Source organism: Sphingomonas kaistensis (genome assembly GCF_036884275.1).
Lineage (GTDB): Bacteria > Pseudomonadota > Alphaproteobacteria > Sphingomonadales > Sphingomonadaceae > Sphingomicrobium > Sphingomicrobium kaistense_A.
The window spans coordinates 113,900-171,369 of record NZ_CP145607.1 but is presented as its reverse complement, the minus strand read 5'-3'; the positions used below and the strand labels follow the sequence as shown (position 1 = coordinate 171,369).

48 protein-coding genes (2 of these 48 running past the window's edge) are annotated in these 57,470 nt (G+C 66.8%); 37 read left to right on the top strand and 11 right to left on the bottom strand.

Features of this window, described 5'->3' with window-relative positions; genetic code table 11:
* The 15 genes from V6R86_RS00720 to V6R86_RS00650 form a co-directional block, all read left to right on the top strand.
* On the top strand, positions 1-670 hold the 3' portion of the coding sequence (locus V6R86_RS00720) for a UDP-N-acetylmuramoyl-tripeptide--D-alanyl-D-alanine ligase (RefSeq protein ID WP_338501182.1). The gene continues 722 nt to the left of window position 1, outside the view; 670 of the gene's 1,392 nt are visible here — the last part of the coding sequence; the start codon falls outside the window, past its left edge; it ends in the stop codon at positions 668-670.
* Positions 658-1,728 (top strand): phospho-N-acetylmuramoyl-pentapeptide-transferase, encoded by a 1,071-nt coding sequence (gene mraY, locus V6R86_RS00715; protein ID WP_338501181.1) that lies wholly within the window; start codon positions 658-660, stop codon positions 1,726-1,728. The genes V6R86_RS00720 and mraY overlap by 13 nt, the downstream gene beginning before the upstream one ends.
* Positions 1,725-2,933, top strand: a complete 1,209-nt coding sequence (locus V6R86_RS00710) for a UDP-N-acetylmuramoyl-L-alanine--D-glutamate ligase (RefSeq protein WP_338501180.1) — start codon at positions 1,725-1,727, stop codon at positions 2,931-2,933. Before mraY ends, V6R86_RS00710 begins: the two co-directional genes overlap by 4 nt.
* On the top strand, positions 2,930-4,132 hold the full coding sequence (locus V6R86_RS00705; protein ID WP_338501179.1) for a putative peptidoglycan glycosyltransferase FtsW: 1,203 nt from the start codon (positions 2,930-2,932) through the stop codon (positions 4,130-4,132). The genes V6R86_RS00710 and V6R86_RS00705 overlap by 4 nt, the downstream gene beginning before the upstream one ends.
* 9 nt (positions 4,133-4,141) lie before the next feature.
* The gene (gene murG, locus V6R86_RS00700) at positions 4,142-5,308 is read left to right on the top strand and encodes an undecaprenyldiphospho-muramoylpentapeptide beta-N-acetylglucosaminyltransferase (protein ID WP_338501178.1); all 1,167 of its coding nucleotides are present in this window, start codon (positions 4,142-4,144) and stop codon (positions 5,306-5,308) included.
* On the top strand, positions 5,305-6,735 hold the full coding sequence (gene murC / locus V6R86_RS00695) for a UDP-N-acetylmuramate--L-alanine ligase (RefSeq protein ID WP_338501177.1): 1,431 nt from the start codon (positions 5,305-5,307) through the stop codon (positions 6,733-6,735). Before murG ends, murC begins: the two co-directional genes overlap by 4 nt.
* Entirely contained in the window at positions 6,732-7,709 is a 978-nt protein-coding gene (gene murB / locus V6R86_RS00690; protein WP_338501176.1) for a UDP-N-acetylmuramate dehydrogenase, read from the top strand. The genes murC and murB overlap by 4 nt, the downstream gene beginning before the upstream one ends.
* Complete coding sequence (locus tag V6R86_RS00685) at positions 7,702-8,628, top strand: D-alanine--D-alanine ligase (protein ID WP_338501175.1); 927 nt, start codon at positions 7,702-7,704, stop codon at positions 8,626-8,628. Before murB ends, V6R86_RS00685 begins: the two co-directional genes overlap by 8 nt.
* A complete protein-coding gene (locus V6R86_RS00680; protein ID WP_338501174.1) occupies positions 8,625-9,539 on the top strand; it encodes a cell division protein FtsQ/DivIB in 915 nt (304 codons plus the stop codon). The genes V6R86_RS00685 and V6R86_RS00680 overlap by 4 nt, the downstream gene beginning before the upstream one ends.
* Positions 9,539-10,792: a cell division protein FtsA gene (gene ftsA / locus V6R86_RS00675; RefSeq protein ID WP_338501172.1), complete on the top strand. Its 1,254-nt coding sequence runs from the start codon at positions 9,539-9,541 to the stop codon at positions 10,790-10,792. Before V6R86_RS00680 ends, ftsA begins: the two co-directional genes overlap by 1 nt.
* 152 nt (positions 10,793-10,944) lie before the next feature.
* Positions 10,945-12,318, top strand: a complete 1,374-nt coding sequence (gene ftsZ, locus V6R86_RS00670; protein WP_338501170.1) for a cell division protein FtsZ — start codon at positions 10,945-10,947, stop codon at positions 12,316-12,318.
* Positions 12,319-12,510: 192 nt separating this feature from the next.
* Positions 12,511-14,025: an SPOR domain-containing protein gene (locus V6R86_RS00665; RefSeq protein ID WP_338501169.1), complete on the top strand. Its 1,515-nt coding sequence runs from the start codon at positions 12,511-12,513 to the stop codon at positions 14,023-14,025.
* Positions 14,022-15,188 carry a deoxyguanosinetriphosphate triphosphohydrolase gene (locus V6R86_RS00660; protein WP_338501168.1) on the top strand — a complete coding sequence of 389 codons (1,167 nt, stop codon included), beginning with the start codon at positions 14,022-14,024 and terminating at the stop codon, positions 15,186-15,188. Before V6R86_RS00665 ends, V6R86_RS00660 begins: the two co-directional genes overlap by 4 nt.
* A gap of 66 nt (positions 15,189-15,254) precedes the next feature.
* Positions 15,255-15,647 (top strand): DoxX family protein, encoded by a 393-nt coding sequence (locus tag V6R86_RS00655; RefSeq protein ID WP_338501167.1) that lies wholly within the window; start codon positions 15,255-15,257, stop codon positions 15,645-15,647.
* The gene (locus tag V6R86_RS00650) at positions 15,644-16,279 is read left to right on the top strand and encodes an NAD-dependent epimerase/dehydratase family protein (RefSeq protein ID WP_338501166.1); all 636 of its coding nucleotides are present in this window, start codon (positions 15,644-15,646) and stop codon (positions 16,277-16,279) included. Before V6R86_RS00655 ends, V6R86_RS00650 begins: the two co-directional genes overlap by 4 nt.
* A gap of 98 nt (positions 16,280-16,377) precedes the next feature.
* On the opposite strand, the gene V6R86_RS00645 is transcribed toward V6R86_RS00650, so the two are convergent.
* Positions 16,378-18,999, bottom strand: a complete 2,622-nt coding sequence (locus V6R86_RS00645; RefSeq protein WP_338501165.1) for a ribonuclease E/G — start codon at positions 18,997-18,999, stop codon at positions 16,378-16,380.
* 348 nt (positions 19,000-19,347) lie between these two features.
* Here V6R86_RS00645 and V6R86_RS00640 point away from each other — a divergent pair, with 348 nt between their 5' ends.
* From V6R86_RS00640 to V6R86_RS00600, 9 genes are all read left to right on the top strand, one after another.
* The gene (locus V6R86_RS00640) at positions 19,348-20,223 is read left to right on the top strand and encodes an N-acetylmuramoyl-L-alanine amidase (protein WP_338501164.1); all 876 of its coding nucleotides are present in this window, start codon (positions 19,348-19,350) and stop codon (positions 20,221-20,223) included.
* A gap of 46 nt (positions 20,224-20,269) precedes the next feature.
* Positions 20,270-22,852: a PBP1A family penicillin-binding protein gene (locus V6R86_RS00635; protein ID WP_338501163.1), complete on the top strand. Its 2,583-nt coding sequence runs from the start codon at positions 20,270-20,272 to the stop codon at positions 22,850-22,852.
* 69 nt (positions 22,853-22,921) lie between these two features.
* The gene (gene prfB / locus V6R86_RS00630; protein WP_338501161.1) at positions 22,922-24,049 is read left to right on the top strand and encodes a peptide chain release factor 2; all 1,128 of its coding nucleotides are present in this window, start codon (positions 22,922-22,924) and stop codon (positions 24,047-24,049) included.
* A 1-nt stretch (position 24,050) separates the two neighbouring features.
* Positions 24,051-24,755, top strand: coding sequence for a class I SAM-dependent methyltransferase (locus V6R86_RS00625; protein ID WP_338501160.1), 705 nt, complete (start codon positions 24,051-24,053; stop codon positions 24,753-24,755).
* Positions 24,752-25,087, top strand: coding sequence for a tRNA-binding protein (locus V6R86_RS00620; RefSeq protein WP_338501159.1), 336 nt, complete (start codon positions 24,752-24,754; stop codon positions 25,085-25,087). Before V6R86_RS00625 ends, V6R86_RS00620 begins: the two co-directional genes overlap by 4 nt.
* A gap of 92 nt (positions 25,088-25,179) precedes the next feature.
* On the top strand, positions 25,180-27,045 hold the full coding sequence (gene sppA, locus V6R86_RS00615) for a signal peptide peptidase SppA (protein ID WP_338501158.1): 1,866 nt from the start codon (positions 25,180-25,182) through the stop codon (positions 27,043-27,045).
* A gap of 261 nt (positions 27,046-27,306) precedes the next feature.
* Complete coding sequence (rpsA, locus tag V6R86_RS00610) at positions 27,307-29,016, top strand: 30S ribosomal protein S1 (RefSeq protein ID WP_338501157.1); 1,710 nt, start codon at positions 27,307-27,309, stop codon at positions 29,014-29,016.
* A gap of 144 nt (positions 29,017-29,160) precedes the next feature.
* On the top strand, positions 29,161-29,457 hold the full coding sequence (locus V6R86_RS00605; protein WP_338501155.1) for an integration host factor subunit beta: 297 nt from the start codon (positions 29,161-29,163) through the stop codon (positions 29,455-29,457).
* A 43-nt stretch (positions 29,458-29,500) separates the two neighbouring features.
* Entirely contained in the window at positions 29,501-29,959 is a 459-nt protein-coding gene (locus V6R86_RS00600; RefSeq protein WP_338501154.1) for an NUDIX domain-containing protein, read from the top strand.
* 50 nt (positions 29,960-30,009) lie between these two features.
* Here V6R86_RS00600 and V6R86_RS00595 read toward each other — a convergent pair whose 3' ends face one another.
* The gene (locus V6R86_RS00595) at positions 30,010-30,555 is read right to left on the bottom strand and encodes a hypothetical protein (RefSeq protein WP_338501153.1); all 546 of its coding nucleotides are present in this window, start codon (positions 30,553-30,555) and stop codon (positions 30,010-30,012) included.
* On the opposite strand from V6R86_RS00595, the gene V6R86_RS00590 reads away from it, so the two are divergent.
* A complete protein-coding gene (locus tag V6R86_RS00590) occupies positions 30,554-32,986 on the top strand; it encodes a S9 family peptidase (RefSeq protein ID WP_338501152.1) in 2,433 nt (810 codons plus the stop codon). The two genes, V6R86_RS00595 and V6R86_RS00590, sit on opposite strands and share 2 nt — an antisense overlap.
* A 47-nt stretch (positions 32,987-33,033) precedes the next feature.
* Here V6R86_RS00590 and V6R86_RS00585 read toward each other — a convergent pair whose 3' ends face one another.
* Both V6R86_RS00585 and V6R86_RS00580 read right to left on the bottom strand, forming a co-directional pair.
* Positions 33,034-35,172, bottom strand: coding sequence for a PAS domain-containing protein (locus V6R86_RS00585; RefSeq protein ID WP_338501151.1), 2,139 nt, complete (start codon positions 35,170-35,172; stop codon positions 33,034-33,036).
* A gap of 173 nt (positions 35,173-35,345) precedes the next feature.
* Complete coding sequence (locus tag V6R86_RS00580) at positions 35,346-36,140, bottom strand: thymidylate synthase (protein ID WP_338501150.1); 795 nt, start codon at positions 36,138-36,140, stop codon at positions 35,346-35,348.
* A gap of 149 nt (positions 36,141-36,289) precedes the next feature.
* Here V6R86_RS00580 and V6R86_RS00575 point away from each other — a divergent pair, with 149 nt between their 5' ends.
* Positions 36,290-36,685 carry a JAB domain-containing protein gene (locus V6R86_RS00575; RefSeq protein ID WP_338501149.1) on the top strand — a complete coding sequence of 132 codons (396 nt, stop codon included), beginning with the start codon at positions 36,290-36,292 and terminating at the stop codon, positions 36,683-36,685.
* 142 nt (positions 36,686-36,827) lie between these two features.
* Here V6R86_RS00575 and V6R86_RS00570 read toward each other — a convergent pair whose 3' ends face one another.
* On the bottom strand, positions 36,828-37,142 hold the full coding sequence (locus tag V6R86_RS00570) for a hypothetical protein (RefSeq protein ID WP_338501148.1): 315 nt from the start codon (positions 37,140-37,142) through the stop codon (positions 36,828-36,830).
* Between the two features lie 486 nt (positions 37,143-37,628).
* Between V6R86_RS00570 and V6R86_RS00565 the strand changes: the two genes are divergently transcribed.
* Entirely contained in the window at positions 37,629-38,336 is a 708-nt protein-coding gene (locus tag V6R86_RS00565; protein WP_338501147.1) for a PEPxxWA-CTERM sorting domain-containing protein, read from the top strand.
* Positions 38,337-38,396: 60 nt separating this feature from the next.
* On the opposite strand, the gene V6R86_RS00560 is transcribed toward V6R86_RS00565, so the two are convergent.
* Together V6R86_RS00560 and V6R86_RS00555 are read right to left on the bottom strand one after the other, a co-directional pair.
* On the bottom strand, positions 38,397-39,065 hold the full coding sequence (locus V6R86_RS00560) for a hypothetical protein (protein WP_338501145.1): 669 nt from the start codon (positions 39,063-39,065) through the stop codon (positions 38,397-38,399).
* A 103-nt stretch (positions 39,066-39,168) separates the two neighbouring features.
* The gene (locus V6R86_RS00555; RefSeq protein WP_338501144.1) at positions 39,169-39,852 is read right to left on the bottom strand and encodes a PEPxxWA-CTERM sorting domain-containing protein; all 684 of its coding nucleotides are present in this window, start codon (positions 39,850-39,852) and stop codon (positions 39,169-39,171) included.
* Positions 39,853-40,145: 293 nt separating this feature from the next.
* On the opposite strand from V6R86_RS00555, the gene V6R86_RS00550 reads away from it, so the two are divergent.
* Genes V6R86_RS00550 through groL form a run of 3 tightly spaced genes read left to right on the top strand, consistent with a single transcriptional unit; the run spans position 40,146 to position 43,611 of the window.
* Complete coding sequence (locus V6R86_RS00550) at positions 40,146-41,579, top strand: MATE family efflux transporter (RefSeq protein ID WP_338501143.1); 1,434 nt, start codon at positions 40,146-40,148, stop codon at positions 41,577-41,579.
* Positions 41,580-41,626: 47 nt separating this feature from the next.
* Positions 41,627-41,914: a co-chaperone GroES gene (gene groES / locus V6R86_RS00545; RefSeq protein WP_338501142.1), complete on the top strand. Its 288-nt coding sequence runs from the start codon at positions 41,627-41,629 to the stop codon at positions 41,912-41,914.
* A gap of 53 nt (positions 41,915-41,967) precedes the next feature.
* A complete protein-coding gene (gene groL / locus V6R86_RS00540) occupies positions 41,968-43,611 on the top strand; it encodes a chaperonin GroEL (RefSeq protein ID WP_338501141.1) in 1,644 nt (547 codons plus the stop codon).
* Positions 43,612-43,673: 62 nt separating this feature from the next.
* On the opposite strand, the gene V6R86_RS00535 is transcribed toward groL, so the two are convergent.
* On the bottom strand, positions 43,674-44,312 hold the full coding sequence (locus tag V6R86_RS00535; protein ID WP_338501140.1) for a hypothetical protein: 639 nt from the start codon (positions 44,310-44,312) through the stop codon (positions 43,674-43,676).
* A gap of 140 nt (positions 44,313-44,452) precedes the next feature.
* On the opposite strand from V6R86_RS00535, the gene V6R86_RS00530 reads away from it, so the two are divergent.
* Positions 44,453-45,802, top strand: a complete 1,350-nt coding sequence (locus tag V6R86_RS00530) for an HD-GYP domain-containing protein (protein ID WP_338501139.1) — start codon at positions 44,453-44,455, stop codon at positions 45,800-45,802.
* A 77-nt stretch (positions 45,803-45,879) separates the two neighbouring features.
* Here V6R86_RS00530 and V6R86_RS00525 read toward each other — a convergent pair whose 3' ends face one another.
* Complete coding sequence (locus V6R86_RS00525; RefSeq protein ID WP_338501138.1) at positions 45,880-46,155, bottom strand: hypothetical protein; 276 nt, start codon at positions 46,153-46,155, stop codon at positions 45,880-45,882.
* 211 nt (positions 46,156-46,366) lie between these two features.
* Between V6R86_RS00525 and V6R86_RS00520 the strand changes: the two genes are divergently transcribed.
* From V6R86_RS00520 to V6R86_RS00500, 5 genes are all read left to right on the top strand, one after another.
* On the top strand, positions 46,367-47,335 hold the full coding sequence (locus V6R86_RS00520) for a metalloregulator ArsR/SmtB family transcription factor (protein WP_338501136.1): 969 nt from the start codon (positions 46,367-46,369) through the stop codon (positions 47,333-47,335).
* Positions 47,332-48,282 carry a methylenetetrahydrofolate reductase [NAD(P)H] gene (metF, locus tag V6R86_RS00515; RefSeq protein ID WP_338501134.1) on the top strand — a complete coding sequence of 317 codons (951 nt, stop codon included), beginning with the start codon at positions 47,332-47,334 and terminating at the stop codon, positions 48,280-48,282. The genes V6R86_RS00520 and metF overlap by 4 nt, the downstream gene beginning before the upstream one ends.
* On the top strand, positions 48,279-49,325 hold the full coding sequence (locus V6R86_RS00510) for a homocysteine S-methyltransferase family protein (RefSeq protein ID WP_338501132.1): 1,047 nt from the start codon (positions 48,279-48,281) through the stop codon (positions 49,323-49,325). Before metF ends, V6R86_RS00510 begins: the two co-directional genes overlap by 4 nt.
* Positions 49,322-51,913, top strand: coding sequence for a methionine synthase (gene metH, locus V6R86_RS00505; RefSeq protein ID WP_338501131.1), 2,592 nt, complete (start codon positions 49,322-49,324; stop codon positions 51,911-51,913). Before V6R86_RS00510 ends, metH begins: the two co-directional genes overlap by 4 nt.
* Before the next feature lie 91 nt (positions 51,914-52,004).
* Positions 52,005-54,002, top strand: coding sequence for a protein-disulfide reductase DsbD domain-containing protein (locus V6R86_RS00500; protein ID WP_338501130.1), 1,998 nt, complete (start codon positions 52,005-52,007; stop codon positions 54,000-54,002).
* Here V6R86_RS00500 and V6R86_RS00495 read toward each other — a convergent pair whose 3' ends face one another.
* Complete coding sequence (locus V6R86_RS00495; RefSeq protein ID WP_338501129.1) at positions 54,003-55,655, bottom strand: amidohydrolase; 1,653 nt, start codon at positions 55,653-55,655, stop codon at positions 54,003-54,005.
* A gap of 54 nt (positions 55,656-55,709) precedes the next feature.
* Here V6R86_RS00495 and V6R86_RS00490 point away from each other — a divergent pair, with 54 nt between their 5' ends.
* A complete protein-coding gene (locus tag V6R86_RS00490) occupies positions 55,710-56,924 on the top strand; it encodes a threonine ammonia-lyase (RefSeq protein ID WP_338501128.1) in 1,215 nt (404 codons plus the stop codon).
* A gap of 4 nt (positions 56,925-56,928) precedes the next feature.
* Here V6R86_RS00490 and V6R86_RS00485 read toward each other — a convergent pair whose 3' ends face one another.
* On the bottom strand, positions 56,929-57,470 hold the 3' portion of the coding sequence (locus tag V6R86_RS00485) for a hypothetical protein (RefSeq protein WP_338501127.1). The gene runs 25 nt beyond the window's last position; 542 of the gene's 567 nt are visible here — the last part of the coding sequence; its start codon lies beyond the right edge, outside the window — the gene reads right to left on this strand; it ends in the stop codon at positions 56,929-56,931.

Sequence of the window (57,470 nt, the reverse complement as noted above, 5' to 3'; positions counted from 1 at the left end):
CTTCGGATCGGGCGATGCGGACGTCACCGCGCTGCACGCGGTGCGCGGCGACAAGGGCGGAAGCCTGGTCACCGCCCGGCTGCAAAGCGCCGATCTCACCTTCACCATCGCCCAGCCGGGCGAGCATTGGGTGGGCAACAGCCTGGCGGTGCTGGCGGCAGTGGACGCGGCGGGGGCCGATCTGGCCGCGGCCGGCCTGGCGCTGGGCGACATGGGCGGTCTTAAAGGTCGCGGCGAGCGGCACCTGGTCAAGGTCGGCGGCGGCACCGCGCTGCTGATCGACGAAAGCTACAATGCCAACCCGGCCAGCATGGCGGCGACGCTCAAGACCCTTGGGGCCGAGCGGGTCGACGGGCGGCGGCTGGCGGTGCTCGGCACCATGCTGGAGCTCGGGACCCACAGCGACGAAGCGCATGCGGGCCTTGCGCCGGCGGTGCTCGACGCGGGGCTGGCCGAACTTATCCTGGTCGGCGATGCGACGCGGCCCCTGGCGCAAGCGCTGGGCGGCAAGCTGCCGGTGACGCTGGTCGCCAATGCCGCCGAGGCTGCCGACGCGCTCCTTGCACGGCTCGCCCCGGGCGACGCCGTGCTGGTCAAGGCATCCAACGGTATCGGCCTTGCGTCGGTGGTCGAGCGAGTGGCAGGGGGCGCCGCATCATGTTCTACCTGATCGCGGAATATCTGGGTTTTCCCGGACTGCTCAATCTTGTCCGATACATCAGTTTCCGCGCCGGCGCGGCGACCGCGACGGCGCTGGCGATCGGGCTGATCATCGGCCCGTGGTTCATCAACATGCTGCGCGTGCGGCAAGGCAAGGGCCAGCCGATCCGCGCCGACGGCCCGCAAACCCACCTCGCCAAGCGCGGCACGCCGACCATGGGCGGCCTGCTGATCCTCGTTTCGGTCACCATCTCGTGCCTGCTGTGGATGGACCTGCTCAGCCCCTATGTCTGGGCCTGCCTGCTAGTCACCGCCGGGTTCGGCGCGATCGGGTTTCTCGACGATTACGACAAGGTCAAGAAAGCGCATCACGCCGGCATTCCGGGCAAGGTGCGGCTGGGCCTCGAATTCCTGATCGCCGGCTTCGCGACCTGGATGATGGTTCGCGTGACGGGGACCAACCTCTACATTCCCTTCGTCCAAGGGCCGGTGATGGACCTTGGCTGGTTCTACGTCATCTTCGGCGCGTTCGTGATCGTCGCCTTCGGCAATGCGGTGAACCTGACCGACGGGCTCGACGGGCTCGCGACCATGCCGGTGGTGATCGCGGCGCTCGCCTTCACGCTGATCGTCTATCTGGTCGGCGACGCCCGCTTTGCGCCTTATCTCGGCATTCCGCATGTGAAGGGCGTCGGTGACCTCACCGTCCTGCTGCTGGCGATCGTCGGCGGATGCCTAGCCTTCCTGTGGTTCAATGCGCCCCCCGCGGCGGTATTTATGGGCGATACCGGAAGCCTTGCTCTGGGCGGCGCGCTCGGCGCGGTCGCGGTGGCGGCGCACCATGAATTCGTGCTGGCGATCATCGGCGGGCTGTTCGTGGTCGAAGCGATGAGCGTCATCATCCAGGTCGCGGTCTACAAGCGCACCGGACGGCGGGTGTTCCTGATGGCGCCGATCCACCATCATTTCGAGCACAAGGGCTGGAGCGAGCCGACGGTGGTGATCCGCTTCTGGATCATCGCCTTCGTGCTGGCGCTGGCCGGCCTCAGCACGCTGAAGCTGCGGTGATCACGGCCGAGGCCTGGAGCAACAAGAAATACGCCGTCTACGGGCTCGCCCGCTCCGGCCTCGCCACTGTGCGCGCTTTGGTCGCGAGCGGGGCGGAGGTGACGGCGTGGGACCGCAGCGAGGAGGCGCGGGCCAAGGCCGAAGGCGCTACGCTGCTCGACTTAGACACCGCCGACCTGTCGCGGTTCGACAGCCTGGTCGTCTCGCCCGGCGTGCCGCTCAACACCCACCCCATCGCCGCCAGGGCGCGCCAAGCGGGGGTGGAGATCATCGGCGACATCGAACTCTTCGCCCGCGCCCGGTCCGAGCTTCCGACGCACAAGGTGGTCGGGATCACCGGCACCAACGGCAAGAGCACGACGACCGCGCTGGTCCACCACATCCTTGCAACCGCCGGCGTGCCGACCACCATGGGCGGCAACATCGGGTTGCCGATCTTGGCGCAGGACCCGCTTCCCGAAGGCGGCGTCTATGTGCTGGAGCTGTCCAGCTACCAGATCGACCTGACCCAGAGCCTCGACTGTGATGTTGCGGTCATCCTGAATATTACGCCGGATCATCTCGATCGGTACGAGAGCTTCGATGCCTATGCCGAGTCGAAGTTGCGATTATTTGGAATGTCGACCGGAATTACTGAGCGGACTGATCGATGGGTCGTTAATAATGCCGATTATCCCGCGTTGAAGGGAATTCACAACGGGCAGAATGTTGGCGCTGCGTCCTTCATCTGCGGCGCGCTGAACCTCACCTACGACGACATAGTTGAGCCAGCACTCCGCACCTTTCCGGGCCTGCCGCATCGCATGGAGCGCGTGCGCGAACTTAACGGCACGCTCTTCGTCAACGACAGCAAGGCGACCAACGCCGAGGCCGCGGCGCCCGCGCTCGCCGCTTACCCGCGTATTCGCTGGATCGTCGGCGGGCAGGCCAAGACCGAGGAACTGGGCGACACCGCCAATCACCTCGATCATGTCGTGCGCGCCTACACTATCGGCGAGGCCGGGCCGCTGTTCGCGCGGCTGCTGCGGGAGCGCGGGGTGGATGTGATCGAGTCGGAAACGCTAGAAAATGCGGTGAAATCTTGCGCGAGGGATTCACAGCCGGGCGAGACCGTTCTACTCTCCCCGGCCTGCGCCTCGTTCGACCAGTTTCGGGACTTCGAGGCGCGTGGGGAGGCCTTCAGGGCCTTGGTGGGGGCATTATGAACGGCGTTCTGGCGAAAGCCTTTCCGATCGACACGTCCAATCGCTACGGCCGCGCCGACCGCTCGGCGGTGGGCCGCTGGTTCTGGGAGATCGACCGCGTCCTCCTCGTGCTGGTCGCCGTCCTGATCGCGATCGGGCTGGTCGCGGTCGCCGCTGCCTCGCCCGCCGCCGCGCAGCGCTATTCGGGCGGCAACGTCACCTTCGCGCCGCTCTATTATTTCTACCGCCAGCTGGTCTGGCTGGCGCTGTCGATCCCGGTGATGATCGTCATTTCGATGATGCCGCGCGAGCGGCTGCGCCAATGGTGCCTGATCGGCTGCGCGGGCTGCATTCTGGCGATGTTCGCGGTGCCGGTGATCGGGCCGGAGATCAATGGGGCGAGACGCTGGATCGGTTTTGGCTTCGCGCAGGTGCAGCCGTCGGAATTCCTGAAACCCTTCTTCATCGTCACCCTGGCCTGGATCCTCAGCCTCAAGGAAAAGGATCGCGGGCTGCCCGTCATGATCATCTCGGGCGGGCTAACCGGCTTGGTCGCGGTGCTGCTCATGATCCAGCCCGACTTCGGCTCGACCATCATCTTCGGCACGGTGTGGATCGTGATGATCGCGCTGGCCGGCGCCAACGTCCGGGCGCTCGGGCTGATGGCGGTCGGGGGGCTGGTCGGGATCGTGCTCGCTTATTTCTTCTACGACGTGGCGCAGGTCCGGATCGACGGCTTCCTGTTCGGCGAAGGCGATAATTTCCAGGTCGAAAAAGCGATGCGCACGCTGACCGCGGGCGGGTTGCTCGGCATGGGGCCGGGCGGGGGTACCCGCAAGTTCGGCCTGCCCGAACCGCATACCGATTACATCTTCTCGGTCATCGGCGAGGAATTCGGGCTGATCGCCTGCATGGCGATCGCGGTGATCTATTGCGCGATCGTGGTGCGGGTGCTGGTGAAACTGCTCGACGAGGATGAGCCCTTCGCCGTACTCGCCGCCGCGGGGCTTGCCTGCCAGTTCGGGCTGCAGGCGCTGATCAACATGGCGGTGAACGTCCAGCTCGCCCCGTCCAAGGGCATGACCCTGCCGTTCATTTCCTATGGCGGGTCGTCGATGCTGGCGCTGTCGATCGGGATGGGCCTGTTGCTCGCCTTCACCCGCGCCAATCCGTTTCTCAAGCGATCGCCCTATGTGGTGAAGTGGAGCGATGGGCGCTAAGCGGAACGCATGAACTTCGTCCTCGCGGCCGGCGGAACCGGCGGGCACATGATTCCAGCGCATGCGCTCGCCGCCGAACTCAAGGCACGCGGGCACGGCGTGCTGCTGATCACCGACGCGCGCGGCTATCGCATCCCCGGCCTGTTCAAAGGGGTCGAGGTGCAGGTCATTCCCGCTGGGCGGCTGAGCAAGACGCCGTGGGGCATGCTCAAGGCCCTTCGCTCGGTCATGGAAGGACGCCGCGCGGCCAAGGAGCTTTACCGCGAACACTGCCCCGACGCGGTGATCGGTTTCGGCGGCTATCCCGCGTTTCCCGCCTTGCTGGCGGCATCGTCGCTCAAGATCCCGACCGTGCTGCACGAACAGAATGCAGTGCTCGGCCGGGTCAACCGCCTGCTGGCGAACGATGCGGCGGCGATCGCCACGGCCTATGAAAAGGTCGATCGGCTGAAACCCGGCCACGCCATCAAGACCAACCTCGTCGGCAATCCGGTCCGTGCCAGCATCGTCCGGCTGGGCGAATTGCCGTTTCCCGCCTTCGACGACTATGCGCCCCTGAAGCTGCTGGTCACCGGCGGCAGCCAGGGCGCGACGGTGCTGGGGGAAGTGGTGCCCGCGGGCCTAGGCGAGCTGGGCGATACGCTGCGCCACCGCTTGCAGGTGGTCCAGCAGTGCCGCCCCGACGATATCGAACGGGTGCGCGACACCTACCGCGAGCTCGGCATTCCGGCCGAGCTGTCGACCTACTTGAACGATATGGATTCCAAGCTTGGTGAGTGCCATCTGATGATCGGGCGGGCCGGGGCCTCGACCATTGCCGAGCTGACCGCGGCCGGGCGCCCGTCGATCCTCGTGCCCTTACCGATCGCGACCGACGACCACCAGACCGCCAATGCGCGCGAGCTGGCGCGGGCGGGCGGGGCGCGGATGATCCCGCAGCCGCAGTTCACGCCCCACACGCTCGCCAGGCAGATCGAAGCGCTGGCCGAGGATCCCGACGCCTTGTCCAACGCCGCCGCCCGCGCCTTGTCGGTCGGCCGCCCGCACGCCGCGCGCGATCTTGCTGATCTGGTCGAGCGGATCGGGCAGGGCGACCGCCCGGCTTTGATCGGCCGCGCGAACAAGAAACCTACCGGCGCCGCTCCGGCGCTGGCCCCGGCGGGAGCGGCGGCATGAAGGCGGTCGGCACCGACATCGGCACCATTCATTTCGTCGGCATCGGCGGGATCGGCATGTCCGGCATCGCCGAGGTAATGCATCACCTGGGCTACAAGGTGCAGGGGTCCGACGCGTCCGAAAGCTATGTCACCGAAGGGCTGCGCAAGGCCGGGATCCCGGTGATGATCGGGCAAAGCGCGGACAATCTCGGCGAAGCGGCGGTGGTGGTTACCTCCACCGCCATTCGCCCCGACAATCCGGAAGTGGAGGAGGCCGCCCGCCGCCGTTTGCCGCGCGTCCGCCGCGCCGAAATGCTGGCCGAGCTGATGCGGATGCAGAACACGGTCGCGGTGGCCGGCACCCACGGCAAGACCACCACCACCTCGATGGTCGCCGCCCTGCTCGACGCCGGGGGGCTCGATCCCACGGTCATCAACGGCGGGATCATCAACGCCTATGGCTCCAACGCCCGGCTCGGCAACGGCGAATGGATGGTGGTCGAGGCCGACGAAAGCGACGGCAGCTTCCTCAGGCTCGACGGGACCATCGCGGTGGTCACCAACATCGATCCCGAGCATCTCGATCATTACGGTAGCTTCGACGCCGCCAAGGACGCGTTCGTCGAGTTCATCGAGAACGTTCCATTCTATGGTCTCGCGGTTCTGTGCATCGACCATCCCGAGGTCGCCAACCTCTTGAGCCGGATCAAGGACCGCCGGGTCGTCACCTACGGCTTCTCCGCCTCGGCTGACCTGCGCGCCGAGAACGTCAAGACCGAGGGCGGGGTGACCCGTTTCGACGCGCTGGTGCTCGAACGCTCGGGCGAGCGGCGGCGGATCGAGGGGATCACGCTGCCGATGCCGGGGCGCCACAATGTCCAGAACGCGCTGGCGGCGGTGGCGGTGGGGCTCGAACTCGGCCTCGGCGACGACAAGATCGCCGGCGGGTTCGAGCGGTTCGGCGGGGTCAAACGACGCTTTACCCGCGTCGGCGAGGTTGGCGGCACCGTCATCATCGACGATTACGCGCATCACCCGGTCGAAATCCGCGCCGTCCTGTCCGCCGCGCGCGATAGCACGGCGGGGCGGGTCATCGCCGTGGTCCAGCCGCACCGCTTCACTCGCTTGCGCGACCTGATGGAAGATTTCGCCAACGCCTTCAACGAGGCGGACACAGTGCTGGTCGCGCCCGTCTATGCCGCGGGCGAGGAGCCGATCGAAGGCGTCGACGCCGCCGCGCTGGCCGAAGGCATCCGTGCCCACGGGCATCGCATGGTGCACGCCGTCTCGGGACCGGAAGAACTGGCGCGATGCCTGCGCGATCTCGCGGCCGACGGCGATCTCGTGATCTGCATGGGAGCGGGCGACATTACCAAATGGGCCGCCGGGCTGGCCGACGCGGTGGCGTATGAACGCAGCCACAAGTCCGAACCGGCGCACGCATGAGCGAGACCAATCTCATTGGTCCTGAGCGTAGCGCGGAGCGCGAAGTCGAAGGGCCGGCGCGCCAAGGTGCTTCGACTTCTCTCAGCACAAACGAGATCAGGGGAAGAGTGACGCCGCAGGCCCCGCTTGCGCCGTTGGTGTGGTTCAAGTCGGGCGGCGCGGCGGAAACATTGTTCGAGCCCGCCGACGTCGCCGACCTTCAGGCGTTCCTGCGCGACCTCGATCCTGCGACGCCGGTGATGGCGCTCGGCCTCGGCTCCAATCTCATCGTCCGCGATGGAGGGGTGCCGGGCGTGGTGGTGCGGCTCGGCAAGCCCTTCGCCAAGGTGCGGCGGGTCGATGAGGTCACGCTGGAATGCGGCGGCGGGGCGTCGGGCATTCTCGTTTCTTCCTCGGCGCGCGATGCCGGGATCGGCGGGATCGAGTTCCTCCGCTCGATCCCAGGCACGGTCGGCGGGTTCGTGCGGATGAACGGCGGCGCTTATGGCCGCGAGGTGAAGGACATTCTGGTCGAGGCTGAGGTCGTGCTCCGCTCGGGCGAGCGCGTCACGCTATCGCCTGCCGACCTTGCCTATACCTATCGTCATTCCGAGCTTCCCGACGGCGCCATCGTCGTCTCGGCGACCTTTCGCGGGGAACCTGCCGAGCAGGCCGCCATCCAGGCTGAAATGGACCGCATCGCCGCCAGCCGCGAAGCGAGCCAACCGCTGCGCAGCAAGACCGGCGGATCGACCTTCAAGAACCCGCTGCCGAACAAGGCGTGGGAAGTGATCGACGCCGCCGGCTGCCGCGGCCTGACGATTGGCGGCGCACAGGTCAGCGAGAAACATTGCAACTTCCTCCTCAACCTCGGTACCGCGAGCAGCGCGGACATCGAAGCGCTTGGCGAGGAAGTTCGGCGCCGGGTCCGTCAGCACAGCGGCACCGAGTTAGAGTGGGAAATACAGCGCGTGGGAGTGAGCGAGCGTGAATAAGGACCTGCATGTCGTCGTCCTGATGGGCGGCTGGTCCTCCGAGCGCGAGGTGTCGCTGATGAGCGGCAAGGGCGTCGCCAACGCACTCCGCGAACGCGGCTGGTCCAACGTCACCGAAGTCGACATGGACCGCAACGTCGCCGCGCGGCTGACCGAGCTGAAGCCCGACGTCGTGTTCAATGCGCTCCATGGCCATCCGGGCGAGGACGGCACGGTCCAGGGCATGCTCGACCTGATGCAGATCCCCTACACCCACAGCGGGCTTAGCACCTCGGCCATCGCGATCGACAAGGAGCTGACAAAGCTGCTGCTGGTCCCCGCCGGGGTACGGATGCCCGTGGGCACGATGGTCCGGTCCGAGACGCTGTACGAGCGCGATCCGATCCCCCGGCCTTACGTGCTGAAGCCGGTCAACGAGGGCTCCTCGGTCGGCGTCGCGATCATTCATGAGGGCGGCAATCACGGCTCACCTATCGGGCGCGGCACGCCGGGGCCGTGGAACGACTTCGATGAATTGCTCGCCGAGCCCTTCATCAGGGGCCGCGAGCTGACGGTCGCGGTGCTGGGTGACGAGGCGCTATGCGTCACCGAACTCAAGCCCAAGGCCGATTTCTACGATTTCGCCGCCAAATATACCGACGGCCTGACCGAGCATGTCTGCCCCGCCGACGTGCCTGCCGAGATCGCGCAGGCGATGCTCGACATGGCGCTCGACGCCCACCGCGCATTGGGCTGCAAGGGCGCGAGCCGGTCGGACTTCCGCTGGGACGACGAGCAGGGCGAGGCGGGGCTGTACTTGCTTGAGGTCAATACCCAGCCGGGCATGACGCCGCTCAGCCTCGTGCCCGAGCAGGCCAAGCAGCGCGGCATATCCTATGGCGAGCTGGTCGAACGGATTATCGCCGAGGCGCTTCAGTGAACGCACAGACCATCCGGCGCCCTGCCGCCAGCAAGGGCCGCGGCGGTGCCAAGCCCCGCGCCCGCAAGGCGCCGGTCAAGGCCGCGCCCTCGCCGTGGCCCGAGGGCAGCGGCAAGCTTGCCCGCTATGCCTTTATCGCATTGGTCGCGGTGATGGCGATCGTCGCGCTGATCGCGCTCGACCTGCCGGGCAAGGCGCTTCGCGCCACCGGCGCCGCCACCGGCGAAGCGGGGTTCAAGGTCGCGAGCTACCAGATCGTCGGGATCAAGAATCTCGACCGCCGCAAGGTCGATGCCGTGGTCACCGACGAGCTTCGCCGCGCGGCGGAGGAAGCGCCGATCGGGACCGACGAGCCGGCGCAGGCGCTGGTCGACCTCGACCGCATTCGCGACAGCCTGCTTCAGTTCGGCTGGGTAAAGGACGCCCGCGTGTCGCGCCGCCTGCCCGACGGGCTGGTCATCGACCTCATCGAGCGCACCCCCACCGCGGTGTGGCAGCATCAGGGCCGCCTCAACCTCATCGACGGCGAGGGCGTGGTGCTCGATGCCGTGCCGGTCGACCGGATGCCCGAGTTGACGCTGCTGATCGGCCCCGACGCCAACCGCCATGCCATGGCGCTCAGCAAGCTGCTCGACAGCGTGCCCACCCTCAAACCCCAGATCGCCTCGGCGACCTGGATCGGGGGGCGGCGCTGGGATTTGAGCTTCTCCACCGGTGAGATCGTGTCGCTTCCCGAAACCGACGCCGCGGCGACTAAGGCGCTGAAGCGCTTCGCCAAGATGGATCGCTCGGTCGGCCTGCTCGGGCGCGACATGATCCGCTTCGACCTTCGCGTGCCCGGCAAGATGATCGTCCGGGTGCCGCCCGGCGCCACCCCGCCGCCCGCCGGCACGGTGGAGAATGCGAACTGATGGCCAAGCATGATGCGCCGCTGTTGATCGGCGCCCTCGACATCGGGTCGTCCAAGGTTTCCGCGCTCGTCTGCACGCTGGACGAGGAAGGCCGCCCGCGCGTGCTCGGCACCGGCCAGCGCCAGAGCCGGGGGGTGAAGCGCGGCTTCATCACCGACATGGAAGCGACCGAAGTCGCCGTCCGCGAAGCGGTCGAACAAGCCGAGCGGATGAGCCAGCAGAACATCGAGGACGTGTGGGCGAGCTATGGCGCCGGCGGCCTCAGCAGCGGCCTTGCTACCGTCGAGGTCGAGATCGGCGGCCATCAGATCGAGCCGAGCGATGTCGATGCGCTGCTCGAAAGCGGTCGCGGCGCGGTGGATCGGCCGGGACAGGTCGTGCTTCACGCGACGCCCGCGCTTTATACCATCGACGACGTTCACGGCGTCCGTTCGCCGGTCGGGATGCACGCCAGCCGGCTCGGCGTCGATATTCATGTCATTGCCGCCGATGAAGCCCCCTTGCGCAACGTCGACCTGACTATCCGCCAGGCGCATTTGGGCGTCCGCGCCATCGTCGCCTCGCCGGTCGCCGCCGCGCTTGCCTGCCTCAGCAACGAAGAACGCGATCTGGGCGTCGCCCTGGTCGAGCTTGGTGCCGAGGTCACCAACGTGTCGCTGCATGCCGGCGGGATGCTGGTTGCGCTGCGGTCGATCCCGCTGGGCGCCAAGGACATCACCGACGACATCGCCGCCGCCTTTGGCGTCCGCCGCCGCGATGCCGAGCGGATCAAATGCTTCCACGGCTCGGCCATGACGAGCCCCCGCGACAATCACGAGGTGGTCGAAGCGCTGCCGATCGGGTCGGAAGACGGGACCGAGCCGCTGCGGATCAGCCGGGCGCAGTTGATGACCGTGATCCGCCAGCGGGTCGAGCGAATCACCGCCGAGATCGACGAAGCGCTAAAGGACATGGGCTTCGTGAAGCCGGTCGGCGGGCAGGTCGTGCTGACCGGCGGCGGCGCGGAGCTCAAGAATATCGCCGATTACATGCAGGGCGTGCTCGGCCGCGCGGTCCGGGTCGGCCGGCCGCGCGCGATCACGGGCCTTCCCGACGCGCACAGCGGACCCGCCTTCAGCAGCCTGGTCGGCCTCGCCATCCTCACCACCCAGTCGCGCAGCGACGATCTGGTCTTCCCGCGTGCGCGCGCCGAGCGGGCGGGCGGCGGTTTGCTGGCGCGCATGGTGTCGATCATGCGCGGCAACAAGGCGTGATCGTCCCACGGCGGGACGATTGAGTCCGTCCGGACACGCTTCGCCCGAAAATCGGCACAAGAGTTAACATTTCCGCTTGTGCCGCAGGAAGCGGTGAATCATAGATTCACGCTTATAAGTTCAACGCGTTGACGAGCGGGGGTCCATTCCACATGAGCATCGATTTTGTCCGGCCAGCGGTCGACGAGCTGAAGCCCCGCATCACCGTGATCGGTGTCGGCGGAGCGGGCGGCAACGCCATTGCCAATATGATCAACGCCGACGTCCAGGGCGTCGATTTCGCGGTCGCCAATACCGACGCGCAGGCGCTGAATGCCTCGTCGGCGGATCGCCGGATCCAGCTTGGCCACAAGATCACCCAGGGTCTCGGCGCCGGCGCGCGTCCGGAAATCGGCCGGGCCGCCGCTGAAGAAGCGATGGAAGAGATCGAGCGGGCGCTGGAAGGCGCGCACATGTGCTTCATCGCCGCCGGCATGGGCGGCGGCACCGGCACCGGTGCGGCCCCGGTCATGGCCAAGGCCGCGCGCGACAAGGGCATCCTCACCGTCGGCGTGGTGACCAAGCCGTTCGCATTCGAAGGCAGCCGGCGCACCCGCGCCGCCGAAGCCGGCATCGCCGAGCTGCAGCAGCACGTCGACACATTGATCGTCATTCCGAACCAGAACCTGTTCCGCCTCGCCAATTCGGACACGACCTTCAAGGAAGCGTTCCAGATGGCCGACGAGGTCCTCCAGCAGGGCGTTCGCGGGATTACCGACCTGATGGTCATGCCGGGCCTCATCAACCTCGACTTCGCCGACGTCCGCTCGGTGATGGGCGAGATGGGCAAGGCGATGATGGGCACCGGCGAAGCGTCGGGCGACAACCGCGCGATCGAGGCCGCCGAAAAGGCGATCTCCAACCCGCTTCTCGACGGCGTCAGCATGAAGGGCGCCAAGGGCGTCATCATCTCGATCACCGGCGGCGAGGACATGCGCCTGATGGAAGTCGACGAGGCCGCCAGCCACATCAAGGAACTGGTCGACCCCGACGCCAACATCATCTGGGGCTCGGCCTTCAACAACGACCTCGACGGCAAGATCCGCGTGTCGGTCGTCGCCACCGGCATCGAAGCCGAGGAAGCCACCAAGGCCACCCCGAGCACCAGCGGCCAGACCGCCGGCACCAAAGTGTTCACCTTCCCGGCCCGTTCGACCACCGCGACGGCGACCCCGGCTCCGACGGCCACCACCACGTCGGCGCCGACCGCGGCCGCGCCGGCGCCGCTCGATCTCGGTGACGAGACCGGCAGCGACGAATTGCTGCTCGACAGCGAGGATATCCTGACCAGCCCGGTCGGCACCCCGCCGATCGCGCCGCCCAAGGACGAGGAAACCCCTGCGCCCAAGCGCGAGGCCGGCACCCTGTTCGAACGGATGAGCAGCATGGCCCGCGCCGGCGGCAAGATCGAGGACGAGCCCACGCCGAGCCTCCGCCGCGAACCGCTCGACATCCCGCGCTTCCTGAACCGCCAGGGCAACCAGTAAGACCATTGTCGTCCCGGCGGAGGCCGGGACCTCGGGAGATGGAGCGCTACGCCCGCCTGAGGTCCCGGCCTTCGCCGGGACGACGCGCGTCTGGGTCTGTCATGTCTCCGTTCGTCCGCTCAGGCCCACGCCTCGTCGTGAGGGCGGCTAGCCGTCAGCCTGCGCTCAGCTAGACCGGCACACGGGATGGGGATGACTAGATTTTCTGTTGCGCTGGCGGCGGCGGTGCTGCTGCCGGCAGGCGCGAGCGCGCAATATATCGGCGGACGCCCGCCCGAGCCGCCGCCCGCGCCGGTCGCGGGCGCCAACGAGACGCCTGAAGCGGCGCTGGCCCGCAATATTCGCCTGATCGCGATCAATCCGCGCAATTACGACGCGCAGCTGGCGGCCGGGCGCGCCGCGCTGCGGCTCGGCGATCCGCAGGCGGCGATCGGCTTTTTCGGGCGGGCCGAGGAGATCAATGCCAATCATTGGGCGCCCAAGGCGGGGCAGGGCTCGGCGATGGCGCAGATGGGCGAAGCGCAGGCCGCGCTCGGGCTGTTCGAACAGGCCCAGGCGCTGGGCGCGACCCAGACGCTGATCGCGCTCGACCGTGGGCTGGCGTTCGACCTGCTCGGCATGCAGCCGCAGGCGCAGAACGATTATCGCGCGGTGATCGCCGGGCCCGATCAGGCCGAGGCGCGCCGGCGTCTGGCGCTCAGCCTCGCCATTTCGGGCCGGAAGGCGGAAGCGCTGGCGGCGCTCGATCCGCTTCTGGCGCAGCGCGATGCCGGTGCCCGCCGCGCCCGCGCCTTCATTCTCGCGCTCGGCGGCGATGTCGACGGGGCGAGGGCGGCGATCGCCCTGATGCTGCCGGGCACCAGCAGCGGTTTCGACCCGTTCCTGCGCCGCCTGCCGACCCTTAATCCGGGGCAGAAGGCCGCCGCGGTGCATCTTGGCATCATGCCGGCCGAAGGCGCGGCGCTGGCGGCGCTGCAGGCGACCGAGCCGGCACCCGCTCCCGCGCCTGCCCCCGTCGCGCCGGTCCGCACCGCCCGCGCCCGCACGGTCGTCGCCAAGCCGGCTCCGGAACCGCTGAAGGTCGTCGAGGCGACGCCGGCTGCCGCCACGTCCGACGGCGACCGCCTCGCCTCGATCGAGACCACGCTGACAAGGCTGCCCCCGCCGCCCCCCGCGCCCAAGCCGATCGTCGAACGCACCCCCGCGCGGCGCACCACGACGCCGGCTCCCGAATTCTCCCTCGCCAGCCGTCCGGCGAGTGACGAGCCGGCCAAGAAGCCGGCCACCAAGGCCGCCGCCAAGCCCGCCCCGACCAAGCTCGCCGCCAAGGACAGCAAGGCGGTCAAGGCCGCCGAGGACGCCGCCAAGACCAAGAACGGCAAGACCGTGACCAAGGCCGAGGACACCAAGACGCCGGCCAAGGCCACCGCTTCTGCCTCGCGCATCTACGTTCAGCTTGCGGGCGGCGCCAATGCCGACCAGATGAACCGCGAATATGACCGCATCCGCAAGGCCAAGCCGGCCTTGTTCAAGGCCCGCACGCCGATGGTCTCGGCGGTCAAGGGCTGGTCGCGCCTGGTCGTCGGCCCCTTCAAGGACAGCGATGCCGCGCAGGACTTCGTCAACGACCTGCACGGCGCCAAGTTGTCGGGCTTCGTCTGGAACGCGCCCGCCGGCCTTAAGCTCGACAAGCTCACCACCAAGTGACCTTGCCGAGCGGGATCGCCGCACGCCCGGCCGAAAGTCGTGGGCGGCTTCATTCCGAGCCCGACAGCGGCCCGCGAGGACCCCGCGACGCCTTTCAGCGCGATCGCGACCGGATCGTCCATTCGATCGCCTTTCGCCGCCTGCGCCACAAGACGCAGGTGTTCGTCGCGCCCGACGGCGACCATTACCGCGTCCGCCTGACCCACAGTCTCGAAGTCGCGCAGATCGGCCGCACCATCGCCCGCGCGCTCGGCCTCAACGAGGATCTGACCGAAGCGCTGTGCCTCGCCCACGACCTCGGCCATCCGCCCTTCGGCCATGCCGGCGAGGATGCGCTGGACGAGGCGCTCGGCTTTGCCGGCGGGTTCGATCACAACGGCCACACGCTGCGCCTGCTGTGCGAGCTCGAAACGCCCTATCCCGATTTCGACGGCCTCAACCTCACCTTCGAGACGCTGGAGGGCCTCGCCAAGCACAACGGTCCGGTGGCGGTGCCGAAATGGGCGCTGGCGGAGATGGCGGAGCAGATTGGCCTCGATCTTGCCAGCCACGCCAGCCTCGAAGCGCAGGTGGCGGCGATCGCCGACGACATCGCCTACGACAATCACGACATCGACGACGGCCTGCGCGCGGGGGTGCTTCCGCTCGACGCCTTGCTCGAACTGCCGCTGGTCGCGCGGCACTGGGACGCGATCGGCAAGCGCTGGCCCGACCTCTCGCTCGACCGCAAGATCAAGGCGCTGGTGCGCGACCAGATCGGGACAATGGTCGGCGACTTGCTGGCCGAAACCCGGCGGCGTGTGGCGGAGACAGGGGTCGAGACACTTGCCGACGTGCGTGCCGCCGGGCGGCCGCTGGCGGGCTTCTCCGACGCGCTCGCCACCGAGGAACGCGCGCTCAAGAAGTGCCTCTACGCCAACCTCTACAATGCGCCCGCGCTGCAGCCGGTCCGGGTCGAAGCCCAGCGCGTCGTCGGCAATCTTGCCGCCGCCTATCTCGCCGACCCGCGCCTGCTGCCCGACGCCTGGCATCGTGGCGACGATGCCGATCCGGTCACGGTAGCGCGGAACGTCGGCGATTATCTTGCCGGGATGACCGATCCCTTCGCCATCAGCCGCCACGAAGCGCTGATCGGCCCGGTCGAATTGCCGGAGAAATTCTGAAGCATTGACGTCGCGCTGGTGACCGCGCCACCATGCTGTCCTTCATAAAAAGAGGAGAGCCGCTTCGTGAATCTCGACCAACACGCGCCCAAGGGGCTCGCCTTGCTGCGGATCATGAGCGGCCTTCTGTTTCTGGCTCACGGCACGCAGAAACTGCTGTCTTTTCCGGGCGGTGAGCGGGCCGGCAGCGGCCTCGCATTCGACAATCCGGGCGCCTTCGCCGGAGTGATCGAGCTGATCTGCGGTGTGCTGATCACCCTTGGCCTGTTCACCCGGCCGGCGGCGTTCCTCGCCTCCGGAACCATGGCCGCCGCTTATTTCATCGCCCACGCGCCGCAGAATTTCTTTCCGGTCAACAACGGCGGCGACGCGGCGATCCTGTACTGCTTCGTCTTCCTGTATCTGGCGATCGCCGGGCCCGGCGCATGGAGCGTCGACGCAAGTCGCCGGCGCGCATGAAACTCGCGCTGATCGGCGCGACCGGACTGATCGGCCGCCAATTGTGGCCGCTGCTGGAGCGGCAGCACGACCTGCTGGTGCTCGGGCGCCGACCGAGCGGTGCGGCGCGGGAAAAGCTCGGCAGCATGGACCGATGGCTCGCGCTGCTTGCCGGCGAGACGCTCGACGTCGCGCTGTCGACACTTGGGAGCACCCGCAAGGCGGCGGGAAGTTGGGCCGCGTTCGAAGCGGTCGACCGGCACGCGGTGCTGGCCTTCGCCAGGGCGGCGCGCGACCGCGGTGCGCGGCATTTTCTGCTGGTGTCTTCGTCGGGTGCCGACGCGGGCAGCCGCAACGCTTATCTGCGGCTCAAGGGTAAGGTGGAGAGCGCGATTGCAGCGCTTGGTTTCGAGCGGGTGGATATTCTGCGGCCGGGCCTGCTGATGGGAGCACGGAGCGAGAAACGGACTGCCGAAGCCCTCGGCCAGGTAATCGCGCCGGTCCTCCGCCTCGTCCTGCGCGGCCCGCTCGATCGTTATGCGCCGATCGATGCCGGCTTATTGGCGAAAGCGATGGCGGAACTGGCCGAGCGCAACGAGCCGGGCGTTTTCCGTCACCACAATCGCGAGATACGCGCTCTCACGCGGCAATAGGAAGAAGCGGGATCCCGGGTCGAGCCCGGGATGACGAAGGTTCTGCACTTCCGTCACCCCGGACCTGATCCGGGGTCCCTCTTCTTCGCTTATCTTACTTAGCCGAAGGTGCGCGACCACCAGCCCTTGCGGGCGGGCTGCGCCGGGGCGTCTTCAGCCGGTGCGGCGTCGGCAACCGGCGCGGGTTCGGCGCTTGTCGCTTCAGGCGCGGGCTCGGGCGTCGGCTCGGGCGCGGTTTCGGCCGGAGCTTCGACCTTCTTGGCGCGCGAGCGGCGCTTGGGCTTGGGCTTCTCTTCGGCGGCGGGCGCTTCCTCGGCCGGCGCTTCGACCGTCGGAGCGGTGTCGGCGGCCTCGGCGACGACCGCATCGGCCTTGCGGGCACGCGGGCGGCGACGGGCCTTGGGCTTCTCTTCGGCGACCGGTTCGGCCTCAGGCTCGGGCTGCGGTTCGGGCGCGGCTTCCACCGTCACCGGCGCGGCATCCTCGCTCGGCACCGGCTCGACCATCGGGGCCTCACCGGGCTCGGGGGCGAGGTTCTCGTCGCCATTCTCGGTGCTGCCGTCCTGACGCTCGCCTTCCTCGCGATCACGCCCACGACCACCCCGGCGGCGGCCACCACGGCGACCGCGACGCTTGCGGCCTTCCTCGCCGCCATTGTCGTGCTCGCCCTCGGGCGCTTCGCCAGCCTCGGCTTCGACCGGCTGCTGCTCGGCCTCCTCCTCGTCGTGACCCTCGGCCCGCTCGACTTCGCCACCTTCCTCGCCATCGCGGCGGCGGTTGCGGCCACCCCGGCGGCGACGACGGCGACGACGGCCGCCTTCACCTTCCTCGTCACGCGAACCGCGCTCGCCGTGGCTCTCGCGTTCCTCGATCTCGTCTTCGGCGAACTCTTCGGCGAGTTCTTCCTCGTCGATCTCGGGTTCGTCATCGACATAGGTCGGAAGCGGCGCGGCCTGGCGAACCGGCGCGACTGGGCGCGGCCCGCTGCTTTCCACCGCCATGCGGGCGCCTTCGAAGCTGTGATCGACCAGCACTTCGACCGAGACGCCGTAGCGCGCCTCGATATCGGCCAGTTCGGCGCGCTTCTTGTTCAGGACATAGATGGCGGCTTCCGCACCGGCGCGCAGGCACACCCGGTCGCCGCGGCCACGGGCCGCTTCGTCCTCGATCATCCTGAGCGCGCTGAGGCCCGCTGACGAAGCGGTGCGCATCAGCCCGGTGCCGTCGCAATGCGGGCACGCCTTGGTGGAGGCTTCGAGCACGCCGGTGCGCAGGCGCTGGCGGCTCATTTCCATCAGGCCGAAGCTCGAGATGCGCCCGACCTGGATGCGGGCGCGATCGTTCTTGAGCGCTTCCTTCATCGCCTTCTCGACCTTCCGGACATGGTTGTTCTGTTCCATGTCGATGAAGTCGATGACGACGAGGCCGGCCATGTCGCGCAGGCGCAGCTGGCGGGCGATTTCCTGTGTCGCTTCCATGTTGGTCGCGAACGCGGTCTGCTCGATATTATGCTCGCGGGTCGACCTCCCTGAGTTGATGTCGATCGACACCAACGCCTCGGTCGGATTGATGACGATATAACCGCCGCTCTTAAGCTGGACGAGCGGTTGATACATGGCGCCGAGCTGGTCCTCGACGCCGTAGCGCTGGAACAGGGGCGTCGCCTCGCTGTGCGGTTGCACTTTCTTGACGTGGCTCGGCATCAGCAGCTTCATGTAGCTGCGCGCCGCGCGGTAGCCGTCCTCGCCCTCGACCAGCACATCGTCGATGTCGCGGTGATACAGGTCGCGGATCGCCCGCTTCACCAGGTCGCTGTCGCGATAGATCAGGGCCGGGGCGGAGGAGGACAGCGTGTTCTCGCGCACCTCGTCCCACAGCCGGGCGAGATAATCGAAGTCGCGCTTGATCTCGACCTTGGTCCGCTCGAGCCCCGCGGTCCGGACGATCAGGCCCATCGTGCCGGGAAGCTTCAGGTCGGCGATGATCGACTTCAGCCGCTTGCGGTCCGAGCCGTTGGAAATCTTCCGGCTGATGCCACCGCCATGCGACGTGTTGGGCATCAGCACGCAATAACGGCCGGCGAGGCTGAGGTACGTCGTCAGCGCCGCGCCCTTGTTGCCGCGCTCTTCCTTTACGACCTGGACCAGCAGCACCTGGCGGCGCTGAATGACGTCCTGAATCTTGTAGCGGCGGCGCAGGTTCAGGCGCTTGCGGCGGACCTCGTCGGCAGCCTCGTCCTTGCGATTGCGGCGGCCGTCAAGCGGCGCGCGCTCGCCATCCTCGGGATCGCCCTGGTTGTCGTCGCCTTCTTCGCCCTCGGGCTCCTCGGGGCGATCGTCCTGACCGTCATCCTCGTGATGCGGGTCGAGCGGGCCGTCCTCGTCCTCGTCATGATCCTCGGCTTCGGCACGCAGCCGTTCTTCCTCGGCGGCATGTTCGGCTTCTTCGCGCAGCAGGGCTTCGCGATCGGACTTGGGGATTTGATAATAATCGGGATGGATTTCGCTGAAGGCGAGGAAGCCGTGGCGGTTTCCGCCGTAATCGATGAACGCCGCCTGGAGCGAGGGTTCAACCCGCGTCACCTTGGCAAGATAGATATTACCTTTGAGCTGCTTGTGCTCGGCGGATTCGAAGTCAAACTCCTCGATCCGGTTCCCCTGGACGACGGCGACCCGGGTCTCTTCCGGGTGGCGCGCGTCGATCAGCATGCGCGTGGTCATTGAATAGTCTCCGGGCGCGCGCCCTGAACAGGGTCAGTCTGCGCGCGCGTGTTGCGGCCATCGCCGGCGCAATTGGGCCGGCGGGAATGGCGATCAAAAGGGGTGCATCTGCTGCCGCAAGCTCTCCGGCGGTCGCCGGCAAACGCGCGTCGCTGCCGGGTTCGGCACGATCAACTAGCGCGTTCTTGAACTTCATGGATCAGCATCAACCTGTACGGTGCCGGGAAGAGCGCCCTGTCATCGTTCCCCCAGCCATCGTCCGGTTTCCCGGCCTTGCAAGAGCCGGTTCGGACGGCGTGTCGTAGCAGCCTCCTTGCCGCGGAGCAACGCCGCGCTAGGGTCGCGCCGATGCGCCGCTTTACCCTACCCGTTGTTCTGCTTCTGCTGGCCCTCGCCGCGGTGCTGGTGCTGGCCGTCGCCTGGGCGCGGCAGGGCGCGGCAGGCAGCGACGAGCTCGGGTTCGCGGTGGCCGGCGAAGCGCGCGAAGGCGGGCTCAGCCTTGCGTTGGCGCCAGCGGTCGCAGACGTCGCCATCACTGAAGCGCGGACCCCCGGCCGTCCCCTGGTGGTGATCGATCCCGGCCACGGCGGCAAGGATGGCGGGGCGCCGGGGGCCAGCGGGCAGGCACGCGAGAAAGATGTTACCCTGCTCATCGCGCGCGAGCTTCGCGCGGAACTGGCACGGCGCGGCCGGGTGCGTGTCGCTCTGACCCGCGATGGTGACGTCTATCTCACGCTCGACCAGCGCGCCGCCATCGCCCGCAGGCTGGGGGCCGCGCTGTTTGTCGCCGTCCACGCCGACAGCGCGCCCAATCCGAGCGCGCGCGGCGCCACGGCTTATTCACTGTCCGAGGTCGCCAGCGATGCCGACGCGGCGCTGCTCGCCGAGCGGCAGAACGGGGAGGGCGCGGTCGCAAGCGCGCCCGATGCGTCGGTGCGCGCGCTTTTGTCCGACCTTGCCACTCGCGACGAAATGGACGCCAGCGCCGATTTCGCGCTGCGCATCGTTCGCGAAGGACGCGGTACCGTTCTGCTCCGCCCCGAGCCGCACCGTTTCGCAAGCTTTCGCGTGCTTCGTCGATCGGGCGCACCGGCGGTGCTGTTCGAGGCGGGCTACATGAGCAACCCGCAGGACGAGGCGACCCTGCTCAATCCCGTGAAGCGCGGCCAGATCGTGACCGCGCTTGCGCGGGCAATCGAAGCGCAGGCTGCGGTGGGCCGCTGACGGAACCGCTTTCCCCCGCCTTCCCAAGCGGGTAGAGCCGCTTTCCATGGACGCCGTCGCGACCTCTCCTTCACCGGCCTGGATGAGCCGTCACTTCAGTGCCGCCGACCGGGTCCGCGCGACCTGGCGCGGGAATCGCCTGCTGCGCTGGCTCGGGCTCGCGCTGCTTGGCGGCTACTTCCTGTTCGTCGCCGTCTGGATCTTCTTTGCCGCGGGGCTGCCGTCGAGCGAGAAACTGCTCGCCTATCAGCCGCCGCTGCCGAGCAATATCCGCGGGGTCGACGGCCAGCCGGTCGGCACGTTCGCGCGCGAGCGGCGGGTCGAGCTCAACTACGGCGAATATCCACCAATGGTCATCCAGGCGTTCCTGTCGGCGGAGGACAAGACTTTCTTCAGCCACGGTGGCATCGACTATCCCGGCCTGGTCGGCGCGGTTGGCGACTTCGCGCTGAAAAGCGCCACCGGAGGCGCGCGCGCCCGCGGCGGATCGACCATCACCCAGCAGGTGGCCAAGGCGCTGCTGCAGGACGACGAATATGCCGTCAGTCGCAAGATCCGCGAAGCGATCCTCGCCTTCCGGCTCGAAAATACGCTGACCAAAGAGCAGATCCTCGAGCTGTATCTCAACCAGATCTTCCTCGGCCGGAACGCTTATGGCGTGCAGGCGGCCTCGCGCGCCTATTTCGACAAGGACGTCGCCGACCTGACGCTATCCGAAGCGGCCTATCTCGCGATCCTGCCCAAGGCTCCGAGCAACTACGATCCCGTCCGCCAGACCCAGCGTGCGCTCGACCGCCGCAATTACGTCCTGCGCGAGATGGTCAACAATGGCTTCGTCAGCCAGGCGCAGGCGAGCGAAGCGGGCGCGGCGCCGCTGGGCACCATCCGCCTCGGCACCAACGCCAAGTTCCGTGAAGTCGGCGGCTATTTCACCGAGGAAGTGCGCCGCGAGCTCCTCCGCCGTTATGGCGAGGACGCGACCGACAGCGCCAACAGCGTTTATGCCGGCGGCCTGTGGGTCCGCACCTCGATGAACCCGGTGATGCAGGACGCCGCCGCCGAAGCGTTGCGCGAGGGCCTGGCCAAATTCGACGGTGGACGCGGGTGGCGCGACACCGGGCTCAGCATCGACACCGACGGCGACTGGCGCGGCCGGCTCGACCGCGCGCCGCTCGGCACCGGCTTTCCCGATTGGCGCAAGGCGGTGGTGCTGGACAAGGGCACATCGAGTGCCAGCATCGGCTTCACCGACGGATCGACCGGCACGCTGGCCGCGGGCAATGCCACCATGCCGCGCCGGGGCGGGGGAGGGACCGCCTTCTCCAATCTCAAAGACGGCATGATCATCATCGTCAAGCAGATCGCCGGCAACCAATATGCGATCCGCTCGATCCCCGAGGTCGGCGGCGGGTTCGTCGCCGAAGAAGTCCGCACCGGCCGGGTGCTGGCGATGCAGGGCGGCTTCGATTCGATCGGCGCCAGCTACAATCGCGCCACGCAGGCGCAGCGCCAGCCGGGCTCCACCTTCAAGCCGATCGTTTATTATTCGGCGCTTGCCAACGGCATGACGCCGGCGACGCTGATCGACGACGCGCCCTTCTGCGTGTGGCAGGGCGCCGGGCTCGGCAACAAGTGCTTCCGCAATTTCGATGGCGATTATGCTGGTCCCAAGACCATGCGCTGGGGCGTGGAGCAATCGCGCAACCTGATGACGGTGCGGGCAGCCTCGCAGACCGGCATGGCCAAGGTCACCGACACCGCCAAGCGGCTCGGGGTCGGCGATTACCCCAATTATCTGTCGATCGCGCTGGGCGCTGGCGACACCACGGTGCTCAAGCTGACCAACGCGTACGCGATCCTCGCCAATCACGGCCGGGCGGTCACGCCCACGCTGATCGATTTCGTCCAGGACCGCGACGGCAAGGTGATCTTCCGTACCGACACTCGCTGTCAGATCATGGAAGGGCGTTGCAATGCGCCCGACTGGGACGGCGGCGCCATGCCGCGCCCGCCGAGCCGCTCGCGCCAGCTGCTCGAGCCGCAGGCCGCATTCCAGATGGTCCACATCCTGACCGGCGTGGTCGAGCGTGGCACCGCCACCGTGCTGCGCGACCTCAATCGTCCTTTGTTCGGCAAGACCGGCACCACCAGTGGTCCGACCAACGTGTGGTTCGTCGGCGGTACGCCCGACGTCGTCGCCGGGACCTATATCGGCTACGATCAGCCGCGCTCCTTGGGTGGCGCGGCGCAGGGCGGGCGGATTGCCGCCCCGATCTTCAAGCAATGGGCCGAGGCTTCCTTCAAGGACGTGCCGCCGACCCCGTTCGTCGCGCCGCGCGGCATTCGCATGGTCCGCATCGACCGTGTCACAGGCCGCCGCGTGTTCGGCACCTTCCCGGTGCGTGAGGATCCCAAGTCGGCGGTAATCTGGGAAGCTTTCCAGCCCGAAAGCGAACCGCGCCGCACTTTGCGCCGCGCGGGCGAGGAGCAGGAACTGGCCGCCGCCGCCGCCAAGGCCGCGCCGACCCGCCGCCGCCCGCCGCCGCGCCCGCGTCCGGAAGCGACCCGCCCGGCCGAACCGGCCACCCCGCCAGAGGACTTCTTGGCAAGGCAGGGCGGAATCTACTAGGACAGGGCGTGGCCGCTTCGTTCGAGCATTCCTGCTCCGAACGGCCACGAGCGAAAGGATTTCTCTGACATGCGCGCCGAAGCGCAGGCCCATATCGACCAGGTCAATGCCGCCACCGCCCTCCTGCGCCGCTTCCTCGACTGGGACCGGGCGTTGAGAAGGCTGGAGGAGCTCAATCAGCGGGTCGAGGACCCGACCTTGTGGGACGATCCCAAGGCCGCGCAGGAAGTGATGCGCGAACGCCGCCGGCTGGACGAGGCGATCACCGCCACCCGCAAGATCGAGACCGAGCTCACCGACACGGTCGAACTGATCGAGATGGCCGAGGCCGAGGGCGATGCGGGGCTGGTCGACGACGGCGTCGCCGCGCTGGAAGACCTCGCCGAGCGCGCCGAAAAGGACAAGGTCGCCGCGCTGCTGGCGGGCGAGGCCGATGCCAACAACAGTTATGTCGAGGTCAATTCGGGCGCCGGCGGGACCGAAAGCCAGGATTGGGCCGGCATGCTTCAGCGCATGTATTCGCGCTGGGCCGAACGCCATGGCATGAAAGTCGAACTCGTCGATTTCCATTCGGGCGAGCAGGCCGGGATCAAGTCGGCGACACTGCTGGTCAAGGGCGAGAATGCGTACGGCAATCTGAAGGTCGAAAGCGGGGTCCACCGGCTGGTCCGGATCAGCCCCTACGACAGCTCGGCTCGCCGCCACACCAGCTTTGCCTCGGTCTGGGTCTACCCGGAAGTCGACGACGACATCGACATCGAGGTCAACGAAAGCGATCTTCGAATCGACACCTACCGGGCGTCGGGCGCGGGCGGGCAGCACATCAACACCACCGACAGCGCGGTCCGGATCACGCATATCCCGACCAACATCGTGGTGCAGTGCCAGAACCAGCGCTCGCAGCACAAGAACAAGGCCGAGGCGATGAAGCAGCTCAAGGCCCGGCTGTACGAAGCCGAGCTGCAGAAGCGCGAGGCCGAGGCCAATGCCACGGCGGCGGCCAAGACCGATATCGGCTGGGGCCACCAGATCCGCTCCTACGTCCTGCAGCCCTATCAGCTGGTCAAGGACCTGCGCACCGGCATGACCTCGACCGCGCCGAGCGACGTGCTCGACGGCGATCTCGATCGCTTCATGGCTGCGGCATTGTCGCAGCGGGTGACCGGCGAAAAGGTCGACGTGGAAGACGTCGACTAGGATGCGGCGAGGGGGCACGCTCGCGATCGGTTGGCTGGCGCTGGCGCTCGCCGCCTGCCGTGCCGAGGGCGACCCCGCCGACAGCTTTCCGCCCGCCGGGCGCGACGTGGCGCCGATCGTGTCGGACGCTTTCTCGACCGAGGATGTGCGCGACCGCGTCGGCGAATTCGAGGCGGTGGTCGCCGCCGCGCAGGTCCAGCCCGGCATGTCGGTCGCCGATATCGGGGCCGGCGAAGGCTATTACACCGTCCGCCTGTCGCCGCTGGTCGGGGCCAAGGGCCGCGTTCTGGCGCAGGACATCGTCCCCGAAACCCGCGACCGCCTTGCCGACCGCGTCCAGCGCGAAGGCCTCGACAACGTCACCGTGCGGCTGGGCGAGCCGGCCGATCCCAAGCTTCCGCCCGGCGGGCTCGACCGCATCTTCATGGTCCACATGTATCATGAGGTGACCGACCCCTATGCCTTCCTCTGGCACCTGGTCGGCGGGTTGAAGCCCGGCGGCGAGGTGATCGTGGTCGACGCCGATCGCCCGGTAAAACGCCACGGCATTCCCCCCGCGCGCCTGCGCTGCGAGCTGGCGGCGCTCAACCTTCGGCTCGAGCGATTCCACCGACTGCCGGGAGGTGACAGCTTCTTCGCGGCCTTCCGCGCGGCCGGACCGCGCCCCGAGCCCGGCGCAATCAAGCCGTGCAGCGAACAGCTGTGACGCTCGCCTTTCAGGATTTCCAGGCGGTCGAGATCCATGCCGGCACCATCACCGCCGCCGAGCCTTTTCCCGAAGCGCGCAAGCCCGCCTTCAAGCTCACCATCGATTTCGGCCCCGCCATCGGCACCCGCCGCAGCTCGGCCCAGATCACCGCACTCTACAACCCCGACGACCTCGTCGGCCGCCAGGTGATCGCCGTCACCAACCTCGCCCCGCGCCAGATCGGTCCGTTCATGAGCGAAGTGCTGGTGCTGGGCCTCAGCGACGCGGAAGGCCGGATCAGCCTGCTTGCCCCCGATCATCCGGTCCCGAACGGCGCGCGGATGCACTGAACGCACTGCCTGCTTCGACCAACGGTGCTTTCTTCTTAACCCCTGTCAGCCTATCTCGGCCCCAAGCATCTTATCTGGGGTTGGAAACGAACATGCGCGTGGCAAAGGCGATCTGGGGCCTGTTGGTCGGGATCAAGGACGCTCTCGTCCTGCTCTTCATGTTCATCTTCTTCGCCGGCCTGTACGCGCTTCTGTCCGCGCGGCCGGCGCCGACCGTCAAGGACGGCGTGCTGGTCATGAACCTGCGCTCGGGCGTCACCGAACAGCCGGCCGAGCAGGACGCCTTCGCGCTTGCCGGCGGCTCGTCCGCTCCCGCTCCGCTCGCCCTGCGCGATGTCCTTGAAGCGCTGCGCAAGGCCAAGGACGACAGCCGCGTCAAGGCAGTCGCGCTCGATCTCGACGGCTTCTCGGGCGGGCAGACGGTGGTCGCCGAACTCGGCGAAGGCCTCGACGAAGTGCGCCGCAGCGGCAAGCCGGTGCTCGCTTACGCCACCGGCTACGAAGACCGCGGCTACCAGCTTGCCGCCCACGCCAGCGAGATCTGGGTCAACCCGATGGGCGGCGTGCAGCTACGCGGGCCGGGCGGCAACAACCTGTATTTTGCCGGCCTGCTCGAAAAGCTCGGCGTTACCGCCAATGTCTTCAAGGTCGGCAAGTTCAAAAGCGCGGTGGAACCCTTCACGCGTTCCGACATGAGCCCCGAAGCGCGCGAGAATGCGCAGGCGCTCGCCTCCGCCCAGTTCGAAACCTGGCGCGACGATATCCGCAAGGCGCGGCCCAAGGCCAATGTCCACGCCTCGCTGCGCCAGCCGGTGCAGCTGGTGCAGGCGGCCGGCGGCGATTTCGCGGTCGCCTCGCAGCGCGCCGGGCTGGTCGACAAGGTCGCCGACCGCCGCGCCTTCGACGCCCGCCTCGCCGAACTCGGCGGCGCCGACGAGAAGCTTGCGGGCGGGTACAAGCGCATTCGCCTCGACCGCTACATCGCCGCCGAAGTCAGCGGCAAGCGCGGCACCGGCCCGATCGGAGTGGTGACGGTCGCCGGCAACATCGTCGACGGCAAGGCGCCGCTTGGCACCGCAGGTGGCGACAGCATCGCGGAATCGATCGAAAAGGGCCTGCGCGACGACAAGATCAAGGCGATCGTGGTCCGCATCGACAGCCCCGGGGGCTCGGCGCTCGCGTCCGAGCGCATTCGCCAAGCGCTGCTCGCCGCGCGTGAAAAGAAGATCCCGGTGGTCGCCTCGATGGGCAATGTCGCCGCGTCCGGCGGCTATTGGGTCGCCACCGCCGCCCAGCACATCGTCGCCGAACCTTCGACCATCACCGGCTCGATCGGCGTGTTCGGCATCCTGCCGAGCTTCCAGGGCAGCTTGAGCAAGCTCGGCATCAATGCCGACGGTGTCGCCACCACCCCACTGTCGGGCCAGCCCGACCTGTTCAAGGGCATTTCGCCCGAAGCCGGCCAGCTGATCCAGCTCGGGGTCGAAAGCACCTACGGCAAGTTCCTGTCCATCGTCGGCAAGGCCCGCGGCAAGACTCCGCAGCAGATCGACGCGATCGGCCAGGGCCGCGTGTGGTCGGGCGGCCAGGCGCGCCAGATCGGGCTGATCGACCAGTTCGGCGGTATGGAAGAAGCGGTCGCCAAGGCGGCCGAGCTCGCCGGGCTCGACGCCGACAATCGCGGGCTGACCTATCTCGAGCGCAAGCCTTCGTGGCGCTCCGAGCTTGCCGGCTTGCTGCGTGACGACAATGACGAGGCGAGCGAGACCGATGCTTTCGCCTCGCTCCGCACCGACCCCGAAGCGCTGGCCGCCTCGGTGTTGCAGCAGGCTGAACTGTTGCTCAGCGGCCCGACCATCCAGGCCCGCTGCCTCGAATGCGCGCCCGTCGAGGTTCGCCCGGCCGCCGCGACCCCGCCGGCCGGGTGGTTGGCACGGCTGTTCGCCTTGCTCTCGTAAGGCTTTTCCGCTAGGGGCGCGCACGTCGATCCGGGTCGGAGAACCCGGGCGCCGCGCCGTCAGCAGCTGTTTGTCGTCCTATCACGGCCAATCGCTCGGTCCGGGGTCGCGTCCGTCTCCGGTCCGAACGACCCGTCTGTCCGGCATGGGGCCGGGCGAACGGCTTCATCAACGCTTGCCAGGTCCGCCTGATGGAAAGCCTGCCCACCAAGGGAAGGCTGGCGGCATACCGACCGAGCACGAAAAGGACGTTTCAACTTTATGGCCACTGTTGCCAATCCCACCCGCGACGATTTCGCCGCGATGCTCAACGAAAGCCTTGGCGGCGAGAACGAGGCCTTTGAAGGCCGCGTCGTCATCGGCACCGTGACCGCGATCGAAAACGATCTCGCCGTCATCGACGTCGGCCTCAAGAGCGAAGGCCGCGTTCCGCTGCGTGAATTCGCCGCCCCCGGCCAGAAGGCCGAATTGAAGGTCGGCGACCAGGTCGAAGTGTTCGTCGACCGCGTCGAGAATTCGCAGGGCGAAGCGATGCTCAGCCGCGACCGTGCCCGCCGCGAAGCCGCGTGGGACAAGCTCGAAGGCGAGTTCGCCGAAGAGAAGCGCGTCGAAGGTGTCATCTTCGGCCGCGTCAAGGGTGGTTTCACCGTCGATCTCGGCGGCGCCGTGGCCTTCCTTCCGGGCAGCCAGGTCGACATTCGTCCGGTTCGCGACGTGCAGCCGCTGATGGACATCCCGCAGCCGTTCCAGATCCTCAAGATGGATCGCCGCCGCGGCAACATCGTCGTGTCGCGCCGCGCCATCCTCGAGGAAACCCGCGCCGAGCAGCGTTCGGGCCTGATCCAGAGCCTGGCCGAAGGTCAGGTCATCGAGGGCGTGGTCAAGAACATCACCGATTACGGTGCGTTCGTCGACCTCGGCGGCATCGACGGCCTGCTGCACGTCACCGACATCAGCTACAAGCGCGTCAATCACCCCTCGGAAGTGCTGGAAATCGGCGCCACCGTGAAGGTGCAGATCATCCGCATCAACCGCGAGACCCAGCGCATCAGCCTCGGCATGAAGCAGCTAGAGAGCGATCCGTGGGAGGGCGCCCAGGCCAAGTATCCGGTCGACGGCGTGTTCCAGGGCCGTGTTACGAACATCACCGAATATGGTGCGTTCGTTGAGCTGGAGCCGGGCATCGAAGGCCTTGTCCACGTGTCCGAGATGAGCTGGACCAAGAAGAACGTCCACCCGGGCAAGATCGTCTCGACCAGCCAGGAAGTCGAAGTCAAGATTCTCGAGGTCGATGACGAAAAGCGTCGCATCAGCCTTGGCCTTAAGCAGGCCCAGACCAACCCGTGGAACGACTTCGCCGAGAAGCACCCGGTCGGCAGCCAGGTCGAAGGCGAAGTCAAGAACGCGACCGAATTCGGCCTGTTCATCGGCCTGGACGGCGACGTCGACGGCATGGTCCACATGTCGGACATCGCCTGGGGCGTGTCGGGCGAGGAAGCGCTGGCGCTTCATCACAAGGGCGAGACGGTTCAGGCCGTGGTCCTCGACGTCGACGTCGAGAAGGAGCGCATCAGCCTCGGCATGAAGCAGCTTGAGCGTGGCGGCGTGGTTGCCGGCGGCGCGACCGGCGGCGACAGCACCCGCAAGGGCGAGGTCAAGACCGTGACCGTGCTCGAAGTCATGGACGGTGGTCTCACCGTCCAGGTCGGCGACGATGGGCCCACCGGCTTCATCAAGCGCTCGGACCTCGGCCGCGACCGCGACGAGCAGCGTCCGGAGCGCTTCCAGGTCGGGCAGAAGTTCGACGCCCAGGTCACCGGTACCGACCGCAGCAAGAAGCCGACCTTCTCGATCAAGGCGATGCAGATCTCCGAAGAGAAGCAGGCGGTTGCCCAGTACGGTTCGTCCGACTCGGGTGCCTCGCTCGGCGACATCCTCGGTGCCGCTCTCGAGCGCGCCAACAAGAAGTAACAACCGGACGGGGGACGGTTTGCCGGTGGATACCGGTAAATCGTCCCCTTTTTCCGGCTCTTGCGGCGCCGGCCAACATCTGACAGCTTGGCGCAAGCGGGTGGGGGCCCGTATGGCTTCTGCCTCCAGCGGGGACGAACAACGATGATCCGGTCGGAACTGGTCAACAAGCTTTGCCACGACTTTCCCGATCTCTCGCAGCGCGAGATCGAGGCGGTGGTCACCGGCATCTTCAACGAGATTACCGCCCAGCTTGCCAAGGGCGGCCGGGTCGAACTGCGCGGCTTCGGCGCCTTTTCCACCCGCCAACGCGACGCCCGCACCGGGCGCAACCCGCGCACCGGCGAACAGGTCGCGGTGGACGCCAAGAAGGTGCCCTATTTCAAGCCCGGCAAGGAAATGCGCGAGCGGCTGAACCTGACGGAAGTCACCGCCGAATAATCGGGTTCCGCGGGTGTCCGTGGGCCGCCGTTGAGGCGAAGCCATGCTCGGGCGTATCCTGCATCTCGGCGTCTACGCCTTCCAGACCCTCCGGAGAGGGGTGTGGTTCCTCTCGCGGCCGCGCACCCAGGGCGTGCACGCCATTCCGCTGACGCCCGAGGGGAAGCTCGTCCTCGTCAAACTGAGCTACGCCAAGGGCTGGAGACTGCCGGGCGGCGGACGAAAAGCCGACGAGGATCCCGTCGCGGCCATCCTTCGCGAATTGCGCGAAGAGATCGGCTTGACGGCCTACGAGGCGATCGAACCCGTCTGCGAATTCGAACACCGCCCCGACTTCCGCCGCGGCCAGGCCACCCTCTTCATCGTGCGCGACGTCGAGTATCAGCCGCGCTGGTCGCTGGAGGTGAAGGACGTAGAGGCTTTCGACCTCAGCGCACTGCCGACCGACTTGGCCGCGATCACTCACAAGCTGCTTGATTTAGCCAGGCTCGGCCGAAGCTAGGTCCGCGTCCAACCCACTCGGCGATAAACATCGGGATACGCCCCGATCGATCAGCGGTCGTCGAGCAGCCACTGCGATGTGAACGCGTCAACTCGGAGGTTGTCGCAAAGTGGCTGGTTCGAAGCATTGCGAAGTAGTTCCGAGCGGACCCGACCATTGGAAGCCTGTCCAACATACCGCGCACAGCCGCTACCATCATATACGATGGTGGGATAAGCGTAGTTCAGGCGAGCATTGGTCAGTTCGAAAGCAGCCATTTCAGCGTCAGAAAAGGCAACCGCGTTCGAGCTGCGAATTCCATTTTGATGCGTCGCACAGGCAGCAAGAGCACAGCTTAAAATGAGCACGCCGAATTTCCTCATTTTCTGCTCCATCATTGAGATTCGGACGCCTGCCAGCCTAGTTGTAGCTAACGACTGACCCGAGTGGAAAGGTTCGTCTTCAGGAACCGGGCCGATGCAAGCCTTTGCCTCAAACCAAGAGCAGACAGATACGACCTTCCGGCCCCCGTTCGTCGAACCGTCGAAGAACGCCTCTTCCGCCGACTGACGAAGGCCGCCACACTCCGGCGCAACAAACAAGGGGAGGAAAGTCATGCGTCATTTGTTGCTGCTCGGGGCGTTGTCGCTTGCCATGAGCACCACCGCCCTCAGTCAGACCCGTGCCGCGCCCGGTGCGGGCTATCAGCAACCGCCGGCACCGATCGCGCAGATCCTCGACACCAGGCCGACCCCGGCCCCGCTGATCGACCCGACCCGCAGCCGGATGGCGCTGCTCGAGCGGGCCAATCTGCCTTCCATCGCCGAACTGGCCGAGCCTGACTTGAAGCTCGCCGGCTATCGCATCAACCCGCGCAACAACGGGCAGGCGAACAGCCGCGTCGCCTGGCTGACCGGCCTGTCGCTGCAAAACGTCGCGGGCGGCACCGCGCGCGCCGTGGCGCTGCCGGCGGGCACCCGCTTCATCTCGCCCTCCTGGTCGCCCGACGGCCAGCGGCTGGCGTTCCTGGTCGACCGGCCGGCCGGCCTCGAACTATGGGTTGCCGACGCCGCCACCGGCAAGGCGCGCAAGCTGACCGCACCGATCGTCAACGCCGCCGCAACGGGCGCGGCCTTCGCCTGGATGCCCGACAATCGCTCGATCCTGGTCCGCGCGGTGCCCGCAGGCCGCGGGGCGGCACCCTCGGCGCAGGCCGCGCCGGTGCCGATCGTGCAGGTCAACGAAGGCCGCACCGCGCCCGTCCGCACCTATCAGGACCTTCTCAAGAACAGCGGCGACGAGCGGCTGTTCGACCATTATTTCACTGCCCAGCCAACTCTCGTCTCGGTCTCCGACGGCGCCAGCCGCAAGGTCGGCGTTCCCGGCGTCTATCTCGGCCTCTCCCCCTCGCCCGACGGCCGCTACCTGCTGATGACACGGGTCAAGAAGCCCTACAGCTACAACGTCCCCGCCGCGCTGTTCCCGACCGAGATCGTCATCACCGATCTGAATGGCCGCACCGTCAAGCAGCTCGCCGACCTGCCGCTGCGCGACGACGTGCCGCCGCAGTTCGACGCGGTCGCGCCCGGGCCGCGTTCGGCCCAGTGGCGCGTCGACAAGCCCGCCACTGTCGCCTGGGTCGAAGCGCAGGACGGCGGCGACGCGCGTAAGAAGGTCGAGGTGCGCGACCGCCTGCTCGAGCTTGCGGCGCCCTTCACCGGGACGCCCCGTACGCTGGCAGACATGAAGGACCGCTATGCCGGCGTCGTGTGGGGCAAGGACGATGTCGCCTATCTCGAGACCCAATGGTGGAACGACCGCCGCGAAACGCGGATGCTGCTTAACCCGGCGGCGGGCACAGCCAAGGTCCTGCTCACCCGCAACTTCCAGGATCGCTACAACGACCCGGGCGAGCCGATCACGACCCTGAACGCTGCGGGCCGCCCGGTGCTGCTGTTCGGCGCCGATGGCCGCAGCATCTTCCAGTCGGGGGCCGGCGCGCGCCGCGAAGGCGAATTCCCGTTCGTCGATCGGGTCGATCTGGCCGGCGGGCAGGCGACCCGCGTGTGGCAAAGCGCCGCGCCTTACTACGAAGACGTGGTCGCGGTGCTCGACAATGAGGGCAAACGCCTCGTCACTCGCCGCGAAAGCCGGACCGAGCCGCCCAACCTTTACCTGCGCACCGTCGGCGCCAACGATCCGCGCCCGCTGACCCAATTCCCCGATCCCGCGCCGCAGCTCGCGGGCGTGACGCAGCAGCTGATCACCTACAAGCGCAAGGACGGGGTCGACCTGTCGGGCACGCTCTACCTGCCTGCCGGCTACAACAAGGAGCGCGACGGGCCGCTGCCGCTCGTCATGTGGGCCTATCCGACCGAATATACCGATCCCAAGGTCGCCGGGCAGGTCGTCGACACCGACAACCGCTTCACCCGGCCGGGCGGGATCAGCCACCTGTTCCTGCTGACCCAGGGCTATGCGGTGCTCGACGATCCCAAGATGCCGATCGTCGGTGCCGACGGGAAAGAAGCCAACGACACCTATATCGAGCAGCTCACTTCCTCGGCGGAAGCGGCGGTCGATGCGGTGGTGAAGATGGGCGTCGCCTCGCGCGACCGGATCGCGGTCGGCGGGCACAGCTATGGCGCCTTCATGACCGCCAATCTGCTGGCGCACAGCGACCTGTTCCGCACCGGAATCGCCCGCTCGGGCGCCTACAATCGCACGCTCACCCCGTTCGGCTTCCAGGCCGAGCAGCGGACCTATTGGGAAGCGGTCGACACCTATACCAAGATGAGCCCGTTCACGTACGCGCCCCGGATCAAGGAGCCGATCCTGCTGATCCACGGTGAGGCGGACGACAATAGCGGGACCTTCCCGGTGCAGAGCGAACGCTTCTATGCGGCGCTGAAGGGGGCAGGCGCCAACGTCCGCTACGTGGTGCTGCCGTATGAAGCCCACGGCTACCGCGCGCGCGAAAGCGTCGGCCACACCTTGTGGGAAATGACCAACTGGCTCGACCGCTATCTGAAGCCGGCCAAGAAGTGAGAAGAAGCGCCTCCCTGCCGCCCGCCGGCGGGGAGGCGTTCGAGCCTTCAGGCCTGGCGGATCTGCTGGAGCAGCACGCGCGGATTGAACGGCTTGGCAAAGAACAGCGCGTCCACCGGCAGGTCTTCGGGCTTCGGCCGGACCACGCCCGAGGCGACCAGCAGCAGCGTCGGCGGATGCCGATCGCGAACGTAATGCGCCAGGCGCAGGCCATCCATCGACCCGGGCATTTCAATATCGGTCAGCACCGCGAAGATCGGCGGGTGGCGCTTCAGAATAGCGATCGCCTCGTCGGCATCGCCCGCGGCATACACGGTAAAGCCGCGATCCTCGAAGAAATCGACCAGGTCGTCGCGCACGAAGGGTTCGTCCTCGACGACGAGGATGCTGTTGGATGTGAGGTCTGCCGCCATCCTCTCAACCCTTCCGCGGCCGGTCGGAGGTCGGCATCGCAGCATCGATCGCGAATTCGACGCCCGCGGGATCGAACCGCAAGGTCGCGTTGCCGTCGAAATAGGATTGAGTGAACGCTCGATCATCCGCGATCCGAAGCCTCTCTTCTGAGGAGCGCTAACCGGCGGGCCGCCGACTTCTTTCCAATTGAAACGAAAGCGTTTCGACGTGGGGTCGTGATCGGTGGCTTCCCATCCGATCTGGACCTTTCCGTCCTCGTTGCTGAGCGCTCCATATTTGCAGGCATTGGTTGCCAGTTCGTGAAGGGCGAGGGTCAGGGCAAGGCCGGCGGACCCCGGAACCATCATGTCGCCGCCTTCGATCTCGATCCGCTCAGCGAAGCCCTCGGCTGCGCTCAGCCCCGACGCGACGATATCCTTCAGCGACGCCTCGTCCCAAGCGGTGGCGGTCAGCACATCGGTCGCTTTCCCGAACGCGGTCAATCGCGCTGCAAAGGCTTCGGCCGCTTCGTCCACATTGGCAGCGCGGCGGAAGGTCTGGCTGGCGATCGCCTGGACCATGGTCAGGACGTTCTTGAGCCGGTGGCCAAGCTCGGCGTTGAGCAGCCGCTGCTGTGCCTGCGCTTCGACCAGTTCGGTGGTGTCGCGCGACACCGACAGGATCTTGGCGGGCTTGCCGTCGGGACCGAGGATCGGGGCGACCGAAACGTCCCACCATTTGGGATTGCCCTTGTAGGTGTTGGCGGAGGCGATGAACTTCGCCGTCCGGCCTTCGCGCGCGGCGGCGAGCGCGTCCTTGGCGTGGGTATTTCCCTCGCCTTCCCAGAATGACGGCCACGGGCATTCGGCGACCGCGGCGAAATCGTCGATCTCCATCACCTTTTGCCCGCCTTCGCTCATGAAGGTCAGGCGGCCATCGAGGTCGAGCACCTTGATGCAATCGGTCGAACTGCGCAGCACTTCGCTGAGGAACGCCTCGCGTTCGGCCAGATTGGCGACCGCGCGGTGAATCGTGGTCGAATCGTATCCGCCGACGAAGATTCCGATGACCTGTCCGGCATCGTCGCGGATCGGTTCGTAGAGCAATTCGACAAAACTGCTGTTGTCGTTCTGCGACAACTGCAACTCGATCCCGTTCGCGACGAAACGCTCGCCGCTGGCGTAGACCCGGTCGAGAATTTGGAAGAAGCCCTGGCTTTCGAGTTCGGGGAAGACCTCTTTCACCGGGCGCCCGAGATACTCGCGCTCGCCGCCGATCTCGCGATACGCGTCGTTGACGTAGGCGAAGACGTGATCCGGCCCGGTCAGCACCGCGGCGAAGCCTGGCATCTGATCGAGCATCGCCCGCTGCCGCAGTTCCGCGGCGGCGCGCATCTCGTCCTGCAGCACTTCCTGCGTGGTCTCGGTCACCACCACCATCATGCCGCCGATCGCGCCCGCATCGTCGAGCACGGGCGAATACGCGAGGTCGAAGTAGATGACGTCCTGCCGGCCGTGGCGATGAAGCACGATGCGCTGGTTGCGATAGGTTTCGGTCCGACCGCTGCGCGCGACCGCCAGCCGTTCGTGGTTCCAGTCGGCGATCTCGGGCCAGGCTTCGGCCACCGGCAGCGCGATCTTGTTCACGCCCTGCGTCAGCACCGCATAAGCGTCGTTGTAGATCATCAGCCCCGTCTCGCCCCACAGCAGCACCATGGCGGCGGGCGAACGCAGCATCATGCCGACTACGCCCATGAGACCGGTCGGCCAGTCGGCGGGGCGAAGGAAACCCACGGCTTCCCAATCGGCCTCGGCGATCTGATGCGCCGTGTCGGCCGGCCAGTCGAGAAAGGCAGGAAGGACTGCCGGCGAGCTCGCGGGGTCACTGGGCCGCGACGAATCGAGCGATTGGGTTGCGATGGGAGCGTCCTTAACCTTCGGGCGGCGGAGGCAGGCGCGTGCCGGCCTTACACCGCGACCGGGGCGGAAATATGCGGGTGCGGATCGTATCCGACCACCTCGAAATCTTCCAGATCATAGCTGAACAGGTCCTGTCCCCGGTCCTTGATTCGAAGCCGGGGCAGGGGCCTTACCTCTCGGCCGAGCTGAAGCCGCGCCTGGTCGAGATGGTTGGAATAAAGATGCACGTCGCCCCCGGTCCACACGAAGGTGCCCGGCTCCAGGCCGCATTCGCGCGCCAGCATGTGCGTCAGCAGGGCATAGGAAGCGATGTTGAACGGCACGCCGAGGAACAGGTCGGCGCTGCGCTGATACAGCTGGAGGTTGAGCCGCCCGGCCGCGACCTGCGTCTGGAACAGGCAATGGCACGGGGCCAGCGCCATTCGCCCGAGCTCGCCCGGGTTCCAGGCGGTAACGATCTGCCGCCGGCTCGCCGGGTCCTTGCGGATCAGGTCGACGAGCTCGCGGATCTGGTCGATATGGCGCCCGTCCGCCGTTTCCCAGTCGCGCCACTGCTTGCCGTAGACAGGGCCGAGCTCGCCCGTCTCGTCCGCCCATTCGTCCCAGATGCTGACCTTGCGCTCCTGCAGCCAGCGCACATTGGTGTCGCCCTTGAGGAACCACAGCAGTTCGACGATGATCGAGCGCAGGTGCAGCTTCTTGGTCGTGACCAGCGGAAAACCATCGGCAAGATCGAAACGCATCTGCGCCCCGAACAGCGACAGCGTGCCGGTGCCGGTGCGGTCTTGCTGGGGCACGCCCTCGGCCAGGACCTGCGCCATGAGGTGATGATAAGCCTGCATCGGCCAACGGTAGCGCGCCCGCGCGAGGCTGCGTAGCCTTTTTGCGACGGCGGCGCTTTCCTCCGAACCGGACCGTCAAAGATCGCGATCACTCCGAAACGGACCGTCTATCGCTTGGGAACACAGCGCGAACGCACCTAGCGTAACTCATGCTTCAGCGTGCCGAATCTCCTGTTGCATTGAACGGTGTCGAGGCGAGTCGCACTTTCTTCGCTCCCTGCTTCGCCGACGCCACCACCGAAAGCCTGTGGGTCGCGCACCTCGACGACCAGGCCCGCTGCATCCACCTCGTCAGCTACGACGGGAATGAGCAAGCGGTCGACATCCCGGTGCGCGCGATCATCGGTGATGCTATTCGCCTCGACAGCGCGGGGATCCTCCTCGCCCACAATCACCCAAGCGGGCAGGCCATCCCCTCGCGCTCCGACAAGGTCGCCACCCGCGCCCTGATGATTGCCGCCGAGGTGATCGACCTGACGCTGGTCGATCACCTCATCTTCGCCGGGACCGATTGCGCGAGCTTCCGCCGGATGGGGCTGCTCTAGGCCATTTGCCGCTCAGGACAGGATCGAACGATTAGGGTAGAGGGATCAAACCGACCCTGCGCCGATATCTGCGATAATCGCCCCGTAGCCTGCTCGTCACAGTGGCTGACACCCGGTCACTGCAAAGGGTGGGCTTCCCTGCTTACTCCTGCGTGAAAGCGATATCCACCGTCCGGTCGGCAGCGGTGACGCGGACCGGCCGCATGAAATAAACGTCCCGCCTTTTGGGCTGGCGATAGTTCAGCTCTTCCTCGGCGCTCGGCGTGTAAAGGCCGGTCCCGCTGGAGCCGAGCGCGGTGACGAAATAATCGCCCTGCGCGACTTTCCTGAAGCTGAAGCCCTGCGTCCACCCGGAACAGCGAACATCGATCCCCAGGCTTTTGCCCGACACCGCCGGGGGAGCGTCCCGTCCCATCTTCGCCTCGGCACTGACGGCGCGATCGGTCGTGCCGAACATGGCGGCGATTTCGGCGCTCGGATTCTGCCGTGCGCGGGATCAGCTTCACGCCGCGGCAGGCCAGTCCCTTTACGGTCATCTGCCCCTTGATGGTCGCGGCCGAAGCATCGGATGCGATTGCAGGAGCGGCAAGCGGCAGACCCGCAAGAGCAAAGAACAGCAACAAGCCAATGATCGTTCTCCTCGCCGAGCGAGATCAGTCTAGAACGCCGTCAAACGCACACGCAACTCGGGCCTGAGTGATCGTATTCAATTCGAATGTGACGGCGGCGCTAAATTGCCTTCGAGCAGGTGCGTAACAAGCACCTCTAGAATCAGGTTTTTCATCCACGCTGATCATGGACGAGAAGCAGGATGGTGCTTGCGGAAACGCCCCATAACGGCACAGAAGATCATTGCTCCCAGTTAAGCAATGACTCCTGCAAGGGTTAACTTTCTGGTAAACCTTTTTGCGACCCGAGAAGGTCAAGTCACAGGGGAGAATTCATGAAAACCGCAATTTTTGCTGGCGCATTGGCGCTAGCCGTTTCGGCCAGCCCGGCAGCCGCAGCGACCAACCTGCTGGCAAACGGCAGTTTCGAAAATGGTTTCACGGGCTGGACCGTCAACCTCGGCCCGTTGCCGCAAGGCACCGCGCCCGTCGTGATCAATTACAACCAGGCGTCGAACTATCCGACGGGGGCGTTTGGCGAAGCCATCGGCACCAACAACGTGTCGAGCGCAAGCCCGGATGCGGTCGGTTCGCGCCTGGCTTACTTTTCGTCCGACACCGCCAGCCCCCACACCTTGTCGCAGCTGGTGAACCTCGTCGCGGGCGTCCGCTACGACATCGGGTTCGACTATTATGCGCCGGCCAACGGCATCAGTAATCCGTTCGATGCCACCCTTGGCTTCCTCGTGAACGGCGCTTCGGTCGGCTCGGTGCTCACCGCGGGCAGCCCATCGGGCACTCCGGCCCAGACCTGGCTGAACTTCAGCTCGTCGTTCGTGGCGACCTCCACCGGTGCGCAGAACGTCGCGTTTCGCTTCAATGGCGGCGGCGTGACGGCGGCCGACTTCGGCGTCGACCGTGTCTATGTGACGGCGGCCGTTCCGGAGCCGGGCACCTGGGCCTTGATGCTGATCGGCTTCGGCGCGGTCGGTGCCTCGATGCGTCGTACGCGCCGGGTGAAACCGATCCTGCAAGCCGCGTAAGCCACCACGCCTTGATCTGCCGAAAGGGCGGCATCGACAGCTCGATGCCGCCCTTTCTTTTTATCCTTCGGCTGCGTGCTGCTCGGCCGCCTTCGCTTTCGCCTTGGCCGCCCGCTTTGCCGCCAGCTCACGCCGATGTTCCTCGCGCATCCGCTCCATCAGCTTGGCCAGGCGCGCCGCCGCCTCCGCGGCATTCGATCGCCGCGGCCGTCGGTCGCCGCTCTCCACGCCGAGCGACCGCTCATGCTGCTTCAGAAGATTGAGGATGAAATTGCTATCGAGCCCGGGCAGGCTTGCCGGTGCCACCTCGTCAGGCGTCACCGCCTGCAAACGACGAACCAGTTCGGCGCGCAAGTTCTGGACCCCGGTTTCCTCAGCGACGTGAAAAGCGCTTGCAAAGGCTTCATCGTGCCTAAGCCGATCGTAGATCACGCGTCGGTCGACCCCCGCCGCATCGGCGCTCATCCCGAGGTTGCAGGTCGCCAAAAGTGCGAGAGAAATGTCGCCTGCTGCGCATCGGTGAACAGGTTCGTTCGGTCCGCCATCTTGACCAGCCGTCGTCCCCTGCTTGCCCTGATGGTCATAACCCGCTCCCCGACAGGGTGGCACACTAACCAAATAGGCAAATTGGCAAGGTTTGCGCAGTCCGTCGTGGCGCGCTTCATCCGCGACGAGGCGCGTCAGCGAGTTACCTGCGGTCTCTATGCTGGCATCCGGAAGGCGCGGCATAGCCGAACATCAGCGGCGCTTATCAAGAACGTGGCTTCAACGAAGATGGCCCGGCCTTGCGGCCGAGCCATTTTCGTTTTGTAAGGCAAATGCCTTGGGTCGATCAGGCGACCTGCATCAGCACCTTGGAACGACGGCGGCGCATCGACACGCCGACCCCGCCGAAGCCGAGCAGCATCAGCGCCCAGGTGCCGGGCTCCGGCACCGCGGCGGCGACCGAGGTGATCACGCGGACGTTCTGCAGTGCACCGACGCCCGTATCGACCGGCGCCAGCGTGATGCGGAAACCACCGAAGGTGTCACCATTGGTGCCCGTGATGTTGAAGTAATTCTGACCATTACCGTTCAGCTCCAGCTCGTTGGAAGCAAGAACGGTCAAGCCGTCGGTCGACAACGCCTGAATGAGAACCGTGGTCGACTCGGCAGGCGGCGGAGTGCCGGGGATGCCGGGGAGGTTGAATTCGATGTAGCTGGCGGCAGTGTTGCCGAACAGATCGACGGCCACCGTTCCGGTCAGATTGCTGGGATCCGAACCGTTGTTGATGACAACCGCCTGGCCAGCCGCGTCCGACGCCAGCGATCCACCACCGCCGACTCGGGTGAAGGTCACCGGCGTGTTGGTCTGGTTGGTAGTGCCGGTGATGGTGGTGCCGGTCTGCTGCGTGTTGAACTGGACCGTCTGGCCCTGCGCGGTGTTGCCGCCCGTGCTGATGATGATGGCGGCACTTGCCGGCGTCGCCAGGGTCGCCGCCGCAAGCGCGGCCGCGGCAATGAATGTCTTGCCCATGATGTGATCCCCTACTCAAAACTTGTCCAATGCCAGCGGCGCGACTCACCCAAACCGCGACATTAACTCTTTATTAAACATTTTTTATTCGCGAGTCTAACCCTTAGATGGAGCATTCCTTTATAACATGAGTTACAGATTTCCCAATTCGGGATGGGTGTCGCTATACCCTTTAGAGTGAGGGCGTGCTTCGATGGCGTTCCCGCGGCCATCGAATTCCTCTGGTCTTTCGGTGCCCGTTCACTTTCCGCTGTCCGGTGGCTCTCCGCCCTGACCCCGGCTAAGCGCCGCCCATGCCGACGCTTCCCATCGCTCCCCGTTCGACCCGCGAGGAAGCCGTGGCCACGTTCGCGCTGGCCTGGCCGCTGATCCTCTCCAACCTTGCCGCCAATGCCATTACCACCACCGACGTCCTGCTGCTCGGGCGGCTCGATCCCAAGGCGCTTGCCGCGGCCGCGCTGTCGGTGAACCTCTACAATCTGCTGCTGTTCACCGGGGTCGGCCTTTCGGTCGCCATCTCCCCCATGATTGCCGCCGCGCTCGGGCGGCGGAAAGGCGCGGCACGGGACAGCCGGCGCAGCTTCCGCATGGGGCTGTGGCTGGTCAGTCTCTACGCGCTCGCCGGTACCATTTTGCTGTCCTTCGCCGAGCCCTTGTTTCTCGCGCTCGGTCAGGATCCGGCGCTGAGCCGCTCGGCCGGCAGTTTCATGAATGTGCTGCAATGGGCGCTGTGGCCGACCCTGCTCGGTTTTCTGATGAGGAACCTCCTCACCGCCTTCAATCGCGCTTGGGTGCCGCTGGTGGTGGCGCTGGGCGGCGTCGCGCTGAACGCCTTTCTCAATTACGGCCTGATCTTCGGCCACTTCGGAATGCCGGCGTTCGGTATGCAGGGAAGCGCGCTGGCCACCGTCATCACCAACGTCGCGATGCTTGCGCTGCAGATCCTTGCTGCGGTGCGCTTGCCGCGCCTGCGGATGATGCACCTATTCGGCCATTGGTGGCGGCCCGATTGGGTGCGTTTCCGCGAACTCGCCAGGCTCGGCATTCCGATCAGCCTGACCTGGAGCTTCGAAGTCGGGGTGTTCAGCGCCGCAGTCTATCTGATGGGCCTGATCGACACCACCAGCGTCGCCGCGCACGTCATCGCGCTGCAGCTCGCCGCGCTGATGTTCATGGTGCCCCTGGGCCTTGCGCAGGCGGCGACGGTGCGGGTCGGCTACGGCCACGGCGCGCGTGACCCTCTGTGGGTGACGCGGGCAGGGCGGGTCGCGATCGCGTTCGCGCTGGTCTTCGCGCTCGCTTCGGCGCTGATCATGTGGCTGTTCCCCCGTCCGCTCGCCGCGTTGTTCCTGGACATGAGCAAGCCCGAAAGCGCGGCGGTGCTGGCGCTTGCGGTGCAATTCCTGCTGATCGCCGCCGTGTTTCAGCTGGCCGACGGGGCGCAGGTCGTGGGCGCTTCGATCCTGCGCGGCCTGCACGATACCCGCGTCCCGATGTTCTTTGCCGCCTTCGGTTATTGGGTCGTCGGGATCGGGGTCGGCGCGTGGCTGGCGTTCGAGACCTCATTGCGCGGCCGCGGGATCTGGATCGGACTTGCGCTGGGTCTCGGGATCGTCGCGGTGCTGATGCTGTGGCGCTGGTCGCAACGAGAGAAGCTCGGGCTGGTTCTTGACGCAGGCCACCCCCCGCCACATATGCCCCTCGACGCTGGCACTCTCCCCAAGTGAGTGCCAGCGGAACCATTCATCAAAGCAACTAGCAAAGGGGCTAGCACATGGCTTTCAGGCCGCTTCATGATCGAGTTCTCGTCCGCCGGATCGAGGCCGAGGCAAAGACCGCCGGCGGGATCATCATTCCCGACACCGCCAAGGAAAAGCCGCAAGAAGGCGAAGTCGTCTCGGTCGGCACCGGTGCTCGTAACGACAACGGTCAGGTGACCCCGCTCGAGGTCAAGGCCGGCGACCGCATCCTGTTCGGCAAGTGGTCGGGCACCGAGGTCAAGGTCGACGGCGAAGACCTGATCATAATGAAGGAAAGCGACATTCTCGGCATCGTCGGCTGAGCGTTCGCTTTTCAACAATTTTCCAATTCTCCAAGATCTGAAAGGGTAGCCACATGGCAGCCAAGGACGTGAAATTCAGCCGCGACGCGCGTGCGCGCATTCTGCGCGGCGTCGACATCCTCGCCGACGCGGTCAAGGTGACGCTTGGGCCCAAGGGCCGAAACGTCGTCATCGACAAGAGCTTCGGCGCACCGCGCATCACCAAGGACGGCGTCACCGTCGCCAAGGAGATCGAGCTCAAGGACAAGTTCGAGAACATGGGCGCGCAGATGCTGCGCGAAGTGGCCTCGAAGACCAACGACATCGCCGGCGACGGCACCACCACCGCCACCGTGCTCGCCCAGGCGATCGTTCGCGAAGGCATGAAGTCGGTCGCGGCCGGCATGAATCCGATGGACCTGAAGCGCGGCATCGATCTCGCCGTCGCCAAGGTGGTCGAAGACCTCAAGAGCCGTTCCAAGCCGGTCGCCAACTCGGGCGAAGTCGCCCAGGTCGGCATCATCTCGGCCAACGGCGACCGTGAAGTCGGCGAAAAGATCGCCGAAGCCATGGACAAGGTCGGCAAGGAAGGCGTCATCACCGTCGAGGAGGCCAAGGGTCTCGAGTTCGAGCTGGACGTCGTCGAAGGCATGCAGTTCGACCGCGGCTATCTGTCGCCTTATTTCATCACCAACCCGGAGAAGATGCAGGTCGAGCTCGCCGATCCGTACATCCTGATCCACGAGAAGAAGCTCTCGAACCTGCAGGCGATGCTGCCGATCCTCGAAGCCGTGGTCCAGAGCGGTCGCCCGCTGCTGATCATCGCCGAGGACATCGAAGGCGAAGCGCTGGCGACCCTGGTCGTCAACAAGCTGCGCGGCGGCCTCAAGGTCGCGGCCGTCAAGGCGCCGGGCTTCGGCGATCGCCGCAAGGCGATGCTCGAGGACATCGCGATCCTGACCGGCGGCGAGATGATCTCGGAAGATCTCGGCATCAAGCTCGAGAACGTCACCGTGGGCATGCTCGGCACCGCCAAGCGCGTCACCATCGACAAGGACAACACCACCATCGTCGATGGCGCGGGTGACAAGTCCGGCATCGAAGGCCGCGTCGGTGCGATCCGCCAGCAGATCGAAGTCACCACCAGCGACTATGATCGCGAGAAGCTCCAGGAGCGCCTCGCCAAGCTCGCCGGCGGTGTGGCCGTGATCAAGGTCGGCGGTTCGACCGAGGTCGAGGTGAAGGAGCGCAAGGATCGCGTCGACGACGCCCTCCACGCGACCCGCGCCGCGGTTGAAGAAGGCATCGTCCCCGGCGGCGGTACGGCCCTGCTGTACGCCACCAAGGCGATCGAAGGCCTCAAGGGTCAGAACGACGACCAGACTCGCGGCGTCGATATCATCCGCAAGGCGCTCTACGCGCCGGTCCGTCAGATCGCGTCCAATGCCGGTCATGACGGTGCGGTGATCTCGGGCAAGCTGCTCGACGGTAACGACTCGAACCTCGGCTTCAACGCTCAGACCGACACCTACGAGAACCTGGTTCAGGCCGGCGTGATCGACCCGACCAAGGTCGTCCGCACCGCGCTTCAGGACGCAGCCTCGGTTGCCGGCCTGCTCATCACCACCGAAGCGGCGGTGAGCGAGCTTCCGGACGACAAGCCCGCGGCCGGCGGCATGCCCGGCGGCATGGGCGGCATGGGCGGCATGGACTTCTAAGTCCCGCCATCCAAGCGACGCAAAAGGGAAGGGCCTCGGCATTCATTGCCGGGGCCCTTTTCTTATGCGCTCGGCTCGAAGCTCCCGTCGGGACGCCGCACCCGCCCGCCCTGATGGCCGGCGGTGTCTCGGATCGCAGGCCAGTCCGCCATCCGGTCGGTGCCGAGGTTGAAGCACAACAGCGCGGTCGGCGGATCCGAGCGGCCGGGCGCCGTCGAATGCACGAAATGGTCGCCGAAGATCAGCGCTTCGCCTTCGCGATACTCATAGGATCGCGTCTCGCCCGTCAGTGTCTTGAATTTAAGTCCGAAGCCTGCGGTCGGCGGCGGCCCGACCGGGGTCAGGAGAGTGAAAGCCTGATTGCCGGTATCTTTCCAATCGAGATGGAAATCCTCTTTCGCACATTCGCTGCGGACGACGACAAAGCCCTGATACAGTCGGATGGCCCGGTCGACCGCGACATACTCCGCCACGTGCCGGGCGACGTCCAGCGCGTCGAACGCGGACTGGAAGCGCGCAAAAGTCGCTTCGTCCCCGGCCGAGATCCACCGGATATCGCTTTCCCACGCGGGCCGGGCGACATGATAGCCGGCAGGGAGGACGGGGTCCGCAAGATCGGCAAAGCTCTTCGCCACCGCCGGGTCAACCGCTACTCGCATCACATTGGGGGCGAGCCAGTCGGAATCCAGAAAATGCCTCACCATGATGTTGTGAACCGGTGCAGGCTTCGGCGCCAGTCCTGTTGCGGACGGTCGAAACCATTCGATCCGGACCGATCCACAATGCGCCCTTAACCATTGTCGGTATGACGGCGCTAAACGGCATCTCCTAACTGGCCGCCATGCTGCATCAGCCCATCGCGATTCCCACGGCCAGCCGGGCTGAAGTCATTGCTGCGTTCAGCCACGCGCTCGACCTCACCGAAGGACAGCCGGCCGGCCATTGTATCCGCACCTGCTGGATCGGGATGCAGGTGGGCCGCGCGATCGGTCTGTCCGATGCCGACCTCGGCGATCTCTACTACGCCTTGCTGCTCAAGGACCTCGGCTGCAGCAGCAATGCCGCCCGGATCTGCGAACTCTATGAAGCCGACGATCGCGCTTTCAAGGCCGGTTACAAAACGGTCGGCACCAGCCTCGCCTCGACCCTGCATTTCGTGTTCAGCAGGACCGCCAAGGGCGGCTCGTTGCGCCAGCGGGCGCGCGCGATCGGCAACATCTTGCTTAACGGCGATGCGATCGCGCAGGACCTGATCGTCTCGCGCTGCACCCGCGGCGCGGACATCGCCCGCACCCTCCGCTTTAGCGACGCGGTGTGCGACGCGATCTATCATCTCGACGAGCATTGGAATGGCTCCGGGCGGCCGGGGCGGTTGCAAGGGGAAGCGATCCCGCTCCTGTCGCGGATCGCCCTGATGGCGCAAGTCGCCGACGTCTTTCATTCCCATGCTGGGCGGGAAGCAGCCGCTGACGAAGTGAGGCGTCGCAGCGGCGACTGGTTCGATCCCGCGCTGGTGGACGCTTTTCTTGCCGTGAGCGCGTCACCAACCTTCTGGCAAGTTCTCTCATCACCCACGATCGAGGGCCGCGTTGTCCGCCTCGCACCCCATTGTTCCGATCGCCCGCTCGATGGCGCCTATCTCGATTCGATCGCGGACGCGTTCGGCCAGGTGATCGATGCCAAGAGCCCGTTTACGGCCGGCCATTCGAAGCGCGTCGGCGATTTGAGCGCGCGAATGGCGACCGCCTTCGACATGACCGCCGACGAGGTCCGCTGGCTCCGCCGCGCCGCGGTGCTGCACGATGTCGGCAAGCTTGGCGTGTCGAGCGCGATCCTCGAAAAACCGGGCGGCCTCGACGATCGCGAATGGGCGGAGATGCGAGACCACGCCACCCACACCCGCGCGATCCTCGGTCGCATCGGCGCGTTCTCGGATCTGGCGGATATCGCCGCGGCGCATCACGAGCGGCTCGATGGATGCGGCTATCCGCTCGGACTGCCCGGCGCGGCAATCAGTCGTCACACGCGAATCATCACCACCTGCGACTTCTACGACGCGCTGGTTTCCGACCGGCCCTATCGGGGCGCCCTTCCCGTCGACGAAGCACTTCGCATCATGTCCGACGCCAGTGGCACCGCGATCGATCCGGAATGCCTCGCTGTGCTGAAAGCCAGCGTCGATCGAACCTGAACTCGGCGCTCAATAAGAAAGGGCCGCCCGGTTTCCCGGACGGCCCTCCCTTGATGCCTTGTCAGGCGTCGTAGGTCTTACTGACCAGCGACGTTGTCCTGGCCGTTGGCGACGTCTTCAGCGGCGTTCTCGATCGAGTTGCCGGCGTTAGACAGGCTGTTGCCAGCGGCGTCGAGAGCGTTGTCGGCAGCGGCGCCGAGGTTCTCGGTGCCGGCGATCGCCGAGTTGGTGTCAGCCGCAGCTTCGGTCTCGATGGTGTTCTCGGTCGAGACGGCGTTGTCCGGAGCATTGTCCTGGCAAGCAGCGACGGTGAGACCCAGAACCGCGACGGCGGCGAGTGCGATCTTCTTCATATCGGTTTCCATCCCTATGTTTTCGGGCGCTTCCCTCCCTTGAGACGAGGTCGGCTACCCAAGCGACCCGCCCATATTTGGGTCAAGCCAGCGCGCGGATTTAGGTGAGGCGAGGCCGCAGCGCAATTCTCTTTTGCGACGAACCGTTTTTGCGCGGGGATCTCGCACATCGGCGCTTGTAGATATAAAGATATCTTTATATCGTTAAGTCATGACCATTACGCTTCCCCTGGCCGACCTGTTTCAGGCGCTGGCCGATCCCAGTCGGTTGCGCCTCCTCGCTTTGCTGCAGGAGATGGAGCTGACGGTGGGCGAGCTTGCGCAGGTGCTGGCGCAAAGCCAGCCGCGGGTTAGCCGGCACCTCAAGATCCTTGCCGACGCGCGGCTGATCGAACGGCGCAAGGAAGGGAGCTGGGTGTTCCTCCAGCTTGGTGAGCCGGCGCTGGTCGAGGCGCTGGTCGGGCTGTGGGACGCGGTCGCCGATCCCGTCACCACCCGCCAGTTTTCCGCCGACCGGGCGCGCCTGGCCGCGGTTCGGGCCGACCGGGCCGAGGCCGCGGCGCGCTATTTCGCGGCTCACGCGGCGCAATGGGACGAGATCCGCTCGCTCCATGTCGCCGACGCGCAGGTCGAGGACGCGATCCGCGAGGCGCTTGGCGACGGTCCGATCGGACAATTGGTCGACATCGGCACCGGCACCGGGCGGATGATCGAACTGTTCGGCCAGGCCGCCACCCGCAGCATCGGCATCGACCGTTCGACCGAAATGCTGCGGCTGGCCCGGGTCAAGCTCGAGGAAGCGGGGATCGATGCCGTCTCGCTCCGCCAGGGCGACATGTACGCGCTGCCGCTGCCCGACGGCGAGGCCGACGTCGTGCTGCTCCACCAGGTGCTGCACTACGCGCAGTCGCCCGCCGCCGCGATCGTCGAAGGCGCCCGGCTGCTGCGTCCGGGCGGCCGGCTGCTGATCATCGATTTCGCGCCGCACGAACGCGAGGAATTGCGCGATACCGCCCAGCACGCGCGGTTGGGCTTTGCCGACGACGCCGTGCTCGGCTGGCTCGGCGCCGCCGGGCTCGACGGCAAGGTCGTCCGCCATCTCGAAGGCGGGGAGCTGACCGTCACTCTATGGGCCGGCGTTCGTCCGCCCCGCCTCGATCAGGAAAGGAAGGCCGCATGAGCAGCGCCCCCATGCCCGCCATTGCGCCCGTGCCGTTTCCCGCCGCCGAGCCGCCGCCGCTGTTCGCGCATGCTCGCGGCGATATCGACGTCAGCTTCGAATTCTTCCCGCCCAAGACCGATCCGATGAACGAGACGCTGTGGCGCTCGATCAAGATGCTCGAGCCGCTATGCCCGCGCTTTGTCTCGGTCACCTACGGCGCGGGCGGTTCGACCCGCGAACGGACTCACCAGACCGTGTCTCGGATCGTTCGTGAAACCAGCCTTCCCGCGGCGGCGCATCTCACCTGCGTCGATGCCAGCAGGGCCGAGATCGACGAAATCGCACGCGCCTATTGGGACGCCGGGGTGCGCCACATCGTCGCGCTGCGCGGCGATCCGCCCGAAGAGGGCCGCGACTATGCGCCGCATCCGCAAGGCTATGCCAATGCCGCCGACCTCGTCGTGGGCCTGACGAGGATTGCGCCGTTCGAGATCAGCGTCGCCTGCTATCCCGAGGTTCACCCGCAGGCCGATTGTCCCGACAGCGACCTTGATAATCTGAAGCGCAAGATCGACGCCGGGGCGACGCGCGCGATCAGCCAATTCTTCTTTTCTGCCGACAACTTCTTCCGCTTCCGCGATCGTGCGGCGGCAGCGGGCATCGATGCGGAGATCGTGCCCGGTATCCTACCCGTGTCGAACGTCGCCCAGACCCGCAAGTTTGCCGGCCTGTGCGGCGCGGCCATCCCGGCGTGGATGGACCGAATGTTCGAGGGCCTCGACGCGCTTCCTGCGGCGCGTCAGCTGATCGCCGCCACCGTCGCGGCCGAACTGTGCGGTCAGCTCTACGCTGGTGGCATCCGCCATTTCCATTTCTACACCCTCAACCGGGCCGAACTCGCTTATGCCATCTGTCACCTGCTCGGCGTCCGCGCGCCGTGCGAAGCCGCCGAGGCCATCAAATGAGCGCGCGTGAGGCCCTGCGCGATGCGGCCGCGCAGCGTATCCTGATCATCGACGGCGCCTTCGGGACCGAGATCCAGAATTGCGGCCTTTCCGAAGCCGATTATGCCGGCACGCTCGGCCTCGGCCATGATCAGAAAGGCAATAACGACATTCTGGCGCTGACCCGCCCGGACGTCCCTGAAGCGATCCACCGCGCCTATTTCGAAGCCGGCGCGGACATCGCCGAAACCAACACCTTCTCGGCCAACCGCATCAGCCAGGCCGATTACGGCGCCGAGCATCTGGTCCGCGAGATCAACCTCGAAAGCGCCCGCATCGCCCGCCGCGTCGCCGACGAGTTTCAGGCCCGCGACGGCCGCCGCCGTTTCGTCTCGGGCGCGATCGGACCGACCAACAAGACCCTGTCCTTATCGCCCGACGTCAACGACCCCGGCTTCCGTGAGATCGACTTCGACCACCTGAAGGACGTCTACCGCGAGCAGATCGATGCGCTGGTTGAAGGCGGCGTCGACTTCATCCTGATCGAAACGATCTTCGACACGCTGAACGCCAAGGCCGGGATCAAGGCAGCGCTGGAAGCGGGCGAGGCGCTCGGCCGCGACCTGCCGATCATGCTGTCGATGACCATCACCGATCTTTCCGGCCGCAACCTGTCGGGCCACACGGTGGAAGCCTTCTGGCACGCCGTTCGCCACGCCCGGCCGGTGACCATTGGGCTGAACTGCTCGTTCGGTGCCGAGCAGCTTCGCCCGCATGTCCGCACGCTCGCAGACAGCTGCGACGCACTGGTGATGATCTACCCCAATGCCGGCCTGCCCAACGATCTCGGCGCTTATGACGAACTGCCCGAAACCACCGCCAGCCTCGTCGGCGAATGGGCGAAGAGCGGCCAGGTCAACATCCTCGGCGGCTGCTGCGGCTCCACCCCGGCGCACATCCGCGCCATCGCCGACTTCGTGCGCGATCTTCCCCCGCGTGCCCTCCCGCAAGTACCTGTGAAGACCCGGCTCGCCGGTCTCGAACCGATGGTGATCGCCGCGTGAATGCCGTTTCTTCCGGGTCGTCCTTCGTCAACATCGGCGAGCGGACCAATGTCACCGGCTCGGCCAAGTTCAAGAAACTGATCCTCGCGGGCGATTACGACGCCGCGGTCGAGGTCGCGCGCGACCAGGTCGAGAATGGCGCGCAGGTGATCGACGTCAACATGGACGAGGCGCTGCTCGACGGCGAACTGGCCATGACGACCTTTTTGAAGCGCATCGCCGCCGAACCCGACATCGCCCGCGTGCCGGTGATGATCGACAGCTCCAAATGGAGCGTGATCGAAGCGGGCCTGAAGTGCGTGTCGGGCAAGCCGATCGTCAATTCGATCAGCATGAAGGAAGGCGAGGAGCCGTTCCTCGTCCAGGCCCGCGCCTGCATGGCCTATGGCGCCGCGGTCGTGGTCATGGCCTTCGACGAGGTCGGCCAGGCCGACACCGCCGCCCGCAAGATCGAGATCTGTGAGCGCGCCTACAAGCTCCTCACCGGGATCGGCTTTCCGCCCGAAGACATCATCTTCGACCCCAACGTATTTGCCGTCGCGACCGGGATCGAAGAGCACAACCGCTACGCCATCGACTTCATCGAGGCGCTGCGCGAGATCAAGCGCCGCTGCCCGCACGTCCACTTCTCGGGCGGGCTGTCGAACCTGTCGTTCAGTTTCCGCGGCAACGAGCCGGTGCGCCGCGCGATGCACTCGGTGTTCCTGTATCATGCCATTCCCGCCGGGCTCGACATGGCGATCGTCAACGCCGGCCAGCTCGACGTCTATGACGCGATCGATCCCGAGCTGCGCGACGCCTGCGAGGACGTCATTTTCGACCGCCGCCCGGACTCGACCGAGCGACTGATCACGCTGGCCGAGCGCTTTCGCGGCACCGATGCCGCCGTCGAGGTGCGTGAAGCGGCGTGGCGCAGCTGGCCCGTCCGCGAACGCCTCGCCCATGCATTGGTCAAGGGCATTGACGCGCACGTCGTCGACGACACGGAGGAAGCCCGCCACACCGTCAAGCGCCCGATCGAGGTGATCGAAGGGCCGCTGATGGACGGCATGAACATCGTCGGCGACCTGTTCGGGTCGGGCAAGATGTTCCTGCCGCAGGTGGTCAAGTCCGCCCGCGTGATGAAGAAAGCGGTTGCTCACCTGCTCCCCTTCATCGAGGCCGAAAAGGTGCCGGGCGAGACTGCCGGCAAGGGCAAGGTCGTGATGGCCACCGTCAAGGGCGACGTCCACGACATCGGCAAGAACATCGTCGGCGTGGTGCTGCAGTGCAACGGCTTCGAAGTGATCGATCTCGGCGTGATGACGCCCTGGCCCAAGATCCTCGAAGCGGCGAACGAGAATGGCGCCGACATCATCGGCCTCAGCGGCCTCATCACCCCTTCGCTCGACGAGATGGTGACCGTCGCCGAGGAGATGGAGCGCGCCGGCATGACCCGCCCGCTGCTGATCGGCGGCGCGACCACCAGCCGCGCCCACACCGCGCTGCGCATCGCGCCGAAGTACTCTGGCCCGGTGATTCACGTCTTGGACGCCAGCCGCGCGGTGGGCGTCGCGGGATCGCTGGTCAGCGACGGCCCGCAACGCCAGGAACTGATCGGCCGTACGGCCAGCGACTATCAGCAGCTGCGCGAACAGCGCGAGGGCAGGGGACAGAGCGATCTCGCTCCCCTCGCCGAGGCCCGCGCCAACCACTTCGACGGCGCTGCCGCTGGCCCTAGCCCCAAGCCGCTGCGCTCCGGCATTCATCGCTTCGATAGGTGGAGCCTCGCCGATCTCCGCCAAGTCATCGACTGGACGCCCTTCTTCCGCGCGTGGGAGCTACACGGCAATTATCCCGCGATCCTCGACGATGCGGTGGTCGGCAAGGAAGCGCGCAGCCTGTTCCACGATGCCGAGGCGATGCTCGACCAGATCATCGAAGGAAACTGGCTCACCGCCAAGGGCACGGTCGGCCTGTGGCCCGCGCACCGCGAGGGCGACGACATCGTTGCCGCGGACAAACGCCTGCCCATGCTCCGACAGCAGGTCCGCAAGCGCGAGGGCCGGCCCAACATGTGCCTCGCCGATTTCATTGCCGAGGAAAACGACTGGCTCGGCGGTTTCGCGGTAGCGATTCACGGGATCGAGCCGCATCTCGAGCGCTTCCAGGCAGACAAGGACGATTACAGCGACATCATGCTGAAATCGCTCGCCGACCGCTTGGCCGAGGCCTTTGCCGAGCGGCTGCACCAGCATGTTCGGACCGAGCTGTGGGGCTATGCGCCCGACGAAAACCTCTCGAACGAAGACCTCATCAAGGAACGCTATCGCGGCATTCGGCCGGCGCCCGGCTATCCCGCCTGCCCGGAACATAGCCTGAAGCCCCTGCTGTTGGAGCTGCTCGGCGGCGAGGCGGCGGGGATCCGGCTGACCGAAAGCTTCGCCATGCTGCCGGCCTCGGCGGTGTCGGGATTTTACTTTGCCCATCCGGACAGCGCTTATTTCGGCGTGGCGCGGATCGGGCAGGACCAGCTCGAGGATTATGCCGAGCGGCGCGGGGTCGACATCGACACCGCCGCCCGCTGGCTGCGGCCCAACCTCGACTGACTTGTCGTCATTGCGAGCGAAGCGAAGCAATCCAGCTACGGCCAAGTGGATTGCTTCGCCTGTGGCTCGCAATGACGTAAGGGGCAGCCGAATGCTCCGTTTCCTCACGTTCGTCCTCGCCCTGATCCTCGCCGTTCCCGCCGCCGCCCAGCTCGGCAGCGGGCAGCGGCACATGGGCATCGCCCTGGTCGCCGAAGGGCCCGCGGCACCGGGGCAGGAAGTCGAACTCGCGCTGGTCATGACCCCTGAAGAGGGCTGGCACGGCTATTGGGAGAACCCGGGCGACGCGGGCAAGCCGATGAGCGTGGCGTGGCAGTTTCCGCAAGGCGCCGCCGCCGGCCCGCTGCGCTATCCGGTCCCGACCAGGCTGGTGGTGGCGGATCTGATGAACCATGTGTTCAAGGGCCCCTATGCCGTTCTCGTGCGCCTCAAGGTGCCGAAAAATGCCAGCGGAACGCTGCCGATCCGCGCCAGCCTGGATTACCTCGTCTGCACCGACACGGTGTGCGTCCCCGAACGAGGGAAGGTCGCGCTTGACCTGCCCGTTGGCAGCGGTCCGACCGACCCCCGCTTCGATGAATGGCGGGCGAAGCTACCCCAGCCGCTTGGGTCTGCGGCCAGCTATGCCGTCGCCGGCGACAAACTACAGGTCGCGATCCCGCTGCCCGAGAGTGTCACGGTCACCGCGCCCTATTTGTACGCCATCACCGGCGAGGCGATCCGCTATGCCGACGCGCAGACCTTTCGCCGCACCGCCGACCGCCTGATTGCCGAGCTCCCCCTCGACGCGGCGCCGTCAGGACGCTTCGAGGGCGTCATCGACCTCGGCACCGGTCGCGCCCTTCGCTTCGCTGCGGCGCCCGGCCCGGTGCCCGAGGATGGAAGCGCGGTGGGCGGCGGCGAAACCTGGCGGCTGCTCCTGTTCGCCTTTTTCGGTGCGGTGGTGGGCGGCCTGATCCTCAACCTCATGCCCTGCGTGTTCCCGATCCTGGCGCTGAAAGCCCTGGCACTCGCCCGCGCCGGCGGCGAGGAGCGCGAGGCGCGGGCCGACGCGCTCGGCTATACCGCCGGCGCGATCGTCGGGACGGGGGTGCTGGGCGCCGCGCTGCTCGCCCTGCGCGCCGGCGGAAGCGCCGCCGGCTGGGCCTTCCAGTTGCAGGACCCGCGGACGACCCTGCTGCTGTTCCTGCTCGCGATCGCGATCACCTTAAACCTGCTCGGCCTTTTCAAGCTTCCCGTGCTCGGCGGCGATAGCAATCCGCGTGGCGGCTTCGCGACGGGCGCGCTGGCCGCCTTTGTCGCGACGCCCTGCGCCGGGCCGTTCATGGGCGCGGCACTCGGCACCGCCCTGCTGCTTCCGGCGGCAGGCGCGCTGCTGGTGTTCGCCGGCCTCGGGCTCGGCCTCGCCTTGCCGTTCCTCCTCCTCGCCTTCGTCCCCTCGCTGCGAAGGCGCTTGCCCAGACCCGGGCCGTGGATGATGCGGCTTCAGCGCATCCTCGCGGTGCCGATGGCGCTGTCGGCGCTCGCCGCGTTGTGGCTGTTGTGGCGGCAGGGCGGGGCGAGCGGGCTGCTGCTTGGCCTCGTCTCCGGCGCGGTGCTCGGTCTCGCGCTACTGATGGCCGGACGCCGGCAGGGGAGGGGCGAGCCCGCCCTCGCCGCGCCGATCGTCGCCCTGCTGCTGCTGGTCGCCGTGCCCCTGTTCGGGATCGGCCGGGGCGAAATGGCGGTCACGCAGCGCGGCAATAGCGGCGAAGCGTGGAGCGAGGCCAAGGTCGCCGCCGCCCGCGCCGCCGGTCGCCCGGTATTCGTTTATTTCACCGCCGACTGGTGCTTGAGCTGCAAGGTCAACGAAGCCAGCACCATCGACCGCGAATCGGTCCGCGACGCGCTCAAGGCCGCAAACGCCGAGGTGCTGGTGGCCGACTGGACCAATGCCGACCCGGCGATCACCCGATTTCTCGACAGCCGCGGCCGCGGCGCGATCCCGCTCTACCTGTGGTACGCGCCGGGCGCCGCCGAGCCCGAGGAACTGCCGCAGGTGCTGACCCCAGCCATGCTGATCGAGCGAGCGGGCGCCGTTAAACGCTGATCAGCCGCGTTCAGGCGTCACGCTCGGCGTCTTTTCCCACACCTTCTGCCCGGCGATCCACGTTTCCAGCACTTGCGTGCGCGCCAGATCATGCGCCGACGCCGCCGCCGGATCGCGGTCGACCAGAATGAAGTCGGCCTGCTGCCCGACATCGAGCCCGCCCATTGCCCCCTCGGCAAAGCTCGCCCAGGCCGCATCGCGGGTGAAGCCGGCGAGCGCCTGAGCCAGGCTCAGCCGCTCCTGCGGTCGCCACCCACCCGCCGGCTGATCGTCCATCCCCTGCCGGCTGATCGCCGCGGCTAGGCCGGGGAAGGGGTTGGGGTCCTCGACCGGGAAGTCGGATCCCAGCGGCAAGCGTACGCCGGTCTGGGCCAGCGTCTGCCAGGCGTACGCCCCGCCAAGACGCTGCGGCCCGAGCCGTGCTTCGGCCATCAGCCGGTCGCTGGTCTGGTGCACCGGCTGCATCGAGGGGACGACCTTGCCCGCCGCGAAGCGATTCAAGTCCGGCACGTCGACGATCTGCGCATGCTCGACCCGGCAGCGCTTGTCGCCCGTGCCGCAGCCGATCGCCGCGAACCCACCGAGCACCATGTCGTTCGCAGCATCGCCGATCGCATGCACCGCGACCTGGAAACCGCTACGCACCGCGATCCCGCCCTGTTCGCGCAGCTGAGCCGGGGTCAGCAGCGGCAGCCCGCGGGTGTGCGGCGCATCGTGATACGGTGCCTTGAGCCACGCCCCGCGCGAGCCGAGCGCGCCATCGGCATAAAGCTTGACGCCCGCGAACCACAGCCGGTCGCCGAACTGCGAACCCCGCCGCGCGATCCGCTGCAAGTTGGCCAGCTCCGCGCTGCCCGCGGCATAGGAGAAGATCCGCAGCTTCTGCCGGCCCGCGCCATAGGCCTCGACCATCGCATTCCAGTCGGCGACGCTGGTGCCCATGTCGGCGACGGCGGTCAGCCCGCGTGACAGCAAGGCTTCCTGCCCGCGCCTTAGCGCTTCGGCCCGCATTGCCGCGGTGGGGGCAGGGACATGGGCATCGACCAGCGCGGTCGCCGCATCGACGAACAGACCGTTCCGGATTTCGCCACCGGTCGGCGCCCTGGTTGCTGCCGTTACACCCGCCGCCCGCAGCGCCGCGCTGTTGCCGACCGAGGCGTGGCCATCGACCCGCTCCAGCCACACCGGCCGGTCCTTCACCACCGCGTCGAGATCGGCGCTGGTGGGAAAGCGCTTGTCGGCCCACAATTCCTGGTTCCAGCCGCGCCCGGTGATCCACGGCCGGTCGGGGTTCGCCGCCGCATAATCGCGCAGCCGCCTCTGCAATTCGGCAAGGCTGCGCGTGCCGGTGAGGTCGAGCTGCCCGAGCGCCAGGCCGTAGCCCATCACATGGCCGTGCGAGTCGATGAGGCCCGGCATCAGCACCTTGCCCTCGCCGTTCAGCACCCGCGTCCCGGATGGCAGCCTGAACATCTCGCCGTGCAACACGCGCTTCACCTTGCCGTCCTCGCCCACCAGCAGCCCGGTAAAGCGCTCAATCTTGCGGTCGGCCGTGACCCGCACGCCTTTCACATTGGTGACGAGGAGATCGGCGGCGGTGGCCGGCGCGGCGGCGAGGAGGAGGGCGGCGGCGCCCGGCAGAAGCATCTTCATAAGCACGGCCTAGCATTGTCGGCGCGCGAGGGAAGGGCTAGCGCTGGCCCTCGCATGACACCGCCCGATATCAACGACATCCGCACCGCCGCCGAGCGTATCGCCGGCGCCGTGGTCCGCACCCCGTTCCTTAAGAGCCGCACGCTGTCCGAGATCATCGGCGCGGAGGTCTGGCTGAAGTTCGAGAACCTGCAGTTCACCGCCGCCTACAAGGAGCGCGGCGCCCTCAATAAATTGCTGCAACTGACCGACGACGAGCGGGCCCGCGGGGTGATCGCGGCGAGCGCCGGCAACCACGCGCAGGCGGTCGCCTACCACGGCCGCCGATTAGGCATCCCGGTCGTCATCGTCATGCCGACCTCGACCCCGCTGATGAAGGTCGCGCAGACCGAGGAACATGGCGCGCGCGTGGTGCTGCACGGCGACCGTTTCGACGATGCCTACGCCCGCGCCCGCGAGATCGAAGCGGCCGAGGGTCTGGTCTTCGTTCACCCGTTCGACGATCCCGCCATCGTCGCCGGCACCGGCACAATCGCGATCGAAATGCTGGAGGCCGAGCCGGAGCTCGACACGCTGGTCGTGCCGATCGGCGGCGGCGGCCTGATCAGCGGCATGGCGATCGCCGCCCGGTCGCTCAAACCCGGCATCGAGATCGTCGGGGTCGAGGCCGAGCTATACCCCTCGATGAAGAATGTCGTCGAAGGCGGCGCGGGGGCGATCGGCGGCGACACGTTGGCCGAAGGCATTGCGGTCAAGGAGCCGGGCACGCTCACCCGCGCGATCATCAAGGACCATGTCGATCGGATCGAACTGGTCTCCGAACGCGACCTCGAACATGCCGTGGCGCTGCTGGTCGCGATCGAGAAGACCGTGGTCGAAGGAGCGGGCGCCGCCGGCCTTGCTCACCTGCTCGGCGCGCCCGATGCCTACAAGGGGCGCAAGATCGGCACCGTGCTGTGCGGCGGCAATATCGACACCCACTTGCTCGCCAACGTGCTGATCCGCGAGCTGGTCCGCTGCGGCCGGATCGCGCGGCTTCGAATCGGAGCGCAGGATCGTCCCGGCGCGCTCGCCGCGATCACCGCCTGTTTTCACGAAGGCGGGGTCAACATCATCGAAACCAACCACCAGCGCATCTTTTCCAAGCTGCCGGCCAAGGACACGGTGATCGAAGTCGAATGCGAAGCCCGCGACGCCGAGGCGATCGAGGCGCTGGTCCAGCGGCTCGAAGGCAAGGGCTTCGAGGTTACGCGCGCGGCGCTCGACTAGGCGTTCAGGCCGCGCCCTCGCGCTCGCAGATCGCGATCTGAAGCAGCATCGCGCCCGTCGCGAGAAAGCTGAGCGCGAGGATCCATGAAAAGCTGGCGACGAGATCGCTGGTCGTCCCGAACAGGGCGACGATGATACTGGCGAGCGGCAGCCCGAGCACCAGGATCGCCGCCAGCGCAAGGTCGGTCGCGGCGGCCAGCCCGGTCCAGCGCCGGACCGTCGATCCGCTCGCCTGAAGGGTGGCGGCCACCAGAAGCGCGACGCGCAGCACCAGCCAGAAGGTCATCACCGTGAGATTGGGAAGAAAGCGCGTTTCTTCCCGCGCCAGGAACAGCGTACCCGCGGCCATCGTCACCAGCCCGGCAAGGGTCGCGGGCAGCCGCGCCGCGCGCCGTCCGGTCGCGGCGATCACTTCGAGCAGACCGGCGATCAGCAACAATTCGCCGACGATCAACGCGCCGCTCGAAGCCCCCACTTCGGGTAGCAGCAAGGCGCCCAGCGCCAGCACCAGGATCAGGCCGCCGCAAAGTGCCGTCATTCGAGCGC

What these genes read in the sequence shown, in the direction of transcription:
- groES (WP_338501142.1), top strand. Translation starts at nt 41,627, where the DNA reads ATGGCTTTCAGGCCGCTTCATGATCGAGTTCTCGTCCGCCGGATCGAG.
- V6R86_RS00605 (WP_338501155.1), top strand. Translation starts at nt 29,161, where the DNA reads ATGATCCGGTCGGAACTGGTCAACAAGCTTTGCCACGACTTTCCCGAT.
- groL (WP_338501141.1), top strand. Translation starts at nt 41,968, where the DNA reads ATGGCAGCCAAGGACGTGAAATTCAGCCGCGACGCGCGTGCGCGCATT.
- V6R86_RS00600 (WP_338501154.1), top strand. Translation starts at nt 29,501, where the DNA reads ATGCTCGGGCGTATCCTGCATCTCGGCGTCTACGCCTTCCAGACCCTC.
- V6R86_RS00625 (WP_338501160.1), top strand. Translation starts at nt 24,051, where the DNA reads ATGCGGCGAGGGGGCACGCTCGCGATCGGTTGGCTGGCGCTGGCGCTC.
- V6R86_RS00510 (WP_338501132.1), top strand. Translation starts at nt 48,279, where the DNA reads ATGAGCGCGCGTGAGGCCCTGCGCGATGCGGCCGCGCAGCGTATCCTG.
- ftsA (WP_338501172.1), top strand. Translation starts at nt 9,539, where the DNA reads ATGGCCAAGCATGATGCGCCGCTGTTGATCGGCGCCCTCGACATCGGG.
- V6R86_RS00550 (WP_338501143.1), top strand. Translation starts at nt 40,146, where the DNA reads ATGCCGACGCTTCCCATCGCTCCCCGTTCGACCCGCGAGGAAGCCGTG.
- V6R86_RS00575 (WP_338501149.1), top strand. Translation starts at nt 36,290, where the DNA reads ATGCTTCAGCGTGCCGAATCTCCTGTTGCATTGAACGGTGTCGAGGCG.
- V6R86_RS00580 (WP_338501150.1), bottom strand. Translation starts at nt 36,140, where the DNA reads ATGCAGGCTTATCATCACCTCATGGCGCAGGTCCTGGCCGAGGGCGTG.
- V6R86_RS00640 (WP_338501164.1), top strand. Translation starts at nt 19,348, where the DNA reads ATGCGCCGCTTTACCCTACCCGTTGTTCTGCTTCTGCTGGCCCTCGCC.
- V6R86_RS00525 (WP_338501138.1), bottom strand. Translation starts at nt 46,155, where the DNA reads ATGAAGAAGATCGCACTCGCCGCCGTCGCGGTTCTGGGTCTCACCGTC.
- metF (WP_338501134.1), top strand. Translation starts at nt 47,332, where the DNA reads ATGAGCAGCGCCCCCATGCCCGCCATTGCGCCCGTGCCGTTTCCCGCC.
- prfB (WP_338501161.1), top strand. Translation starts at nt 22,922, where the DNA reads ATGCGCGCCGAAGCGCAGGCCCATATCGACCAGGTCAATGCCGCCACC.
- sppA (WP_338501158.1), top strand. Translation starts at nt 25,180, where the DNA reads ATGCGCGTGGCAAAGGCGATCTGGGGCCTGTTGGTCGGGATCAAGGAC.
- ftsZ (WP_338501170.1), top strand. Translation starts at nt 10,945, where the DNA reads ATGAGCATCGATTTTGTCCGGCCAGCGGTCGACGAGCTGAAGCCCCGC.
- V6R86_RS00565 (WP_338501147.1), top strand. Translation starts at nt 37,629, where the DNA reads ATGAAAACCGCAATTTTTGCTGGCGCATTGGCGCTAGCCGTTTCGGCC.
- V6R86_RS00645 (WP_338501165.1), bottom strand. Translation starts at nt 18,999, where the DNA reads ATGACCACGCGCATGCTGATCGACGCGCGCCACCCGGAAGAGACCCGG.
- V6R86_RS00570 (WP_338501148.1), bottom strand. Translation starts at nt 37,142, where the DNA reads ATGTTCGGCACGACCGATCGCGCCGTCAGTGCCGAGGCGAAGATGGGA.
- V6R86_RS00495 (WP_338501129.1), bottom strand. Translation starts at nt 55,655, where the DNA reads ATGAAGATGCTTCTGCCGGGCGCCGCCGCCCTCCTCCTCGCCGCCGCG.
- rpsA (WP_338501157.1), top strand. Translation starts at nt 27,307, where the DNA reads ATGGCCACTGTTGCCAATCCCACCCGCGACGATTTCGCCGCGATGCTC.
- V6R86_RS00520 (WP_338501136.1), top strand. Translation starts at nt 46,367, where the DNA reads ATGACCATTACGCTTCCCCTGGCCGACCTGTTTCAGGCGCTGGCCGAT.
- murG (WP_338501178.1), top strand. Translation starts at nt 4,142, where the DNA reads ATGAACTTCGTCCTCGCGGCCGGCGGAACCGGCGGGCACATGATTCCA.
- V6R86_RS00595 (WP_338501153.1), bottom strand. Translation starts at nt 30,555, where the DNA reads ATGACTTTCCTCCCCTTGTTTGTTGCGCCGGAGTGTGGCGGCCTTCGT.
- V6R86_RS00705 (WP_338501179.1), top strand. Translation starts at nt 2,930, where the DNA reads ATGAACGGCGTTCTGGCGAAAGCCTTTCCGATCGACACGTCCAATCGC.
- mraY (WP_338501181.1), top strand. Translation starts at nt 658, where the DNA reads ATGTTCTACCTGATCGCGGAATATCTGGGTTTTCCCGGACTGCTCAAT.
- V6R86_RS00635 (WP_338501163.1), top strand. Translation starts at nt 20,270, where the DNA reads ATGGACGCCGTCGCGACCTCTCCTTCACCGGCCTGGATGAGCCGTCAC.
- V6R86_RS00665 (WP_338501169.1), top strand. Translation starts at nt 12,511, where the DNA reads ATGACTAGATTTTCTGTTGCGCTGGCGGCGGCGGTGCTGCTGCCGGCA.
- V6R86_RS00555 (WP_338501144.1), bottom strand. Translation starts at nt 39,852, where the DNA reads ATGGGCAAGACATTCATTGCCGCGGCCGCGCTTGCGGCGGCGACCCTG.
- V6R86_RS00500 (WP_338501130.1), top strand. Translation starts at nt 52,005, where the DNA reads ATGCTCCGTTTCCTCACGTTCGTCCTCGCCCTGATCCTCGCCGTTCCC.
- murC (WP_338501177.1), top strand. Translation starts at nt 5,305, where the DNA reads ATGAAGGCGGTCGGCACCGACATCGGCACCATTCATTTCGTCGGCATC.
- V6R86_RS00490 (WP_338501128.1), top strand. Translation starts at nt 55,710, where the DNA reads ATGACACCGCCCGATATCAACGACATCCGCACCGCCGCCGAGCGTATC.
- V6R86_RS00650 (WP_338501166.1), top strand. Translation starts at nt 15,644, where the DNA reads ATGAAACTCGCGCTGATCGGCGCGACCGGACTGATCGGCCGCCAATTG.
- V6R86_RS00530 (WP_338501139.1), top strand. Translation starts at nt 44,453, where the DNA reads ATGCTGCATCAGCCCATCGCGATTCCCACGGCCAGCCGGGCTGAAGTC.
- murB (WP_338501176.1), top strand. Translation starts at nt 6,732, where the DNA reads ATGAGCGAGACCAATCTCATTGGTCCTGAGCGTAGCGCGGAGCGCGAA.
- V6R86_RS00560 (WP_338501145.1), bottom strand. Translation starts at nt 39,065, where the DNA reads ATGCCGCGCCTTCCGGATGCCAGCATAGAGACCGCAGGTAACTCGCTG.
- V6R86_RS00590 (WP_338501152.1), top strand. Translation starts at nt 30,554, where the DNA reads ATGCGTCATTTGTTGCTGCTCGGGGCGTTGTCGCTTGCCATGAGCACC.